Annotated in this window: 51 protein-coding genes and 1 pseudogene (2 of these 52 cut by a window edge); 25 read left to right on the top strand and 27 right to left on the bottom strand. The window is 72.3% G+C overall.

Annotated features, from left to right (window positions below; genetic code table 11):
• Positions 1 to 566 carry the 3' portion of a type ISP restriction/modification enzyme gene (locus tag OG440_RS29725; protein WP_406009847.1) on the top strand. The gene continues 580 nt to the left of window position 1, outside the view, so 566 of the gene's 1,146 nt are visible here — the last part of the coding sequence; the start codon falls outside the window, past its left edge; the stop codon is at positions 564 to 566.
• Positions 567 to 605: 39 nt separating this feature from the next.
• Here the strand turns inward: OG440_RS29725 and OG440_RS29720 are convergent, their stop codons facing one another.
• On the bottom strand, positions 606 to 1,319 hold the full coding sequence (locus OG440_RS29720; RefSeq protein ID WP_406009846.1) for a TetR/AcrR family transcriptional regulator: 714 nt from the start codon (positions 1,317 to 1,319) through the stop codon (positions 606 to 608).
• A gap of 63 nt (positions 1,320 to 1,382) precedes the next feature.
• On the opposite strand from OG440_RS29720, the gene OG440_RS29715 reads away from it, so the two are divergent.
• The 3 genes from OG440_RS29715 to OG440_RS29705 are packed head-to-tail and all read left to right on the top strand — an operon-like array spanning position 1,383 to position 4,387.
• Entirely contained in the window at positions 1,383 to 2,327 is a 945-nt protein-coding gene (locus tag OG440_RS29715) for an ATP-binding cassette domain-containing protein (RefSeq protein ID WP_406009845.1), read from the top strand.
• Positions 2,324 to 3,106 carry an ABC transporter permease gene (locus OG440_RS29710; protein WP_406009844.1) on the top strand — a complete coding sequence of 261 codons (783 nt, stop codon included), beginning with the start codon at positions 2,324 to 2,326 and terminating at the stop codon, positions 3,104 to 3,106. The genes OG440_RS29715 and OG440_RS29710 overlap by 4 nt, the downstream gene beginning before the upstream one ends.
• A gap of 54 nt (positions 3,107 to 3,160) precedes the next feature.
• A complete protein-coding gene (locus OG440_RS29705; RefSeq protein WP_406009843.1) occupies positions 3,161 to 4,387 on the top strand; it encodes a CaiB/BaiF CoA transferase family protein in 1,227 nt (408 codons plus the stop codon).
• Between the two features lie 35 nt (positions 4,388 to 4,422).
• Here OG440_RS29705 and OG440_RS29700 read toward each other — a convergent pair whose 3' ends face one another.
• The 3 genes from OG440_RS29700 to OG440_RS29690 form a co-directional block, all read right to left on the bottom strand.
• Positions 4,423 to 4,704 carry a hypothetical protein gene (locus OG440_RS29700; RefSeq protein ID WP_267020704.1) on the bottom strand — a complete coding sequence of 94 codons (282 nt, stop codon included), beginning with the start codon at positions 4,702 to 4,704 and terminating at the stop codon, positions 4,423 to 4,425.
• A gap of 126 nt (positions 4,705 to 4,830) precedes the next feature.
• A complete protein-coding gene (locus OG440_RS29695) occupies positions 4,831 to 5,649 on the bottom strand; it encodes an anti-sigma factor domain-containing protein (RefSeq protein ID WP_406009842.1) in 819 nt (272 codons plus the stop codon).
• Positions 5,646 to 6,188, bottom strand: a complete 543-nt coding sequence (locus OG440_RS29690; RefSeq protein WP_406009841.1) for a sigma-70 family RNA polymerase sigma factor — start codon at positions 6,186 to 6,188, stop codon at positions 5,646 to 5,648. The genes OG440_RS29695 and OG440_RS29690 overlap by 4 nt, the downstream gene beginning before the upstream one ends.
• A 210-nt stretch (positions 6,189 to 6,398) precedes the next feature.
• On the opposite strand from OG440_RS29690, the gene OG440_RS29685 reads away from it, so the two are divergent.
• From OG440_RS29685 to OG440_RS29670, 4 genes are all read left to right on the top strand, one after another.
• Positions 6,399 to 7,907, top strand: a complete 1,509-nt coding sequence (locus OG440_RS29685) for a DUF4331 domain-containing protein (RefSeq protein ID WP_406009840.1) — start codon at positions 6,399 to 6,401, stop codon at positions 7,905 to 7,907.
• A 172-nt stretch (positions 7,908 to 8,079) separates the two neighbouring features.
• Positions 8,080 to 9,768, top strand: coding sequence for a tetratricopeptide repeat protein (locus OG440_RS29680; protein WP_406009839.1), 1,689 nt, complete (start codon positions 8,080 to 8,082; stop codon positions 9,766 to 9,768).
• Entirely contained in the window at positions 9,765 to 11,462 is a 1,698-nt protein-coding gene (locus OG440_RS29675) for a nickel transporter (RefSeq protein WP_406009838.1), read from the top strand. Before OG440_RS29680 ends, OG440_RS29675 begins: the two co-directional genes overlap by 4 nt.
• Before the next feature lie 60 nt (positions 11,463 to 11,522).
• A complete protein-coding gene (locus OG440_RS29670; RefSeq protein WP_406009837.1) occupies positions 11,523 to 13,142 on the top strand; it encodes a serine/threonine-protein kinase in 1,620 nt (539 codons plus the stop codon).
• A gap of 4 nt (positions 13,143 to 13,146) precedes the next feature.
• On the opposite strand, the gene OG440_RS29665 is transcribed toward OG440_RS29670, so the two are convergent.
• The gene (locus tag OG440_RS29665) at positions 13,147 to 13,953 is read right to left on the bottom strand and encodes an SGNH/GDSL hydrolase family protein (RefSeq protein ID WP_406009836.1); all 807 of its coding nucleotides are present in this window, start codon (positions 13,951 to 13,953) and stop codon (positions 13,147 to 13,149) included.
• A gap of 593 nt (positions 13,954 to 14,546) precedes the next feature.
• Between OG440_RS29665 and OG440_RS29660 the strand changes: the two genes are divergently transcribed.
• From OG440_RS29660 to OG440_RS29640, 5 genes are all read left to right on the top strand, one after another.
• The gene (locus OG440_RS29660; RefSeq protein ID WP_406009835.1) at positions 14,547 to 15,377 is read left to right on the top strand and encodes a glycosyltransferase family 2 protein; all 831 of its coding nucleotides are present in this window, start codon (positions 14,547 to 14,549) and stop codon (positions 15,375 to 15,377) included.
• On the top strand, positions 15,374 to 16,372 hold the full coding sequence (locus tag OG440_RS29655) for a glycosyltransferase family 2 protein (protein ID WP_406009834.1): 999 nt from the start codon (positions 15,374 to 15,376) through the stop codon (positions 16,370 to 16,372). Before OG440_RS29660 ends, OG440_RS29655 begins: the two co-directional genes overlap by 4 nt.
• Positions 16,369 to 17,154, top strand: coding sequence for a polysaccharide deacetylase family protein (locus OG440_RS29650; protein WP_406009833.1), 786 nt, complete (start codon positions 16,369 to 16,371; stop codon positions 17,152 to 17,154). Before OG440_RS29655 ends, OG440_RS29650 begins: the two co-directional genes overlap by 4 nt.
• A gap of 157 nt (positions 17,155 to 17,311) precedes the next feature.
• Positions 17,312 to 18,406 carry a DUF5925 domain-containing protein gene (locus tag OG440_RS29645; RefSeq protein WP_406009832.1) on the top strand — a complete coding sequence of 365 codons (1,095 nt, stop codon included), beginning with the start codon at positions 17,312 to 17,314 and terminating at the stop codon, positions 18,404 to 18,406.
• A 16-nt stretch (positions 18,407 to 18,422) separates the two neighbouring features.
• The gene (locus OG440_RS29640) at positions 18,423 to 19,196 is read left to right on the top strand and encodes a DUF72 domain-containing protein (protein WP_406009831.1); all 774 of its coding nucleotides are present in this window, start codon (positions 18,423 to 18,425) and stop codon (positions 19,194 to 19,196) included.
• 68 nt (positions 19,197 to 19,264) lie between these two features.
• Here OG440_RS29640 and OG440_RS29635 read toward each other — a convergent pair whose 3' ends face one another.
• Complete coding sequence (locus OG440_RS29635) at positions 19,265 to 19,633, bottom strand: GntR family transcriptional regulator (RefSeq protein ID WP_406009830.1); 369 nt, start codon at positions 19,631 to 19,633, stop codon at positions 19,265 to 19,267.
• Between the two features lie 95 nt (positions 19,634 to 19,728).
• Here OG440_RS29635 and OG440_RS29630 point away from each other — a divergent pair, with 95 nt between their 5' ends.
• Complete coding sequence (locus tag OG440_RS29630; RefSeq protein WP_406009829.1) at positions 19,729 to 20,658, top strand: GNAT family N-acetyltransferase; 930 nt, start codon at positions 19,729 to 19,731, stop codon at positions 20,656 to 20,658.
• Positions 20,639 to 21,142 (top strand): DUF402 domain-containing protein, encoded by a 504-nt coding sequence (locus OG440_RS29625; protein WP_406009828.1) that lies wholly within the window; start codon positions 20,639 to 20,641, stop codon positions 21,140 to 21,142. Before OG440_RS29630 ends, OG440_RS29625 begins: the two co-directional genes overlap by 20 nt.
• A gap of 105 nt (positions 21,143 to 21,247) precedes the next feature.
• Here OG440_RS29625 and OG440_RS29620 read toward each other — a convergent pair whose 3' ends face one another.
• On the bottom strand, positions 21,248 to 21,862 hold the full coding sequence (locus OG440_RS29620) for a class I SAM-dependent methyltransferase (protein WP_406009827.1): 615 nt from the start codon (positions 21,860 to 21,862) through the stop codon (positions 21,248 to 21,250).
• Between the two features lie 140 nt (positions 21,863 to 22,002).
• Between OG440_RS29620 and OG440_RS29615 the strand changes: the two genes are divergently transcribed.
• A complete protein-coding gene (locus OG440_RS29615) occupies positions 22,003 to 22,137 on the top strand; it encodes a hypothetical protein (protein ID WP_406009826.1) in 135 nt (44 codons plus the stop codon).
• 12 nt (positions 22,138 to 22,149) lie between these two features.
• Here the strand turns inward: OG440_RS29615 and OG440_RS29610 are convergent, their stop codons facing one another.
• Complete coding sequence (locus OG440_RS29610; protein ID WP_406009825.1) at positions 22,150 to 22,611, bottom strand: GNAT family N-acetyltransferase; 462 nt, start codon at positions 22,609 to 22,611, stop codon at positions 22,150 to 22,152.
• 152 nt (positions 22,612 to 22,763) lie between these two features.
• Between OG440_RS29610 and OG440_RS29605 the strand changes: the two genes are divergently transcribed.
• Positions 22,764 to 23,810: a lytic polysaccharide monooxygenase gene (locus OG440_RS29605; protein ID WP_406009824.1), complete on the top strand. Its 1,047-nt coding sequence runs from the start codon at positions 22,764 to 22,766 to the stop codon at positions 23,808 to 23,810.
• Between the two features lie 84 nt (positions 23,811 to 23,894).
• Here the strand turns inward: OG440_RS29605 and OG440_RS29600 are convergent, their stop codons facing one another.
• The gene (locus tag OG440_RS29600; protein ID WP_406009823.1) at positions 23,895 to 24,764 is read right to left on the bottom strand and encodes an esterase/lipase family protein; all 870 of its coding nucleotides are present in this window, start codon (positions 24,762 to 24,764) and stop codon (positions 23,895 to 23,897) included.
• 172 nt (positions 24,765 to 24,936) lie between these two features.
• Entirely contained in the window at positions 24,937 to 25,380 is a 444-nt protein-coding gene (locus tag OG440_RS29595; RefSeq protein ID WP_406009822.1) for a MarR family winged helix-turn-helix transcriptional regulator, read from the bottom strand.
• Between the two features lie 119 nt (positions 25,381 to 25,499).
• On the opposite strand from OG440_RS29595, the gene OG440_RS29590 reads away from it, so the two are divergent.
• Complete coding sequence (locus tag OG440_RS29590) at positions 25,500 to 25,874, top strand: cupin domain-containing protein (RefSeq protein WP_406009821.1); 375 nt, start codon at positions 25,500 to 25,502, stop codon at positions 25,872 to 25,874.
• 22 nt (positions 25,875 to 25,896) lie between these two features.
• On the opposite strand, the gene OG440_RS29585 is transcribed toward OG440_RS29590, so the two are convergent.
• Both OG440_RS29585 and OG440_RS29580 read right to left on the bottom strand, forming a co-directional pair.
• Entirely contained in the window at positions 25,897 to 26,865 is a 969-nt protein-coding gene (locus tag OG440_RS29585) for a DNA polymerase thumb domain-containing protein (RefSeq protein ID WP_406009820.1), read from the bottom strand.
• Entirely contained in the window at positions 26,862 to 30,464 is a 3,603-nt protein-coding gene (locus OG440_RS29580; protein ID WP_406009819.1) for a DNA polymerase III subunit alpha, read from the bottom strand. Before OG440_RS29580 ends, OG440_RS29585 begins: the two co-directional genes overlap by 4 nt.
• A 135-nt stretch (positions 30,465 to 30,599) precedes the next feature.
• Here OG440_RS29580 and OG440_RS29575 point away from each other — a divergent pair, with 135 nt between their 5' ends.
• Positions 30,600 to 31,715, top strand: a complete 1,116-nt coding sequence (locus OG440_RS29575) for a DUF3533 domain-containing protein (protein ID WP_406009818.1) — start codon at positions 30,600 to 30,602, stop codon at positions 31,713 to 31,715.
• A 141-nt stretch (positions 31,716 to 31,856) separates the two neighbouring features.
• On the opposite strand, the gene OG440_RS29570 is transcribed toward OG440_RS29575, so the two are convergent.
• The 7 genes from OG440_RS29570 to OG440_RS29540 form a co-directional block, all read right to left on the bottom strand.
• Positions 31,857 to 32,939, bottom strand: coding sequence for a S1 family peptidase (locus tag OG440_RS29570; RefSeq protein ID WP_406009817.1), 1,083 nt, complete (start codon positions 32,937 to 32,939; stop codon positions 31,857 to 31,859).
• A gap of 246 nt (positions 32,940 to 33,185) precedes the next feature.
• Positions 33,186 to 34,031, bottom strand: coding sequence for a slipin family protein (locus tag OG440_RS29565; protein WP_406009816.1), 846 nt, complete (start codon positions 34,029 to 34,031; stop codon positions 33,186 to 33,188).
• Positions 34,032 to 34,230: 199 nt separating this feature from the next.
• The gene (locus tag OG440_RS29560; protein WP_406009815.1) at positions 34,231 to 35,142 is read right to left on the bottom strand and encodes a S1 family peptidase; all 912 of its coding nucleotides are present in this window, start codon (positions 35,140 to 35,142) and stop codon (positions 34,231 to 34,233) included.
• Positions 35,143 to 35,880: 738 nt separating this feature from the next.
• Positions 35,881 to 36,954: an LLM class flavin-dependent oxidoreductase gene (locus OG440_RS29555; protein WP_406009814.1), complete on the bottom strand. Its 1,074-nt coding sequence runs from the start codon at positions 36,952 to 36,954 to the stop codon at positions 35,881 to 35,883.
• A 50-nt stretch (positions 36,955 to 37,004) separates the two neighbouring features.
• Complete coding sequence (locus OG440_RS29550; protein WP_406009813.1) at positions 37,005 to 38,789, bottom strand: FAD/NAD(P)-binding protein; 1,785 nt, start codon at positions 38,787 to 38,789, stop codon at positions 37,005 to 37,007.
• Positions 38,790 to 39,216: 427 nt separating this feature from the next.
• Positions 39,217 to 39,819, bottom strand: a complete 603-nt coding sequence (locus tag OG440_RS29545) for a GTP-binding protein (protein WP_406009812.1) — start codon at positions 39,817 to 39,819, stop codon at positions 39,217 to 39,219.
• Between the two features lie 181 nt (positions 39,820 to 40,000).
• Positions 40,001 to 41,200, bottom strand: a complete 1,200-nt coding sequence (locus OG440_RS29540; protein WP_406009811.1) for a DUF5685 family protein — start codon at positions 41,198 to 41,200, stop codon at positions 40,001 to 40,003.
• 312 nt (positions 41,201 to 41,512) lie between these two features.
• Here OG440_RS29540 and OG440_RS29535 point away from each other — a divergent pair, with 312 nt between their 5' ends.
• The gene (locus tag OG440_RS29535; RefSeq protein WP_020128186.1) at positions 41,513 to 41,950 is read left to right on the top strand and encodes a cell division protein SepF; all 438 of its coding nucleotides are present in this window, start codon (positions 41,513 to 41,515) and stop codon (positions 41,948 to 41,950) included.
• Positions 41,951 to 41,991: 41 nt separating this feature from the next.
• On the opposite strand, the gene OG440_RS29530 is transcribed toward OG440_RS29535, so the two are convergent.
• A complete protein-coding gene (locus OG440_RS29530; protein ID WP_406009810.1) occupies positions 41,992 to 43,182 on the bottom strand; it encodes an acyl-CoA dehydrogenase family protein in 1,191 nt (396 codons plus the stop codon).
• Between the two features lie 199 nt (positions 43,183 to 43,381).
• On the bottom strand, positions 43,382 to 44,983 hold the full coding sequence (locus tag OG440_RS29525; protein ID WP_406009809.1) for an MFS transporter: 1,602 nt from the start codon (positions 44,981 to 44,983) through the stop codon (positions 43,382 to 43,384).
• Between the two features lie 359 nt (positions 44,984 to 45,342).
• Between OG440_RS29525 and OG440_RS29520 the strand changes: the two genes are divergently transcribed.
• Complete coding sequence (locus tag OG440_RS29520; RefSeq protein ID WP_406009808.1) at positions 45,343 to 46,542, top strand: mannosyltransferase family protein; 1,200 nt, start codon at positions 45,343 to 45,345, stop codon at positions 46,540 to 46,542.
• 205 nt (positions 46,543 to 46,747) lie between these two features.
• Positions 46,748 to 47,794, top strand: a complete 1,047-nt coding sequence (locus OG440_RS29515; protein WP_406009807.1) for a phosphatase PAP2 family protein — start codon at positions 46,748 to 46,750, stop codon at positions 47,792 to 47,794.
• Between the two features lie 107 nt (positions 47,795 to 47,901).
• On the opposite strand, the gene OG440_RS29510 is transcribed toward OG440_RS29515, so the two are convergent.
• The gene (locus OG440_RS29510) at positions 47,902 to 48,117 is read right to left on the bottom strand and encodes an I78 family peptidase inhibitor (protein ID WP_406009806.1); all 216 of its coding nucleotides are present in this window, start codon (positions 48,115 to 48,117) and stop codon (positions 47,902 to 47,904) included.
• 359 nt (positions 48,118 to 48,476) lie between these two features.
• Here OG440_RS29510 and ctaD point away from each other — a divergent pair.
• A pseudogene (gene ctaD / locus OG440_RS29505) lies at positions 48,477 to 50,006 on the top strand (cytochrome c oxidase subunit I); the annotation flags it as partial.
• A gap of 43 nt (positions 50,007 to 50,049) precedes the next feature.
• On the opposite strand, the gene OG440_RS29500 reads toward ctaD, so the two are convergent.
• A complete protein-coding gene (locus tag OG440_RS29500; protein ID WP_406009805.1) occupies positions 50,050 to 51,090 on the bottom strand; it encodes a helix-turn-helix transcriptional regulator in 1,041 nt (346 codons plus the stop codon).
• Positions 51,091 to 51,203: 113 nt separating this feature from the next.
• Complete coding sequence (locus tag OG440_RS29495) at positions 51,204 to 51,932, bottom strand: transglycosylase family protein (protein ID WP_406009804.1); 729 nt, start codon at positions 51,930 to 51,932, stop codon at positions 51,204 to 51,206.
• A 536-nt stretch (positions 51,933 to 52,468) separates the two neighbouring features.
• Between OG440_RS29495 and OG440_RS29490 the strand changes: the two genes are divergently transcribed.
• Both OG440_RS29490 and OG440_RS29485 read left to right on the top strand, forming a co-directional pair.
• Positions 52,469 to 53,251 (top strand): hypothetical protein, encoded by a 783-nt coding sequence (locus tag OG440_RS29490; protein WP_406009803.1) that lies wholly within the window; start codon positions 52,469 to 52,471, stop codon positions 53,249 to 53,251.
• A gap of 127 nt (positions 53,252 to 53,378) precedes the next feature.
• Positions 53,379 to 53,780 (top strand): hypothetical protein, encoded by a 402-nt coding sequence (locus OG440_RS29485; RefSeq protein ID WP_406009802.1) that lies wholly within the window; start codon positions 53,379 to 53,381, stop codon positions 53,778 to 53,780.
• 61 nt (positions 53,781 to 53,841) lie between these two features.
• Here OG440_RS29485 and der read toward each other — a convergent pair whose 3' ends face one another.
• From der to cmk, 3 genes are all read right to left on the bottom strand, one after another.
• Positions 53,842 to 55,326, bottom strand: a complete 1,485-nt coding sequence (der, locus tag OG440_RS29480; protein WP_406009801.1) for a ribosome biogenesis GTPase Der — start codon at positions 55,324 to 55,326, stop codon at positions 53,842 to 53,844.
• Positions 55,327 to 55,413: 87 nt separating this feature from the next.
• Positions 55,414 to 56,067 carry a lysophospholipid acyltransferase family protein gene (locus OG440_RS29475; RefSeq protein ID WP_406009800.1) on the bottom strand — a complete coding sequence of 218 codons (654 nt, stop codon included), beginning with the start codon at positions 56,065 to 56,067 and terminating at the stop codon, positions 55,414 to 55,416.
• On the bottom strand, positions 56,064 to 56,140 hold the 3' portion of the coding sequence (gene cmk, locus OG440_RS29470; protein WP_406009799.1) for a (d)CMP kinase. 610 nt of this gene lie beyond the right edge of the window; the window shows 77 of its 687 coding nt (coding positions 611-687); its start codon lies beyond the right edge, outside the window; it ends in the stop codon at positions 56,064 to 56,066. The genes OG440_RS29475 and cmk overlap by 4 nt, the downstream gene beginning before the upstream one ends.

Genomic DNA, 56,140 nt, shown 5'->3' with positions numbered 1-56,140 from the left:
TCCGGCCCGACCTCACCGTCCCGCTCACCCGGGACCCCGAACTGTGGGCCCGGGGCGTGGAACTGGGCCGCCGCGCCCTGTGGCTGCTCCGCCGCGACGGCGACCGTCCCCGGCTCCCCGGCGGCCGCCGCCCGTACGTCCGCGCCCCGCTGCCCGGCCGGCCCCTGACCCTGCACTACGACCGCGACGAGGAGACCCTGCATCTCGACGGCGGCCGTGTCTCCCCGGTCCCGCCCGCCGCCTGGGAGTTCACGGCGGGCGGGGTCCGCGTCCTGGACCAGTGGTTCGCGGCCCGGACGGCGGAGCCCGGGCCGGGCACCCTGTCCGCGATCCGCCCGGCCGCCTGGCAGCAGGCCTGGACGTCCGAACTCCTGGAACTGATCACCGTGTTGGCGCTGTTCGCGGAAACACGGGCCCGGCAGGAGGAGTTGACGGTGCCGGACACGGTCACGGCCGAGGAGCTGCGCGCGGCGGGCGTCCTGCCGGTCCCGGAGCCCGCCCGGCACCCGGCGACGGTCCTCGACCACCACGAAGAGGGCCCGGAGGGCCAGTTCGCCCTGATCTGACCAACCCGCCCTCCCCTTGCGGGCGCCCCCCGATACGGCTCACCCGCGCGGCGCGAACCCGTCCAGCACCTTCTCCAGCGCCGTCTCGAACACGGCCTCCAGGTCGATGGGGCCCGAGTCCTCCATGAACGCCTCGGCCAGCCGCGGGTAGGCCCCGCTCGCCACCTGGCGCCCCAGGTACGCGATCCGCACCGCGTTCTCGTCGTCCTCCGACCACGGCAGCGACCGCGTCCGTTCGGCGGTGGCCAGCTCGTTCGCCACGTACGTCGTCACGACCCCGTTGAGCATCGCGATGAGCTGGAACTTCATGCCGTACTTCATGTCCAGCGGATCCAGACAGGTCAGGCAGTGCTCCAGGTACCGCAGCGCGTTGGGGCTGAACCCGTAGACCGGGGACATCAACCGGGGCAGCCAGGGGTGCCGCTTCATCAGCGCCCGGGTGTCGCGCCCGACCCGCAGCAGGTCCGCCCGCCAGTCCCCGCTCGGCTCCCACGGCTCGTGCTCGCCGCTGACCGCGTCCACCATCAGTTCGTACAGGTCCTCCTTACGGGGGACGTAGTTGTACAGCGACATGGTCCCGCAGCCCAGCGCGGCCGCGACGTGCCGCATGGACAGCGCGTCCAGGCCGCCCTCGTCGGCGATCCGCACGGCCGTCGCCGCGATGTCCGCGCGCGTGTAGGCGGGCTTCGGCCCCCGGCCCGTCCGCTCGGGTCGGGCCCAGATCACTTCGGGTACGGCCGCTCGGCCCGCCATCGATCATCACCTCGCTCACCATCGTAGTTACGTACGCCGTACGTAGTGCGCTATGGTGAGCCCATGACTACTACGTACGCTGTACTTAGTGAAGGTCTGGCGAAGCGGTTCGGTGACGTTTGCGCCCTGCGCGGCCTCGACCTCGCCGTCCCGCAGGGGACGGTCTGCGGCATCCTCGGACCCAACGGGGCGGGCAAGACCACGGCGGTCCGGCTGCTCACCACGCTGCTGCGCCCCGACGCCGGATCGGCCAGGATCGCCGGCCACGACCTCGTCCGGGAGGCCGCCGCCGTACGGCGGGCCATAGCCGTCGCCGGGCAGTACGCCACCGTCGACGGGGATCTCACCGGGCGCCAGAACCTCCGGCTGTTCGGGCGTCTGCACCGGGTGCGCGTCCCCGCTCGGCGCGCCGAGGAGCTGCTGGCCCGCTTCGGGCTGAGCGAGGCCGCCGACCGGCCCGCCTCCACCTACTCGGGCGGTATGCGGCGCCGCCTCGACCTCGCGGCGAGCCTGGTCCGCCGACCGCACGTGCTCTTCCTGGACGAGCCGAGCACCGGCCTCGACCCGGCCGGCCGCAGCGACGTCTGGGACACCGTCCGCGAGCTGAGACAGGACGGCACGACGATCCTGCTGACCACCCAGTACCTGGAGGAGGCGGACCAGCTCGCGGACGACATCGCCCTGATCGACCGGGGCCGGGTCGCGCACACCGGTTCACCCCTGCACCTCAAGGGGATCATCGGCTCCTACACCGAGGTCGTCGTCACGGACCCGGACGCCCTGCCGAGGGCGGCCGGCGTCCTGGACCGGCTCACCGGGGCGGAGCCGAAGCTCGACCACGCGCGCAGAACGGTCGGCGCGGTCACCCGGGACACGACCCTCACCCTGCCCCGCCTGGTGCGCGAACTCGACGCGGCCGGTGTGCCGTTGCTCGACGCGAGTCTGCGCCCGCCCACCCTCGACGAGGTCTTCCTGCGCCTCACCGCCGACCGGGAGGCCGCCGTATGAGCACCCTCGCCCACGACGGCACGGCCATGCTGGGCCGGCAGCTGCTGCGCGTCCGCAACAACCCGGCGCTGGTGATCCTGACCCAGTCCATGCCGATCACCATGCTGTTGTTCTTCGGCTATGTCTTCGGCAGCGCGCTCGCGATGCCCGGCGCCGAGTACCGCGCCTTCCTCGTGCCGGGCCTCCTGGTGGCGACCGCCGCCAACGGCCTCATGACCGGCATGTTCCAGGCCGCCCAGGACGTCCACCGGGGCGTGACCGACCGGCTGCGCACGCTGCCGGTGAGCCGGGCGGCCGTGCCGCTCGGGCAGGCCGCGGCCGACCTCGTCGTCACGGCCGCCGGCACCGTCCCCTTCCTGCTGGTGGGACTCGCCGTCGGCTGGCGCGTCGAGGGGTCGGCGCCGGCGGCTCTCGGCGCCGTCGGCCTGCTGCTGCTGTTCCGCTTCGCGTGCACGTGCGCCGGGATCTTCCTCGGACTGCTGTCCCGTAGCGAGGAGGCGGCGGGCCAGCTGGGCAGCGCGACCTTCATGCTGCCGCTGCTGTCCAACGCCTACATCCCCACGGACGGCCTGCCCTCGTGGCTGCGCACGCTCGCCGAGTGGAACCCGCTCAGTGCGGTGACGACCGCCCTGCGGGACCTGTTCGGCAACGCGCCCGTCCCGGAGGGCGCCGCCTGGCCGGTGGCGCACCCGGTCGCGGGGGCCCTGGCCTGGTGCACGGTCCTGATCGCGGTGTTCGCACCGCTCGCGGTACGGCGGTACGCACGGGGCGAGGGCTGACCGGCCGCCTCGCCCTGCTGACAAAGCCACCGGCGGTTGGACATGATCCACCCCATGGAACAACCCGTGGAACAGCCTGTGGAACAGCCCGAGCGGTCCCTGCCTCTGGAGGGCCTCACCGTCGTCGCCGTCGAGCAGGCGGTCGCGGCCCCGTTCGCCACCCGGCAGCTCGCCGACCTGGGCGCCCGGGTGATCAAGGTCGAGCGGATCGACGGCGGTGACTTCGCCCGCGGCTACGACACGGCCGCCGCCGGCCTCGCCTCGCACTTCGTGTGGTGCAACCGGGGCAAGGAGTCCATCGCGCTGGACCTCAAGGACCCGCGCGGCCTGGACGTCGTACGGCGGCTGATCGCCGACGCGGACGTGTTCGTGCAGAACCTCGCGCAGGGGGCGGCGGCCCGGCTGGGTCTGGACGCGGTCACCCTGTGCGCGGCGCATCCGCGGCTGGTCGCCGTCGACATCTCCGGGTACGGGGCGAGCGGGCCGTACGCGGACAAGCGGGCCTACGACATGCTCGTGCAGTGCGAGGCGGGGCTGGTGTCGGTGACCGGCACGCCCCGGCAGCCCGTGAAGGCGGGAATCCCCGCGGCGGACATCGCGGCGGCCATGTACGCCTTCTCGGGCGTGCTGGCGGCGCTGGTGCGGCGGGGCACCACCGGGCGGGGCGGCCCGGTGGAGGTGTCGATGCTGGAGTCGCTCGCGGAGTGGATGGGACATCCGCTGCACCACACGATGCACGGCGGCGCCGCCCCGGCCCGTACCGGCCTCGCGCACGCGGTGATCGCGCCCTACGACGCCTACGCCACCGCCGACGGCGGGCGGGTGCTGCTGTCCGTGCAGAACGACCGGGAGTGGCGGCGGCTGGCCGAACAGGTCGTCGGCCGGCCAGAACTGGGAACGGATCCTGCGTACGCGACCAACGCGGCAAGGGTGGCCAACCGGGAGCGCACGGACGCGCTGGTGGCCGGTGCCCTGGGCGCCCTGGACGCCGACGAGGCGCTCGCGCGGCTGGACGGCGCGGGCATCGCGTGCGCCCGCCTGAGGGATCTGCACGAGCTGGCGGAGCATCCACAGCTGGCGGCCCGCGAGCGGTGGCGGGAGGTGGGCACGCCGGTCGGGCCGCTGCGGGCCCTGCTGCCCCCGATCACGCTGCCGGGCGGGGCGGAGGCACGCATGGGGGACGTGCCCGCGCTCGGGGAGCACACCGGTGCACTGCTGCGTGCCGTGGGGATGACGGACGAGGAGATCGCAGCGCTGCGCCGGGACGGTGTGGCCGCCTGAGCGCGGGACTCAGGTCGTGAGGACGCGCCGGCCGGTCAGTACTTGTTGCCTCCGAACAGTGAACGCCGCAGCCGGCGCAGCGGCGCGAAGAGCGAGACGCGGCTCACCCGTGCCCGCGCCGTCTTGGGGCCGTGGCCACGCGCGGGCTCACGCGCGGTCAGTTCCCGCATGAGCGAGGTCGCCTCGAGCGTCTCGCGCTGCGGTATGGCGGGCCCCGCCAGCACCGAGAGATGGCGGTCGAGGCGCGAACTGGTCGCACTGCTCCCGCAGGTGATCGCAGGGACCCTCGCCCTGCTGTGCATCGTTATCTGTTCCATGTCACTCCCCACCCGTACGAGTCCACCCGGCCCGGGCAGGGTAACCCTATCGCCCCGTCGAGGCACACATGTATCGAGCTCACAGGATTCACCTTCCCCGTAAGGGGGTTGACGACTCCTCGCCGATCACTCTCCGAATCCGACCGAATTCAGGGTGAGTTGGACAACCGGCTGTGTAGTGGGCTGTGGTGATCCCCCGTCGGGCTCGACGGTCACAGCGAGTGACGTCGCGACCTTGTCGAGACCGGTGGCGACCAAGGGCGTGTCGCCGTCGAAGAGCCCGAGGGAGCGCGGTTGCGCGTCGGGGCGCATGAGCCACAGCTGATGCACCTGTCCGGTGGGCAGCTCGCCGTATCCGCTCAGGGTGACGATCGCCTCCCCCTCCTCGGCGGAGGCGATCACTCCCATACTGCGGCCCTGCGCGTCCTTCCCGGTGCTCGCCCGGGCGTCGGGAGCTGCGAGAACGTGGGCGATGTCACGCGCCTGGGCGCGCTCGGCGTCCAGTTCGTCCTGGGCGCGGCCCGCCTGGACGGCGAAGAGCGAGGCGACGACGAGGGCCGCGGCGGCGGTGGCCGTGGCGAACGGCACGAACAACGGGCGGCGCGCGCGGGGCGTACGGGAGCGTCGGGGCGGCGGCTGCGTGCCCCAGACGTGCGGGGGCAGTTGGGGAGCGTGCTCCCGCGCCGGCGCCCGCGAGGTCTCCTGGGGCGTTCTCTGCACGGCCGCCAGTACCCGGCTGCGCAGGGCGGCCGGTGGCTGTGCGGCTTGCGACCAGGCGAGCCGGACGGCGTCCTCGGCCAGTGCCCGCACCTCGGCGGAGCAGCGGTCGCACCTCGTCAGGTGCTTCTCGAAGCGACGGCGTTCGTCGGCTTCGAGGGCGTCGAGCGCGTAGGGGGCGGCCAGCGAGTGCAGGTCCTCGCGGCGGAACAGGCCGAGCACACTCATGCGGCACCTCCCAGGCAGTCGCGCAGCCGCGTGAGTCCGTCACGCATCCGGGTCTTCACCGTGCCCAGCGGCAGCGACAGCCGGTCGGCCACTTCACGGTACGTGTAGCCGTCGTAGTAGGCGAGGGTGACGGACTGGCGCTGGAGCGCCGTCAGCCGGTCGAGACAGCGGCGGACCAACTGCCGTTCCAGGCCCGCCTCGACCTCCTCCGCAACCTGGTCGAAGGCGGGGTCGTGATAGCGCGACGCCTCGCGCTGCTCGCGGTCCACGGCCGCCCGCGCGCTGCGCACCCGGTCGACGGCGCGGCGGTGCGCGAGGGTCAGGATCCAGGAGAGGGCGCTGCCGCGGTTCGGGTCGAAGCGGCCCGCGGAGCGCCAGGCCTCCAGGAGTACTTCCTGGGCGACCTCCTCCGACTGGGCGGGATCCCTGACGACCCGTCGTACGAGCCCGAACACCGGCCCGGACACCAGTTGGTACAGCCGCTCGAATGCCCGCTGGTCGCCTCCCGCCACGAGCACCAGAAGCTCGTCCGCCTCCATGCCGTCCCCCTCTCTGCGACCGCCGCACCCGGGCCGCCCCGTCACACCAGGCATTCGCAACGAACACACCTCCGGATGGGGGGTACGTAGCGAAGGGCCGAAAACGCGGGTGAGCAGGAAAGAAAAAGTTTTTGGGTTTCGACCAATCCGAACCCACCCTCCGCTCCGTATCACTGTCCGTCAGGCAACTTGGCACAGAGGACGGACGGCATGACAGCTTTCTCCAGGAGCGGCAACGGACGCAGGAGCGTCGCGACTCTCGTCTGCGGTGCGTTGGCCGCCGGGGGGCTCGCAGCCGCCGGCGTGGCCACGCTGGTGCCGGGGGCGGCCTACGCCTCCAGCCACCGCGAGGCCCCCCTCATCTCGGGCACCCCGCAGTACGACAACACCGACGTGTACGCCTTCGTCAGCCCGGACCACCCGGACACGACGACGATCGTCGCCAACTGGATCCCGTTCGAGGAGCCGGCCGGCGGCCCCAACTTCTTCCCGTTCGCCGAGGACGCCCAGTACGACCTGCACATCGACAACAACGGTGACGCGAAGGAGGACCTGACCTTCCGCTACACCTTCAAGACGCATGTGAAGAACAAGAAGACGTTCCTCTACAACACGGGCGTCGTCGAGAGCCTGGACGACGCCGACCTGAACATCACGCAGACGTACGACCTCGAACTGATCAAGTCGAAGAAGGGGAAGGTCGAGCACGAGACGAAGATCGCGGACGACGTGCCGGTGGCACCGTCGAACGTGGGCAAGGCGTCGATGCCGGACTACGCGAAGCTGCGCGACCACGCGATCTACAAGCTTCCCAACGGCGCCAAGACCTTCGCGGGCCAGGCCGACGACCCGTTCTTCCTCGATCTGCGGGTCTTCGACCTGCTGTACGGCGGTGACCTCTCCGAGGTCGGCAACGACACGCTCAAGGGCTACAACGTCAACTCGATCGCGCTGCAGGTCCCGAGCGACATGATCGCCGAGTCGGAGCACCAGCCGATCGTCGGCATCTGGTCGACCACCCAGCGCGAGAACGCCCAGGGCCACTACACGCAGGTCTCGCGTCTCGGCATGCCGCTGGTCAACGAGGTCGTCAACCCGATCAAGGACAAGGACAAGTTCAACGCGTCCGAGCCGAAGGACGACGGCCAGTTCCTGAAGAACGTCACCAACCCCGAGCTGCCGAAGCTCATAGAGGCGATCTACAAGATCAAGGCGCCGGCCGAGCCGCGCAACGACCTCGTCGACGTGTTCCTGAAGGGCGTCAAGGGCCTCAACCAGCCCCCGTACGTGACGCCGTCGGAGGAACTGCGCCTCAACACCTCGATCAAGCCGACCGCCAGCCCCAAGCGGCTCGGTGTCCTCGACGGTGACAACGCGGGCTTCCCGAACGGCCGTCGCCTCACCGACGACGTGATCGACGCCTCGCTCCAGGTCGTCGAGGGCGAGCTGGTCGGTTCCAAGAACGACCTGGGCGACGCGGTCGACAAGAACGACAAGTCCTTCGAGAAGTACTTCCCGTACGTGGCCCTGCCCACCGAGGGCTCGCGCGGCGCGACCGCCAAGAGCGGCGCCGACGTCCGCAGCCAGCTCGGTGACGCCCTCACGGGCACCGACAGCGACACCACGCTGATCGCGTCCTCCGCGGGCGCCGGCGCGGCGGGAATCCTCCTCATCGGCGGCGGGCTGATGTGGTGGCGCGGACGGCGGAGGGCCTACTAGGCCTTCCTCCTGAGTGGGGCCCCTGGGCCCCACTCCTGAGCGGGCCGGGGAGAATCCTGCGCTCCCCGGCCCGCCCCACAGACTGGCGCGGCCCGCGTACTCATCCCCCACGGCGCGGGCCGCGCCACCCCACGCGAGCAGGCTGAACGACCCCAGGCGACTAGGAGAGGGCATGTCCCCGCGGACGAACGACGGCGCACCGGAGCCCACCGGACCGGCCTCCGGCGAACTGGAGCCCGGCGCACCGGACTCCGGCGGTCCGCTCGCGGACCCCGGCCGACCGGAGCCGGGCTCCGGCTCCGGCTCCCGAGGAGCCTTGGACCAGCGGACCGCGGCCGGGGCGAAGCCCCAGGACACGGAGACAGACCCCGTCGCCGGTACCGATGCAGGGGAAGAGGCACAGCACGCGACCGGTACCGGAGCCGGAGCCGACGTCGCGGGGGTCGCCGTCGCCGGGGACAGCGGGGAAGTCGCCGTCGCCGGGGACGACGAGCGTGTGGCCGCCGTGCGGCGGGCGGGGGCCGCCGGGCGTCGTTGGCGGGCCGCTCAGCTCGGCGCCTGCGCCGCCATGCTGGCCGTGGCACTCACCGCCGGGGCGGTCGCGCTCGGGGCGGTGCGGGACGGACAGAACGTGCCCGTGTCGACCGCCGCGGCGGTCTCCCCCGGGCTGCTCGCCAGTGGCGACCTCGACGCGAGCATCACCTCGCTCCAGGCCCATCTGCGCACGCAGCCCAGGGACTTCGGCGGCTGGGCCACCCTCGGGCTCGCCTACGTCGAGCAGGCCCGTACCAAGGGCGACCCTTCCCGCTACCCGCAGGCCGAGCAGGCCTTGAAGCGCTCCCTCTCGCTGCGCCCCGACAACGACCAGGCGCTCGCCGGCCGGGCCGCCCTCGCCGCCGCCCGGCACGACTTCGCGAACGCGCTCGCCCTGGCCGACCGGGCGCTGAAGCAGAACCCCTACAGCGAGCGCGCCCTGTGCTCCCGTATCGACGCGCTCGTCGAGCTCGGCCGCTACGACGACGCCGAGGCGGCCGCGAGGACAGCCGACGAACGGCAGCCGGGCGTACCGGTGTTCACCCGCTACGCGTACGTGCACGAACTGCGCGGCGACGTCACCACCGCCCGCCGGGTCCTGGAGCGGGCGCTCGCCGCGTCGACCTCGCCCGGCGACATCGCCTACGTCGCCGCCCAGCTCGGGCAACTCGCCTGGAACCAGGGCGACTACGCGACCGCCCTCACCGACTACGCCCGCGCCCTCGCCGCCGACGAGAACTACCTCCCCGCGCTGGAGGGCCGTGCCCGCGCCCAGGCGGCGAGCGGGCGACAAGGGGAGGCGATCAAGGAGTTGGAGCTGATCGTCGCCCGCTACCCGCTCCCCGCGCCGCTGGTGGAACTCGGCGAGCTGTACGAAGCGCGGGGTGGCGAAGGGGACAAGGCGAAGGCCGAGAACCAGTACCTCCTCGTCGACGCGTGGACGGCCATCGCCCGCGCCAACGGCGTCAACGCCGACCTCGACACCGCGCTCGCCGCGGCCGACCACGGCGACCGGGCGACGGCCCTGCGCGCGGCCCGGGACGACTGGTCCCGCCGGCACACCGTGCACACGGCGGACGCCCTCGCCTGGGCCCTGCACGTCAACGGCAAGGACGCCGAGGCCCTCCCCTACGCCCGGCAGGCCACGGCCACCGGCTACCACAACGCGTCCTTCCTCTACCACCGCGGAGTGATCGAGAAGGCCACGGGACACCCCGCCGACGCCCGTACCCACCTCGCCGCCGCCCTGAAGCTGAACCCCGGCTTCTCCCCGCCGGGGGCCCGCGAGGCCCGTACGGCTCTCCAGACGCTGGAGGCGGGCAAGTGATCTCACGTCGTCTGCCGGCCTCCTGCGCGGCCGTGTTCACGGCCGCCTGCGCGCTCGCGCTGGTCCCTTCCGCCGACGCGAGCGCGCACCCCCTCGGCAACTTCACCGTCAACCGCTACGACGGTCTCGTCGCCGCCCCCGGACAGCTCCGCGTCGACCATGTCGAGGACCTCGCCGAGATCCCGGCGACCCAGGCGAAGCCGGACATCGAACGGCTCGGGATGACCGAGTGGGCCCGGCAGCGCTGCGCCACGGCCGCGACCGGCAGCACGCTGACCGTGGACGGCCGGGCCGTCACCCTCACGGCCGGCACCGCCGAGGCGGTCGTCCGGCCCGGCCAGGCGGGCCTGGACACCCTGCGCGTCGAGTGCAGGCTGACGGCTCCGCTGCCCGCAGCGTCCGGCGGGGACACCGTCTCGCTCACCTTCCACGGCGAGGGCGCCTCGACCGGGCCCGGCTGGCGCGAGATCACCGCGCGCGGCGACCGGATGACACTCGCCGACTCCGACGTACCGGAGAAGTCGGTCTCCTCGGAACTGACGAGCTATCCGAAGGAGTTGCTCTCCTCCCCCGCCGACACCTCGACCGCGTCCGTGCGCGTGCGGCCCGGTGGCGCGGCCCTCGTCGAGGCTGACCGGGACGCGCCGGCCGCGTCCGTGCTGCCGCGGGGCGCCGACCGCTGGACGCGGGCGCTGGACGACCTGGTCGCCCGGCAGGACCTCACTCTCGGCTTCGGCGCGCTGGCCCTGGTGATCGCCGTGGGCCTCGGCGCGCTGCACGCGGTCGCCCCGGGCCACGGCAAGACGATCATGGCCGCGACGGCTGCCGCGCGGGGTGGCAGGGCCCGGATGAAGGACGTCCTTCCCCTGGCGGCCTCCGTCACCGTCACGCACACCCTGGGGGTCGTCACTCTCGGCCTCCTCGTCACCGCCGGCTCGGCCGCGGCCCCTTCGGTGATCGCCTGGCTGGGCCTGGCGAGCGGCGCGCTGGTGCTCTTCGCCGGCGCGACGCTGGCACGGCGGGCCTGGCGTGGCCGGGGCCCCGGCAGCCCCCACGGACACACCCGTCCCCACCCGCATCCGCACCCCCACGACGGTCACTCGCACCCCCATGAGCCCGCCGGCCACACGGGCGCGAAATCCCCCGACCGTCAACTCGCCCTGGTCGGCGCCGCCACCCCGCACACCCATGCCCATCACGACCCCGGGCCCGACCGGGAACACGATCACGGGCACGACCGGGAGCATCGTCACGACCACGACCACGACGGCCACCACGAGCACGGTCCCGGGCACGGCCACCCGCACACGCACACCCACGGCGGCCACACGCACACCCACGCCGTCGCCCCGACCCTGCGCGGCACACTCCTCCTCGGCTTCGCCGGCGGCATGGTCCCCAGTCCGTCCGCCGTGGTCGTGCTGGTCGGCGCGGCCGCGCTCGGACACGCCTGGTTCGGGCTGCTGCTCGTCGTCGCGTACGGCGTCGGGCTCGCGCTGACCCTCACCGCCGCCGGGTTCGCCGTCGTCAGGCTGGGCGCGGGCGCGACCCGCCTGCTGGACCGGCAGCCGCGCTGGACGGCCCACCCGGCCGTGACGCTGGTCCGCCGCAACCTGCCCCTGTGGTCCGCCTTCCTCGTCGTCGCCCTCGGCACGGGACTGGTGCTCAAGGGGGCCGCATCCGTACTCGGCTGAGCTACGTTGGTGGGGTTGGGGAGGTTTTCGCCCGGATACGAAGAGCGAAATGGGGGCGCGGTGTCCGAAGAACCGGGCAGTGAACGTCTGATCGCGGGCCGGTACCGTCTGCTGACCCCGCTGGGCGAGGGCGGCATGGGCACCGTGTGGCGGGCCCGTGACGAGGTGCTGCACCGCGAGGTCGCCGTCAAGGAGGTGCGTGCGCCGCACGGACTGGCGGCCTCGGACGTCGAGCGGATGTACGCGCGGCTGGAGCGCGAGGCCTGGGCCGCGGCGCGGGTCGCGAACCGGAACGTCGTCACGGTGTACGACGTGGCGACGCAGGACGGGCGGCCGTGGATCGTCATGGAGATCGTGCGCGGGATCTCCCTCGCCGAGCTGCTGGACGCCGAGGGGCCGCTGGAACCGGCACGGGCCGCGCACATCGGCGCCGAGGTGCTGTCCGCGCTGCGGGCCGCGCACGAGGCCGGGGTGCTGCACCGGGACGTGAAGCCGGCGAACGTGCTGATGTCGAACGACGGCCGGGTCGTACTCACCGACTTCGGTATCGCGACCGTCGAGGGCACCTCCGCGCTGACGATGACCGGCGAGGTCATCGGCTCCCCGGAGTTCCTCGCGCCGGAGCGCGCGCTGGGTCGCACGCCGGGGCCCGAGTCGGACCTGTGGTCGCTGGGCGTGCTGCTGTACGCGGCGGTGGAGGGCAACTCCCCCTTCCGTCACGACACTCCGCTGAGCACTCTGCGCGCGATCGTGGACGAGGAGCTTCCGCCGCCGCGCCGGGCCGGGCCGCTCGCGCCCGTGATCGAGGGCCTGTTGCGCAAGGACCCGGCCGAGCGGCTGCCGGCCGACCGGGCCGAGCACGACCTGCGGCTCGTCGCCGCGGGCGGCGCCCCCCGGGGCGACACGCTCCGGTCGACGCCACCGGCGCCGTTCGCGCCCTATCCGCCGACGGCCTCGACACCGGCCGAGCCGTTCCGCCAGGAGCCGCCGTCCCCGACCCCGCCGCAGTCCTGGTCGGCCGCCCCGGCGACGACTACCCGCTCGGCGGGGCCGGACCGGAGCAGGCGGGGCGGTGTGCTTCTCGTCGCCGGCGTGGTGGTGCTGGCGCTGGCCGTCGCCGGGCTGACATACGGGCTGCTGAACCACGACGACGGTGGCGGCGACGCCGGCGGCGGGGTCACCGACAGCGCGACGGAGATTCTCAGTTCGCCACCGACGCAGCCGGAGACGAGCGAGGAGGCCAGTGAGTCGCCGAGCCCGAGTCCGAGCGAGAGCAAGAGCTCCGAGGCCCCGGCGCAGACCGTGTCGGTCACCGTCGCCGGCGCGCACACGGACTACTCGGGCAGCTGTCCGCCGCCGGAGGGCGACGCGCCCGCCTTCACCGCGACGATCACGGTGGGGCGGCTGCCGGCGACGGTGTCCTACCGCTGGGTGTCGAAGGACGGGGAGCTCTCCGGGCAGACCTGGAAGACGCTGGAGTTCTCCTCCGGCGGGGGGAAGTCGAAGCAGGACAAGGTGATCGTGTCGACGTACGCCGAGAGCGGGACGTACGAGAACTCGATCGCCGTCGAGGTCCGGGATCCGGTGAAGGCGACGTCGAACTCGGTGCCGTTCTCGGTCACCTGCGAGACGGAGACCCCGACGGACGGGGCCTCCCCCTCACCTTCCTCCTCGGAGTGACGGATCAGGCGACGCTGTTCAGGACCGGCAGGTAGCCACCCGACTGGCCGGACGCGGTCGGGTGGTACGACTCGCCGATGTTCAGCCAGTTGAGGCTGTGCAGCCAGGAGCTGCCGGAGCAGATCTCGTGGCCGGTGAACGGGGTGCGGACGTCGCCGAAGACGAAGCCGTGGGCCGCGGCGCGCCCGGCGGTCGCCGCGTCGAGGTAGTCGGCGGCGTTGTTGATGGCGGAGCGCTTGGTCTCGGACAGGCCCAGGCAGACCGTGCCGAGCTTGTAGAAGCGGGGGTAGCCGATGACGACGACGCGGGCGTTGGGCGCCTTGGCGCGGATGGCGGAGTAGACGGTGTCGAGTTTGCCGGGGAGCGTCGAGTCGACGTAGGCCCTGGCCGTGTTGATGCGGGACAGGCAGGTGCTGTCGGAGCCGGTGACGCAGGTCGTCATGACGTCGGCGAAGCCCGCGTCGTTGCCGCCCGCGGTGATGGAGACCAGGCCGGTCGAGGAGTTCAGGCCGCCGAGCTGACTCGCCAGAACTTCATCCGTTCGAGCGCCCGAGCATGCGGCGAAGGTGAACGACGAGGGGGCGTGGGCGGCGTTCCAGAGGTACGGATACGCCTTGGTGCTGCGCTTGCAGTCGCCGCTGGAGCTGATGTAGCTGCCCGCGCCGACACCGGAGGAGTAGGAGTCCCCCAGCGCCACATAGCCGCCTGTGGCCGCGAGTTGGGCGCCCTGCGCCGACGCCGCCCCGGTGAGGGCGGTGCCGAGGGCGAGGAGGAGTGAGCTCACGAATACGACAAGTCGGGAACGTCTCATGGAACCTCCTTTAGCAGGATCTCTGCCATAACTGTCGTACCAACTACGCGTGTTGACCGGAAGTGTCCATGCCAAGACTTTCGCGCCGGGACGGCACGGCGACGGTTGCCGCGACACCGATCCGAACCACCGTCACCCACGGGCTCCATGGCCCCCGGAGACCACTTCTGCCGTTCCCGTGTCCGTTCTTGCGCCGGTTGCTTTCGAGGGGACGCATCATTCTGTAACGGTCAAACGAACAAAAAGGTGAGTCGGCCGCCAAGGGCTTGCCATCCGGGCGTAATCATCAATACCGTCATACATCTCACTCGCATCGGACCGTCGGCAACGGCTCCAGGGGAGGGCTCAGGGACCGCGGCGGTATCGGGGCGGGAGCGCGGTAGGGGGGTGCCGTGCTCGGTGACCGCACTGGTGACCGGGCCGTGCCGCGCGGTCGGCTGCCGTCCTTCGACGGTGGCCGTCAAGTTCTGCCAGCTCACCCGTGTCTGCGCGGAGATCGCTCCGCCATGGGTGACCAACCCCCCTTTCGAACCGGACGTGGATTCCTGGCCGCCCAGGGGCGGGCGGCCCACCGGACGAGAGGGACCAGACTCATGAGTTCCGTTCTGCAACCGGCGACATCGGGCCAGGATCTCGACAGCCCGTCGACCGTCGGCAAGTACCGGCCCATCTCCTCTCACCTGGCCATCACGCCACCGGTGAGCGTGGTCATCCCCGCGATGAACGAGGCCGAGAACCTTCCGTACGTGTTCAAGACCCTGCCGGACTGGATCCACGAAGTGGTCCTGGTCGACGGCAACTCCACCGACGACACCGTGCGGGTCGCGCGTGATCTGTGGCCCGGTGTCAAGGTCGTCGGACAGCAGGGCCGGGGCAAGGGCGACGCCCTGATCACCGGCTTCGCGGCGTGCAGCGGCGACATCATCGTGATGGTCGACGCGGACGGCTCGGCCGACGGCAACGAGATCGTGTCGTACGTGTCCGCCCTGGTCTCCGGCGCGGACTTCGCCAAGGGCTCGCGCTTCGCCAACGGCGGCGGCACCGACGACATGACCTTCATCCGATGGCTCGGCAACCGGGTTCTGTGCGCCATCGTCAACCGCAAGTTCGGCGCCCGCTACACCGACCTGTGCTACGGCTACAACGCGTTCTGGCGGCACTGCCTGGACAAGATCGAGCTCGACTGCACCGGCTTCGAGATCGAGACCCTGATCAACATCCGGGTCGTCAAGGCCGGGCTGAAGGTCCAGGAGATCCCCAGTCACGAGTACCTGCGCTACCACGGCGTCAGCAACCTGCGCGCCGTCCGTGACGGGCTGCGGGTCCTGCGGGTGATCCTCAGGGAGCGGTCCAACCGGCGTGCGCTGCGCCGTGCGGCCCGCCGCTCGCCGATGCTCGACTCGGTCCGGGGAGAGGTGTCTTGAGCACGATCGACGTCTCCGTCGTCATCTGTGTGTACACCGAGGACCGCTGGGAGGACATCCTCGCGGCGGTCGCCTCGGTGCGGGCACAGACCCACCCGGCCCTGGAGACCCTGCTCGTCGTCGACCACAACCCGACGCTCCTGGACCGGCTGAGGAGCGAGTACAAGGAGACCGGCGAGGTGCGGGTGCTGCCCAACGCGGGCCCGCGCGGTCTCTCGGCCGGCCGCAACACCGGCATCGCCGCCTCCCGGGGCGAGGTCGTCGCCTTCCTCGACGACGACGCCGTCGCCGAACGGGACTGGCTGCGCCGGTTCGCCGACCCGTACTCCGATCCCCGGGTCCTGGCCGTGGGCGGCAGGGCGGTACCGGTCTGGTCCTCCGGGCGGCGGCCCGACTGGTTCCCCGAGGAGTTCGACTGGGTGGTGGGCTGCTCCTACCGGGGCCTGGCGCCCGGCCGGGTCCGGGTACGCAACATCCTCGGCGGCAACGCCTCCTTCCGGCGTACCGCGTTCGAGTTCGTGGGCGGCTTCGCCACCGGCATCGGACGCGACGGCAACAAACGCCCGATGGGCGGCGAGGAGACGGATCTGTGCATCCGGCTCAGCCGCGCGAGACCCGACGCGATCCTGCTGATGGACGACCGCGCGGTGATCCACCACAAGGTGCCCGAGGCGCGTGAGCACTTCGGGTACTTCCGCACGCGCACCTACGCCGAAGGCCTGTCCAAGGCGCTGGTCGCGCGCAGCGTCGGCGCCGACAAGGGACTGGAGTCCGAACGCCGGTACGCCACCCGGGTGTTGCCGGCCGGTGTGGTCCGCGGACTGCGCGACCAATTGCTGGCCCGGCCCGGCGGGGCCCGGCGGGCGGCCGCGATCGTCGCCGGGGTGCTGACGGCGGCCGGCGGGTACCTGGTCGGCAGCATGCGGGCCCGGCGGGCGGGGACGACGTTCGCCGTGGTGCCGATTTCGGTGGACCAGGTGGAGCGGGCCGCGTGACCCCGGGGCGCGTGCCGATCCTCATGTACCACGCGGTGGCCGCCGATCCGAACGACGCCACCCGCACCCTCTCGGTCACGCCCGAGGCGTTCGCCGAGCAGATGGCGGTGCTCGCGGACCGGCGTCTGACCCCGCTCACCACCGCCGATCTCGCGACCCGTTGGCGGTCCGGCCGTCCGCTGCCGGAGCGCCCGGTCCTGATCACCTTCGACGACGGCTACGAGGGCGTGCACCGGCACGCCCTCCCGGCGCTGGCGAAGCACGGCTTCCCGGCCACCCTGTTCGTCACCACCGGCTGGATCCGGGGCGCCCACGACACCGGGGGCGCCCTGGACACCATGCTGGACTGGCCGCAGGTGCGCGAACTGGCGGACGGTGGCGTGGAGATCGGCGGCCACAGCCACACCCATCCGCAGCTCGACCAGCTCGGCGGCGCCCGGCTGCACGCCGAGCTCACCCGCTGCCGGGACATCACCGCCGACGAACTGGGCACCCCGCTCGCGTCGTTCGCCTATCCGTACGGCTACTCGAACCGCCGGGTGCGCGGGGCGGTACGCGAACACGGGTTCGCCCAGGCCGTCGCCGTGGGCAACTCCCTCGCCCATCGCGCCCAGGGGCCGTACGCCCTGCGCAGGGTGACGGTGCGGCGCGGCACGGACACCGCGGAGTTCGAGCGGCTCGTCGAAGGCCGGGCGATCGGCCGGACGTTCGCGAGGGACCGGGCACTCACCAAGGGGTACGCGATGGTGCGAGGGACCCGCCGGCTCCGGCGACCGGCCTGAGGGGTGGCTCCGAGGGGTGGCCCCGGCCGAGCCTGTCGGGGCCCCGCACGCACGGCGCGACCGGTTCGCCGCGTCCGGCGGATCCGACACACCGGGCGTACCTCGCGCACTGCGGAAACCGGGTGCGGACGAGGCTCTTGTGCCGGATCATGGCGGCATGTCCGCACCCCCGCACGACGCACTGCCGATCCGGCTCAACGTCGACGACTCCGACTCCCCGTCCGATGTCGTCGACGCGCTGTTCCTCGGCCGCTTCGCGACGGGCGAGCAGCCGTACTCGCACGCGGTGAACATCGACCGCGTGCGCTCCGGCGCGACCCTGCTGCCGCCGCACGCCCGCGTGCTGCGCGTCGCCCGCGACGAGGACCGCAGCGCCACCCTGGCCGAGGGCGACGGCTGGACGCTGCTGGTCTCCCGCTGGAACCGCGGGGCCGACGTCACGGTCACCGCGACCACCGCCGAACTGGCCGCGCAGGTGCTCGACCAGGCCACCGACGGCGCGGCGGACGAGCCCGAACCGCAGCCGGAGAACGTGACCATGGGTTTCTGGTACGTCTCGCCGCGGCGCGGCCCGCACCGCACCACCCGGCAGATCTCCGCGGGCACCTGGGACGAGGTGCGCTCCAACTACACGGCGCCCGTCGCCGAGGCGATGGACGAGCTGATGGGGACGACCCCGCAGGACATCGCCGGCCGGCTGCTCCTGCTTCACGGCCCGCCCGGCACCGGCAAGACCTCGGCGCTGCGCACCCTGGCCCGCTCCTGGCGGGAGTGGTGCCAGGTGGACTGCGTCCTGGACCCCGAGCGGCTCTTCTCCGACGTCGGCTATCTGATGGACATCGCGATCGGCGAGGAGGACGGCACCGGCAAGGGCCGCTGGCGGCTGCTGCTCCTGGAGGACTGCGACGAGCTGATCCGCGGCGAGGCCAAGCACACGGCGGGCCAGGCCCTGTCCCGGCTGCTGAACCTCACCGACGGCCTCCTCGGCCAGGGCCGCAACGTCCTGGTCGGGGTCACGACCAACGAGGACCTGGAGCGCCTGCACCCCGCCGTCGTCCGCCCGGGCCGCTGTCTGGCCCGTATCGAGGTCGGCCCGCTGACCCGCCGGGAGTCCGTGGACTGGCTCGGTACAGAGGAAGGCGTCGGCCGCGAGGGGGCGACGCTCGCGGAGCTGTACGCCCTGCGCCGGGGCACCTCCCCGACCTCGCTGCCGGAACCCCGGGGGAGAACGGACGCGGGACTGTACCTGTAGGTGTTCTGATGGAGGTATGACGCTGTACGTCGGCACCTCCGGCTGGCAGTACAAGGACTGGAAGGGTGTCCTGTACCCGCCCGAGGTCCCCGTGCGGCGGTGGCTGGAGGAGTACACCGGGCACTTCGCCACCGTCGAGATCAACAACGCCTTCTACCGGCTGCCGTCGCGGGAGACCTTCGCGTCCTGGGCCGAGCGCGTCCCGGCGGACTTCGTGGTCGCGGTGAAGGCGAGCCGCTATCTGACCCACATCAAGCGGCTGAAGGACCCCGAGGAGCCGGTACGGCGCCTGATGACCCACGCGGCCGGCCTCGGCGACCGTCTCGGCCCGGTGCTGCTCCAGCTGCCGCCGACCCTGCGGGCCGACACCGGGCTGCTGGACGCCTGCCTGTCCTGCTTCCCGTCGGGTACGCGCGTCGCGGTGGAGCCTCGCCACGAGTCGTGGTGGACCCCCGAGGTGCGGGACGTGCTGCGGGCCCGGGGCGCGGCGCTGTGCTGGGCGGACGCCCGCTCCCGCCCGGTCACCCCGCTGTGGCGCACCACGGACTGGGGGTACGTCCGCTTCCACCAGGGCCGGGCCCACCCCTGGCCGCACTACGGCCGCCGTGCCCTGGAGACCTGGCTGGACCGCGTCGCGACGACCTGGGCGGCCGGGTCCGACGTCTACGCCTACTTCAACAACGACCCCGGCGGCGCGGCGGTGGAGAACGCGGCACTGTTCGGGCGGACGGCGGAGCGGGCGGGTCTGAAGGTGACCCGTACGCCGGGCGCGCTCGCCACCCACCGCTGAGCACCACCCACCGCTGAGCCCCGCACACCGTCGATCACCACGGCGTGCTGGTCACCGCAGGTCGCCGGTCACCGCCCGTAGGCCGCCCGCAGGGCGTCCCGCACGGCGGCCGACGCCTGTTCCTCGGTCAGTCCCAGCCGCAGCACCCGCTCGGCGTAGGCCTGTGCGGCGCCCGCCGCCTCCCGCTCCGCCGCCGGTCCGGCCGCAGCGACGAACGTGCCGTTGCGCCCCCGGGTCTCGATCACCCCGTCCCCCTCCAGGGCCCGGTACGCCTTGGCGACGGTGTTCGCGGCGAGGCCGAGCGACTCGGCCAGCCCGCGCACCGTCGGCAGCCGGTACCCGACCGGCAGCGCTCCCGACCGCGCCTGCTCGGCGATCTGCGCCCGCACCTGCTCGTAGGGCGCGGCGCTCTCATCGATGTGGATCTTCAAGGTCACGGCCCGATTGTCCCGCACCCACCGGGGAACGGAAGCGCGGACGGAGCCGAAAATGGGAGGCACCGGGGCGCCGCCCGACCGTAGCGTGCGCTCACATGACCGTCATCGTGCGCGACCTGCGCCCCGGGGCGCCCGCCGACATCGAGGGCTTCGTCCGGGTCCGGCACCGCGCCCTGCCCTACGTGTACTTCAGTCCGGCCTCCGTGCTGCACGGCCTCTCGCTGTCCCGCCCCGACGCCCACGCCCGCAAGCTGGTCGCCGTGGAGGACGGCGAGATCATCGGCACGGCCCAGGTGGGCCTGGCCCCGGACAGTCCGGAGCCCGGCCAGGGGTCCCTCAACGTGTACGTGGACCCCGCGCGCACCGGACGCGGCGCGGGCCGCCTGCTGGTGCGCACCGCCGAGGAGCATCTGGCGGCCCACGGGGCGGTGAAGCTGTTCTCCTGGGTCCTGGACGAGCCGGCTCACCGGGCTTTCGCCGGACGGCGCGGCTACCGGCCGAGCCGCTCCGCGCACTTCCTCCGGCTGGACCTGGCCCGCGCCACGCTGCCGCCGCTCCAGGCCCCACCGCCCGGCGTCGAGCTGCGCACGGCCGCCGACTTCGCCGACGACCCGCGCCCGTTGTTCGCCCTGGACGCGGAGGCGGGTTCGGACGAACCCGGCGACATCGCCACCGAGTTCACGGACTACGCGGCCTGGGTCGACGAGTACTGGAAGTATCCCCACCTGGACCGGGAGCTGACCTCGGTCGCCGTGGCCGACGGCCGCCCGGTCGCCTTCAGCGTGGCCCACACCGACGGCGCCGGCCGGTACAGCACCGGTATGACCGGCACCGCCCGCACCCGTCGCGGACTGGGCCTTGCCAAGCTCGTCAAGAACGACTCGCTGCACCGGGCCCGCGCGGCGGGGTACAAGCAGGCCTACACGGGCAACGACGCCGACAACGGGCCGATGCTCGCGATCAACAAGTGGTTCGGGTACGAGATCTGTGCGACGGAGGTACGTCATGTCCGTGAACTCGGCTGAGCCGGTGCGTGAGGTGGACGTCGTCCTCGTCAAGGGCGGGCGGACGAAGATCCGTTACGCGGCCGAGCTGCTGTCCGACGACGGCACCCGGATCACCGTGCGCGCCCCCTGGGCCGGTGACGCCGTACGCGACTTCGGCTTCGTCCGCTTCGAGGCGGGCGACGTGTTCACCGAGTACTACTGGCGGGACCGCTGGTACGCGGTGAAGGAGGTCCGCGACGCGGCGGGGGCTCTGAAGGGCTGGTACTGCGACGTCACCCGCCCGGCCACGCTGTCCGGCGGCGAACTGGTCGTCGAGGATCTCGACCTGGACCTGTGGCGCTCCGCCGACGGCACGGACGTACGGCGACTGGACGAGGACGAGTTCGAGGAGAGCGGGCTGGCGCGGCGGGACCCGGCGGCCGCGGCCGCCGCGGTGACCGCCCTGGACGAACTGGAGGGGTTCGCCACCGTCGAGGGCGGCCTGGAGTCACTGCTGGAGTGAGGGATCGCCGGCCTCTCACCCCGACGGTGAGGGGCCGCCGGCCCGGCGCCTCACGGCGCGTTCCCGCACCGCCGTCTCACACCGGCACCGCCCGGCACCGCCGTCTCACACCGTCGCCACCACCGCGTACCGCTCGTCCGCCACCGCCCCGCCCCACAGCCCCGGGTCCTGCGACAGCCGCTCCACGCGCGCGTGCCCGGTCAGCGGGGCAAGCAGGGCGGTGAGCCGGTCCGCCGGTATGCCGACCGGGGTGACGGTCCCCCATACGCCCTCGACCAGCACGAGCCGACCGCCGGGCCGCACCAGGCCGCGCCAGTGCCGCAGGACCCGGGCCGGGTCGGGCAGGGTCCACAGCACATGCCGCACGAGGAGGGTGTCGAAGCGCTGCTCCCCTACGGGCGGCGCCGCCGCGTCACCGAGGAGGAACACCGCGTCACGCCCGGCCAGTTTGGCGCGGGCCAGGTCGATCATGGCCGGGGACAGGTCGACCCCGGTCACCCGATGTCCCTGTTCGGCCGCGAGGAGCGACAGGCTGCCGGTGCCGCAGCCGAGGTCCAGGAGATCGCAGCCGTGCTCCGGCAGCCAGTCACGCAGCCGCCGGGCCCAGGCGGCGCGCACCCCGGGGTCCAGCAGACCGTGGTCCGGCTCCTCGTCGAAGGCGGCCGCCGCCGCGTCCCAGTCGACACCCGGCGCGATCGGTTCGTCACTCTTTCCACTCATGTGCCCAAGAGTGACACCCACCACTGACAATCGAATCGTGACAGCCGCCACTGACAGAAGGGGGGCCGATGAGGAACTCTCCCCCAAAGGGTCTACCTCCGTGACAACGCGGAACCCGGTAGCTCCTGAAGGAGGCAGCCATGCGCCGTACGACCGTGCAGAAGCCCCTGAAGAAGACGGACTCCCGCAGGACCCGCGACGAGGTGGACGAACGGCCTGCCGGACGCCCCGAGGTGCGCAAGGACATCGCACGCACCTGGTGGCCGGACGGCTGAGGGCCACCGCGTTCAGTCCAGCCGCTTGCGGTAGTGAACGCGGTCGTACGGTCCGTCCACACGGCGTTCCACGACCGTGTAGCCGTACTTCGGGTAGATCTCCTGGTTCTCCCACATCATCGCGTTGGTGTAGAGCCTGACCTCGGGCAGCCCCAGCGCACGCGCGTGTGCGTCCACGAAGCGCAGCAGCCGCCGCCCGACGCCCGTGCCGTGGGCGTCGGGACGGACGGCGATGCTGTCGAGGAACAGGTGGTCGGTGAACGCCTCGACCACCACGAGGCCGACCACCCCGCCGGTGAGCGGGTCGCCGGTCACGAACACCTTCCCCGCGGCGACGTCGGCCGCGTGGTCCGCCTCCATGGGTTGCGGCACCTGCCCGATGCGCTCGATGTAGTGCGCGTACGCCGCGTCCGTCACGGCCTTCACGGCCGGCACGTCGGCCGCCGTGGCGGGCCGGATCTCCTCGCTCGTCATGCTCCGAACGCTACCTACCTGATCCCCGGCTCAGCGCTTCCTTAAGGCGACCCTAAAGATCGTCACGGACCGCCCCGGGCAGGCGATTTCGCGGTTTCTTGGTTCCGGCACACATCAGGCCACCACCTGTTCCGGTTCCGAGGAGTTCCCCCATGCCCGCACGCCGCAAGGTGTCCGCCGTCGCCGCCGTCGCCTCCGTCGGGCTGCTCCCGGCGGCCCTGACCGTGTTGTCCGCCGCGCCCGCGGCCGCGCACGGGTCGATGGGCGATCCGGTCAGCCGGGTCGCCCAGTGCTACGCGGAGGGTCCGGAGAGCCCGAGGTCGGCCGCCTGCGGGGCCGCGGTCGCGGCAGGCGGGACCCAGGCGCTGTACGACTGGAACGGCATCCGCATCGGCGACGCGAACGGCCGCCACCAGGAGCTGATCCCGGACGGCAGGCTGTGCAGCGCGGGCAACGAGGAGTTCAAGGGCCTGGACCTGGCCCGCGCCGACTGGCCGGCGACGAGCGTCGGCGGCGGCTCGTACACCTTCAAGTACCGCGTGACCGCCCCGCACAAGGGCACCTTCAAGGTCTACCTCACCAAGGCCGGCTACGACCCGTCCGGACCCCTGGCCTGGTCCGACCTCGACCTCGGGCACCCGGTGGCGACGGCCACCGACCCGGTCGCGTCGGGCGGCTTCTACACCTTCTCCGGGACCCTGCCCGAGCGGTCGGGCAAGCACCTGCTGTACGCGATCTGGCAGCGCTCGGACAGCCCGGAGGCGTTCTACTCCTGCTCGGACGTCGCCTTCGCGGGCACGGGCGCCGGTACAGGCACGGCGACGGGAACCGGTACCGCGCCGTCCGCCTCCGCGCCCTCCGAGGAGCAGATCGAGGACGGTGCCGACAAGTCGACGGTCGAGCACCACGGTCACGGGGACGACGACGCCACCACGACGGCCGACCCGACGACCGACCCCACCACCGGGCCCTCCGCCGCGGCCGGGCCCTCCGCCGCGGCCGAGCCGTCCGTCGCGGCCGACGGGCCGAGGGCGGCCGGTGTCGGCTCGGGTTCGGGCGAGAGCCTCGCCGAGACCGGCGGCGACGGCAACGCCCCCTCTCTCGCGGTGGGCGGCGCGGCCGTCCTGGCGCTGGGCGCGGCACTGCTGTTCGGGTCCGTGCGCAGGCGGGCGGTGAGCGGCGGACGGCACGGCCGCTGAGCCGCCGTCCCCTCGGCACTTATCAAGGCTCCGGGGCCTGACCGGCGGCTCAGGTCGGACAGGCCCCGGCGGATCACCTGCGCGTCAGCTGAAGACGGACGCGCAGGTGGTGGCGGTGGCGTGGGCCGGGTCGAGCGCGTTGGCCACTTCGTGGAAGGCGATCCGGTCGAGCAGACCGATCGCCACGTGCTCGGAGATGTCCACCGGGCACAGGTCCTGGAGCAGGACGTTGTGCACGTCGGATCCGCTGAGGTACTGGGTGCGCCACGGCGTGACGACCTCGTCGTACTTGGTCGCGATGACGGTGTAGCGGACGCCCGCGACGGTGTCGCCGCCCGCGTTGAGTTTGGTCAGGAAGGCCGATCCGGCGACCTGGTCGGCGAGGCCGGGGGTGGCGGCCGAGAGCAGGTCCTGCGCGCCCGGGAAGTAGGGCAGCAGGTTGGCGAGTCCGCTCAGCGTGGTGCCGTGGTTGTCGGGGGCGATGCCGACGAGCGCGTTGACCTTGGCGGCTCCGCCGAGGAACTTCAGGTAGTAGCGCGGCATCAGGCCGCCCTGTGAGTGGCCGACGAGGTCGGCCTCGCCGGCGCCGGTCGCGGCGAGCACCTTGTCGACGAAGGCCGAGAGCTGGGCGGCCGACTTGTCGATGGGGCCGAGGCCGTTGAAGAGCGGGACGCCCGGCAGCTGGCCGTAGTCGACGGAGAAGACGCAGTAGCCGCGGACCGTGAGATAGGGGGCGAGGGCCAGCCAGTTGTCGACGGAGTTGCCGAAGGTGCCGTGCACGAGGACGACGGGGCGGGGGTGGGCGGCGGAGGGCTTGCAGCGGTAGTCGTTCCAGCCGCTCGACGAGGCGGTGGCGGTGGAGTCGGCGTGGGCGGCGGTGGCGGGGACGGTGGCGGCCGCGGCGGCCAGCAGCAGTGCGGCGAGGGGTCTGAGCGCGCGTTTCCAGGGCAGCATCGGGTGATCTCCTTGCGGCTCAAGGGAGGTGCGATGGCCTTACGCCCTGTGACCCGGATCACGAGGATGCTGTTCACTCGTCAAGTTACGGGCGAGTAGCTGAACTGTGAAGTTACGCGTCGGTAAAAACTTCCAGTGATAACCACCGCGGCCCTGGATCACTGATATGCCGTCACCAAACGGGCCGAAGGGGACCGTGGGGGGCAATACGCGACAACCGATCGCACAGAACCCGCACTTCACCCTCGCCGAGCACCGCGGCCCAGGCCCGCACCGCATCGGCGGCCGCCTCCTCCGCCGCCCGGGTGCACTCCCAACCGCGCTCGGTGAGCACGATCAACCGGGCCCGCGCATCCCCGGGATGCGGTCGGCGCTCGACATACCCCTTCCGCACGAGCTCCTCGACGAGCTGACTGGCCGCCTGCTTGGTGACCCCGAGGTGCGCGCCCAGCTCGGTGACCGTGGCGCCGTCCGGGGCGAGCCGGGTGAAGGCGAAGCCGTAGGCGGGCCGCCCTTCGAACCCGCGGGCGACGACGCCGTCGTTGATGCGCCGGGTGAGCTCACCCGCGGTGGCGAGCAGGGCGGCGCTCAGGGCAAGGGCTTCGGAGTTCTGCACCTCCGCATTGAAACATCCTTGACAGGTTGGTCAAGCAGCTTGACTATAGGCAAACATAGTCAAGCCGCTTGACCATTTGTCGAGCGGTCGGCAGAAACCGAAACCGGCAGGAGACACCCATGCCCGTCGTCCGTTCGTCCGACGCCGTCACCCACGAGATCCACGGCGCCCGCTTCGTCTCGTACGCGACCCCCCTCACCGGCAGCAAGGAGCTGTGCGCCTGGAGAGGCGAGATCCCCGCCGGGACGAAGGCGCCCGCACACACCGTCAACCGGGAGGAGATCTTCCATCTGCTCGTCGGCGAGCTGATCCTCACGCTCGACGGCCGCGCCGAGCGGATCAGGGCCGGCGACACGGTGATCGTCAACCCCGGGGCCACCCTGGCCGTCGAGAATCCGACCGACCACACCGCGCTCTCGTGGGTCACCACGTCCATCGGCCTGGAGGCGGAGCTGGCCGACGGGACCCGGATCACTCCCCCGTGGGCCAACTGATCCCGTTCCGGGTGCCGTTCGCTCACGCCGCCAGCGTCCCGGGCTTCAGCGCCCCCGGCCCGAACTTCGCCCGCACCCGGTCGGCCACCTCCTCGATCAGACGGACCTTCTCGTCCACGGGATCGAAGGTGAGCTGGTGGGAGGCCTGGTCGGCGGGGCCGAGGGCCTCGGCGCGCAGGACGATCGCGCGGACCCGGGCGCGCTGGAGACCGAGCGCCTCGTACAGGCCGTACGCCGTTCTCGTCAGGGCCGCCGAGTGCGCGGTGGGCTCCTGGAGGGTGCGGCTGCGGGTGGTGGAGGAGCGGTCGGCGTAGCGCACGGTGAGGGTCAGGGTGCGGCAGACCTTCTCCACGGCCCGCAGCCGGGCGCCCAGTTCCCCGGCGGCCGACAGGAGCGCGCGGCGATGCCGGTCGGGGTCCAGCTCGTCGCGTCCGAAGGGACGTTCCGTGGCCAATGAGCGGGACACGGCGTTCGGCACGACCCGGCCGCGGTCGACGCCGTTCGCCTTCTCGTGCAGGTCCCGGCCCGCCTTCGCGCCGACCAGGCGCTGGAGCGTGGACAGGGGGGCGGCGGCGACCCGGCCGAGGGTGTCGAGGCCGTACTCGCACAGGGTGCGGGCGGTCGCCGTACCGACACCGGGCAGCGCGACGACGGGCCTCTCGGCGAGGAACTCCCGCACCCCGTCCTCGGGGACCGCGCACGTCACCCCGGGCCGGGCGCCCCGCAGCGCCATGCGGGCCGACATCGGGCCGGGGCCCGCGCCGATCACGCAGTCGACCCCGTGCAGCGCGAGCGCGCGCACCCTGATCACCGACGCCAGCTCGACCGCGGTGCGCCCGAAGTACCGTTCGGCGCCGCGCAGATCGGCCAGCGCCCCGTCCGGCGGCAACGCCTCGACGACCGGCGTGAACTCCTCCAGCAGCCCGAGCAGCGCCGGCAGGGCGGCCTCGCCCGTGGAGGACAGCTGGAAACGTACGCAGAGGATGGTCATCCCGCACTCCCCGGACTCCGGTGCCACAACTTCCTTCCCACCGCGGGCCCTTCGCCCGCGGGGCGCAGATCGGCCCAGGGGTGCATCTCGTACCCCGTGGGCATGCGGATGCGACGCCGTTCCATCGCGTCCTGGGCGGCCGAGCCCGCCGGTGCGGGCAGCCCGTCCGAACCGGCGAGCCGACTGCGCGCCGGGCCGTCGCCGTCGACACCCGCCTCGGAGGCCCCCGCCTCGGAGGCCCCTGGCTCAGGGGCACCCGCGTCCGGGGCCCCGGGGTCGGCCAGCCGGGCCGCGACCCCTTCCAGCCCCTCGTCCCGGCGCACCTCCAGCAGTTCGGCGAGGTTCCAGACGGCGGCGCCCACCACGCTGAGGCTGCGCGGGCCGCGCCGCTGCACCACTCCGCGCACCAGCAGCAGCCAGGAGTGGAAGACGGTGTGCGCGCAGGCGTCGTGGGAGTCGTCGAAGAAGGCGAGGTCGACCAGGCCGGTGCCGTCGTCCAGGGTGGTGAAGATGACCCGCTTGCCGGACCGGATCGGCGGGGTCTGGGTGGCCGCCTTGGCGCCCGCCACGAGAACCGTCTCGCCGTGCCGGGTCTCGCGCAGCCGGCGCGCCGACAGCACGCCCAGTTCGTCGAGGAAACCGCGGTGGTCGTCCATCAGATGGCGTGAGGCGTCCATGGACAGCACGCCCAGTTCGGCGCTGAGCTTCTCGGCAGAGGACAGGTCCGGCAGCCCGGCCGGGGTGGTCTTCCGCCCGCCGGCCAGGGGGAGTTGGCCGCCGCCCGCGCCCCGGGCGCCCCGGTGCAGCTCGGTCAGGTGCAGTTGCAGATCACGCCGGTTGGCGCCGAACGCGTCCAGTGCGCCGACCTGCGCGAGCCGCGCGGCGAGCGGGCGGCTCGGCCGCGCCCGTTCCCAGAAGTCCAGCAGTGAGGCGTACGGCTGCCCGTCCGCGATCCGTGCCGCCTCGGCCTCGGTGATGCCGTACACGTCGGACAGGGCGAGCCGCAGTCCCCAGGTCCCCGGACCCCCCGGGTTCTTCGGACCCCCCGGATCTGCCTCGCCCCCTGATTCGGAATCAGACACCAGTTCGATCCGATGGGCGACCGCCGACCTGTTCACGTCCAACGGCAGTACCGGCACCCCCCGCCGCCGCGCGTCCGCCAGCAGCAGCCGCTTCGGGTACATCCCGGGGTCGTGGGTGAGCAGCCCCGCGTAGAAGGCGGCCGGGTGGTGCGCCTTCAGCCACGCCGACTGGTACGTCGGCACGGCGAAGGCGACGGCGTGCGCCTTGCAGAAGCCGTACGAGCCGAACGCCTCGATGATCTCCCAGGTCCGCTGAATCGTTTCTGCGTCATATCCGCCGGCCGCCGCGTGCTGCGCGAACCACACCTTGATCCGGCCCTGCGACTCCGGGTCCGACAGCCCGCGCCTGATCCGGTCCGCCTCACCGCGCCCGCAGCCGGTCATGATGGCGACGATGTCGATGATCTGCTCGTGGAAGACCACGACCCCGTAGGTGCCACGCAGCGGCTCCGCCAGATCCGGGTGCGGATACCGGACCGGCGCCCGCCCGTGCCGCGCCTCGATGAACGGCCGCACCATGTCGGCGGCGACCGGACCGGGCCGGAAGAGGGAGATGTCGACGACGAGATCGTGGAAGGTGGCCGGCTGCAACCGCCCCACCAGGTCCCGCTGGCCCGGCGACTCGATCTGGAAACATCCCAGCGTCTCGGTCGACTGGATGAGCCGGTACGTCGCCGGGTCGCCGCCCTTCAGCGTGTCCAGGTCGATCCGCTCCCCCGTCGCCCGCGCCACCTCGCCCACCGCGTGCGCCATCGCCGACTGCATCCGCACGCCCAGCACGTCCAGCTTGAGCAGCCCGAGGTCCTCGACGTCGTCCTTGTCGAACTGGGCCATGGGGAACCCCTCGCCGCTGGTCGGCATGACCGGCGTGCGGGAGAGCAGGGAGGCGTCGGAGAGGAGCACCCCGCACGGATGCATGGCGACCCCGCGCGGGAGGGCGTCGAGGGACTCGACCAGCTCCCAGAGCCGTCCGTACCGCTCCTTCTCCCCCGCCAGCGACCTGAGTTCGGGCAGTTCCTCCAGCGCCGCCCGGGCGTCGCGCGCCCGGATGTGCGGGAAGGACTTGGCGATGCGGTCGATGTCGGCCGGATCCATGGACAGGGCCGCGCCGACGTCCCGGATCGCGTGGCGCACCCGGTACGTCTCCGGCATCGCGACCGTCGCGACCCGCTCGGTGCCGAACCTGCCGATGATCGCCCGGTAGACCTCCAGCCGGCGCGCGGACTCCACGTCGATGTCGATGTCGGGCAGCACGACCCGCTCCTTGGACAGGAAGCGCTCCATCAGCAGCCCGTGCTCGACGGGATCGGCGTTCGCGATGCCGAGCAGGTGGTTCACCAGCGATCCCGCGCCGGAACCGCGGGCCGCGACCCGGATGCCCATCCCCCGCACGTCGTCCACGACCTGGGCGACCGTCAGGAAGTACGAGGCGAAGCCGTGGTGGGCGATGATGTCCAGCTCCCGGTGCATCCGCTCCCAGTAGGCGCGCTTCCCGGAGTGACCGCGCAGCACCATCCCGGCCGCCGCCCGGGAGGCCAGCGTCCGCTGGGCGGTGCGGCGGCCCGCGCCGACGAGGTGCGGCTCGGGAAAGTGGACGGCGCCCATACCCAGGTCGTCCTCGGGGTCGACCAGGCACGCGGCGGCCGTCGCACGCGTCTGTTCCAGCAGGTGGTGCGCGGTGTCGCGCCGGTACCCCGCGGCCTCGACGATCCGCTCGGCCGCGCGCAGCATCGCGCCCGCGTCCTTGAGCCAGGCCTCCCCGGAGTCCAGTCCCTTCGCCGGGTCGACGGGGACCAGCCGCCGGGCGGCGTCCAGGACGTCCGCGACCGGGCCCTGACCGGGGTCGGCGTACCGGACGGCGTTGCTGAGGACGGGCCGGATCCGCTGCTCGGCGGCGAAGCCGACGGTGCGGGCGGCCAGCCGCAGGGAACCGGGTCCGGTGCCGGTGCGCCCGTGCCAGACGGCCTCCAGCCGCAGGGCGTCGCCGTACACCTCACGCCAGGGGACGAGGAGTTTCGCCGCGCGGTCCGGACGGCCCGCGGCGAGCGCGCGGCCGACGTCGGAGGCGGGGCCGAGCAGGACGGTCAGGCCGGCGCCGTGGTTCCCGGCCCAGGGCAGCAACGGGGTGCCCTCGCCCTCGTGGGCGGCCGTGACGATCCGGCACAGGTCGCCCCAGCCCCGGGCGCCGTCGCGGGCGAGGAAGGTGACGCGGGGTGTCGACTCGTCGATGAAGGCGCCGCCGCGCACGGGGGTGCGGCGCCTGTCCCGTCGTACGGACGCGTCGCCCGTCGGCCGCTCGGGGGGTGCCACCGCCAGGTCCACCCCGAACAGCGGACGCACGCCCGCCTTCGCGCAGGCCTTGGCGAAGCGGACCGAGCCGGCGAGGGTGTCGCGGTCGGTGAGGGCGAGGGCGTCCATGCCCCGTTCCGAGGCGCGCTCGGCCAGCCGCTCCGGGTGCGAGGCGCCGTAGCGCAGGGAGAACCCGGAGACGGTGTGCAGATGTGTGAACCCTGACATCCACACCTCCCACTAATCGAACATCAGTTCCCAACTCTCCCACCCCCACCATAGACCAATTTCCGAACATCTGTACGACAGCCGTTCGGGCGCCTCCCACCTGCGGAAACACCCCGCGCCCCGGACCGTGGGGACATGACACCGACCACCGGCGCCGACACCCCCCGCAGCTCCTCCGGTGACCCTTCAGCCGGCTCCTCCACCGGCTCCTCCACCGGCTCCTCCACCGGCTCCTCCACCGGCTCGTTCCTGGACGAGGTGAGGCGCGCCGTCACCCCCCGGGCCACGCTGCTGGTGATCGGTGCGGTCGCGCTCCACCTGCTCTTCATCGCCTCCTACGTGGGGGCACTGCACGACCCCAGGCCCAAGGACGTGCCCTTCGGGGTCGTCGCGTCCCCGGCCGTCGCCCGACAGACGGTGGCCCGGCTGGAGAAGCTGCCCGGCGGACCCCTGGACCCGCGCACGGTCGCCGACGCGGCGACGGCCCGGAAACAGATCGTGAACCGGGAGATCGACGGCGCCCTGGTCGTCGGTCCGTCCGGCACCACCGACACCCTCCTGGTCGCCACCGGCGGCGGGAAGGTGCTGGCGTCCACCCTGGTGGCGCTCACCAGCACCCTGGAGAAGTCCGAGGCGCGCACCCTGCGCACCCTCGACGTGGTCCCGGCCGACACGCAGGACGCCAACGGGCTGTCGTCCTTCTATCTCGCCGTGGGCTGGTGCGTGGGCGGCTATCTGTGCGCGTCGATCATGGTGATCGGCTCGGGGGCCGCCCGCTCCACCCCGAGGCGTGCCGTGATCCGGCTCCTCGCGATGGCCGTCGTCGGGATCGTCGGCGGACTCGGCGGCGCCCTGATCGTCGGCCCGGCCCTGGGAGCCCTGCCGGGCGGCATCGCGGCCTTCTGGGGGCTCGGCGCACTGATCATCTTCGCGGTCGGCGCGGCCACGCTCGCCTTCCAGGGCGTCCTCGGGCTCGCCGGCGTCGGGCTGGTCATCCTGCTGGTGGTGATCCTGGGCAACCCGAGCGCGGGCGGCGCCCTCCCGCCTCCGCTGCTCCCGCCGTTCTGGAAGGCGATCGGTCCGGCGCTGCCGCCGGGCGCGGGGACCTGGGCGGCACGCTCGATCGCCTACTTCGACGGCAACGACATGACCGCGTCGCTGCTGGTGCTGTCGGCGTGGGCGGTCGCGGGGGTCGCCGTCACCCTGCTGGCGGCGGTAATGCGGACCCGCCGCGTGCAGCACACTCCGTGAGCGGCGCGGCGCGGCGCGGCGGAAACGAGTGACGCCGGGCACGCGTGACGCCGGGCACGGGTGTCGTCCGGACATGGGTGAGGTCCCGCCCCCTCGCGCGCGGGGCGGGACCTCGACTGCCCGGAGTGCCGCTCCGGACCGTCAGCCGATCTGCGTCCCCGTCGCCGACAGCGCCTCCGTCACCGGCTGGAAGAACGTCTCCCCGCCGGCGGTGCAGTCGCCGCTGCCGCCCGAGGTCAGGCCGACGGCGCTGCTGCCCGAGAAGAGGGAGCCGCCGCTGTCGCCCGGCTCGGCGCAGACGTCGGTCTGGATGAGGCCGTTGACGACGTCACCGTTGCCGTAGTTCACCGTGGCGTCCAGGCCGGTGACCGTGCCGGAGTGCACCTGGGTGGTCGAGCCGCTGCGGGTGACCTTCATGCCGACGGTGGCCTCGGCGGCGCCGGTGATCCGCTGGGCCGAGCCGTTGTACAGGTCGACCTCGCTCGGGTGGGCGACCTCGGCGGTGTACTTGACCAGGCCGTAGTCGTCGTCCGGGAAGCTGGACACCTCGTTGGCGCCGATCTCGGTGCCGGAGGAGTCCGACCAGGTGGAGATGGCGTCGGTGCAGTGCCCGGCGGTCAGGAAGTACGGTTCGCCGCCCTTGACCACGTTGAAGCCGAGGGAGCAGCGCCCGGTGCCCCCGGTGATGGCGTCGCCGCCGGCGAGGAAGGGCTTGAACTCTCCCTTGGTGCGCTGGAGTTCGGCCACCTGACCCAGCCCGTCGACGACCTTGGTGAGCTTGGCCCACTCGGCGTCGGAGACCGTGCGGTCGGCGGTGACGACGACCTTGTTGGTGGTCGGGTCGGTCACCCAGGCGGTGCCCGGGACGGACGCGTCCGCCGTGAGCGTCGTACGGGCGCCGGTCAGTTCGGCGAGGGAGTTCTCGACGATTCTGGCCTGGGCGCCGGCCGCCTCGACGGTCTTCGCGGCGGCCGCGTCGAGGACGTTCACCACGAGGCTCTCGCTCTTCGCGTCGTAGTACGTGCCCGCCGCGTCGGCGCCGAGGTCCCGGCCGAGCGTCGAGGCGAGCTTTCCGGCCGCGAGGGCCGAGAGGGGGGCGGGCCGCGAGGTCTTCGCAGGCTCACTGGCGTTCGCAGTCTGGAAGGTGACTCCGGCTGCGACGAGCGCGGCGATACCCGCGCCCGTCATGACCATCCGCCGCCCGGCTATGCGTCGGTGCTTCAAGTCGCGTCCTCCTGTGGGGGGTCGGCCCGGGCCGTTGTGGGGACGGATCCGGGCCGGAAGGCTGGTTGACGGGCGCTCACTCTTCCGAACCGCACAGGGAGCACACAAGGTCGACTTCAGGACGCGCACAGGGTGAACACCGTGCGCCCTCCGCGCCTTCACCGCCCCGGAGCACCCCCGGCCCACCACAGGAGAATTCGCACTGCAAACGCTACGCGTGAGTAACCACTTACAAGGCGGTGAGGTCTAGTCCTGGCCGGAACCCGACTCCGTCGTGGGCGGTGAAGGTGTGGGAGTCGTCGGGGGTGTGGAGGACGTCGGGGGAAGCGGTTGCTGCTGGGCCCGTTCCAGGAACCTCAGCAGCTCCACCGGGAACGGCAGGACGAGGGTGGAGTTCTTCTCGGCGGCGACCGCCACCACCGTCTGGAGCAGCCGGAGCTGGAGCGCGGCGGGCTGCTCGGACATCTCCTTCGCGGCCTCGGCGAGCTTCTTCGACGCCTGGAGCTCGGCGTCGGCGTTGATGATCCGGGCCCGCCGCTCACGGTCGGCCTCGGCCTGCCGGGCCATGGACCGCTTCATCGTCTCGGGCAGGGAGACGTCCTTGATCTCCACCCGGTCGATGGTGACGCCCCACTCCACGGCCGGGCTGTCGATCATCAACTCCAGCCCCTGGTTGAGCTTTTCGCGGTCGGACAGCAGATCGTCCAGATCGCTCTTGCCGATGATGGACCGCAGCGAGGTCTGCGCCATCTGCGAGACGGCGAACCGGTAGTCCTCCACCCGCATGACCGCCTCGGCCGGCGAGGTCACCCTGAAGTAGACGACGGCGTCCACGCGCACGGTGACGTTGTCCCGGGTGATGCCCTCCTGCCCGGGCACCGGCATCGTGACGATCTGCATGTTGACCTTCCGCAGCCGGTCGACGCCCGGAAGGATCAGGGTGAGCCCGGGGCCGCGCACCTCGGGCCGGAGTTTCCCGAGCCGCAGGACCACGCCCCGCTCGTACTGCTTGACGACCCGCGCCGCCGCCGCCGCGTACACCGCTCCGGCGGACACCAGCGCGACGCCCGCCACCACCAGCTCCTCGACCATGCCGGCCCCCAGGGGTCCACAGCACTGCCCGCGCATCACTGCCTGTACCTCGACGGTAAGCCCGTCTTCGGGCAAGAGCGAGCCCCCGCACGCCGGTTGCGTACGGGGGCTCGCCTGCGATCGGCCACAGGCCAGGTGGAGCGGTACCGCGTGGGGCTCCCGTGGTGAGGACTCCCGCGTCGGGACTGCCGCGTGAGGACTAGAAGACGCTGACGCCGTAGCGGCTCAGGGCCTCGGTCACGGGCTGGAAGAAGGTCGTGCCGCCCGAGCTGCAGTTGCCGCTGCCGCCCGAGGTCAGACCGAGCGCGACACCGGCGGAAGTGTAGAGGGCCCCGCCGGAGTCGCCGCCCTCGGCACAGACGTTGGTCTGGATCATCTGGTAGACCACGTCGCCGCCGCCGTAGTTGACCGTGGCGTTCAGGGCGGTCACCGTGCCGGTGTGGATACCGGTGGTGGAGCCGTCCCGGATGACCGACTGGCCCACCGTGGCGTTGCCGGCGCTCTTGATGTCGGTGTTGCCCGCGGTGCCCGCCTTGGCGACCGAGGTGTTGGTGTAGCGGACCAGCGCGTAGTCGTTGGTCGGGAAGCTGTAGCCGGAGTTCGTGCCCAGCACGGTGGTCTGACCGGAGTTCGAGTACCAGGTCGAGGCGACCTCGCCGCAGTGCCCGGCGGTCAGGAAGTAGTAGGTGCTCCCGCTGACCACGTTGAAGCCGAGCGAGCAGCGGTAGCCGCCGCCGTAGATGGCGTCGCCGCCGCCGATCAGCTTGTTGAACTTGCCCGGGGTGTGCTTGATCGTGAGCGCGCCGGCGTTGCTGCCCGCCTGCTCCTTGATCTGCGCGATCTCGGCGTCCGAGACCGTGCTGTCGACGGTGACCATGAGGCGGTTGGTCTTGCTGTCGACGGCCCAGGCGGTGCCCGGGATGTCCGCCTGGAGCACCGAGTCGCCGGCGCTCTTCAGTTCGGCGGTGCTGTAGGTGGCGGTGTCGGCCGCGCTCGCGTGGGGGATGGCGATGGCGGCGGCGGCCACGAGTCCGGTGGCCACGGCGGTCAGCCGGGTCCGTCTCGAGATACCGCTCGTGGGGGTGGTGGGGGTGGTGCGCTTGATCCTCACGTTTCGTTCCCTCCCAGGGGAAGTCGGGGGCCCGTGGTGTGGGGTCGGGGCCCGTGAGGCGCAGCCAGGGACCGACGTTCGTCCGGATTCCGAACACGCCGTGACCCTGACAAGCGCTGAGGGGGAGTATTCGGCCGAACGGCCGGTCGGCGCAAGGGCGCCTTTCGGCCGTCAGACCTTCAACGAACTGCGTGAGTTGATCCCTCTTGCAGCCTCTTGCCCCAGCTCAGACCAGGTTGCGCTCCCCTGCCTCGACCGCCACGTCATATGTGTTCCCCGGTGGCGGGGAGGGGCGGAGGAAAGCATCCGCACAGGCGCACGGAGGCAGAAGGGCCAACGGCGGCCGACGGTCGCGCGTCCCTCCGCGTCGCGTGCGCCGGAGTGCGGGATCTCCGGCCGCGGTGCGGCCGTCGGAGCCGGTCGCCATGGGCACCACAGCGCCCTCTTCGACCCCTCGGGTCCCGGGGGTGTCCGGAAGTAGACCGTCCGGATCGCCCGGGAGCTGGGCCCCAGGCCGCTCCCGGCACGGGCGGAACGGGTCGTTCCGGTCAGCGCGAGCGGAGCGAGCCGTACTCCACACGGCCCCGCGTGCTGCGGCTGCCCGGCCCCGATCGCCCCGGCCCAGCCGCGGTACGAGGACGAAGCCGTCGGCGGCGTCCTCGCGCACGCACCGCGCCGGCCGGGCGGCGGTGCCGGCCGGATGGTCTCGGGCCCTCGGGCCGTGGGGCACCCGTCCGTTCACGGGGCGCCCCCCGCGTACTGGTCGGCGGGCCGGGCCAGCCCCAGGTGCTCGCGGAGCGTGTCGCCCGGGTAGAAGGTGCGGAACAGACCGCGGTGCTGGAGCAGCGCCACCGTGCCGTTGACCAGCCGCTCCAGGTCGCGGTGCGGTACGACGGGGGTGAGGTGGAAGCCGTCGGTGGTGCCGTCCCTGTACCAGGAGGCGATCAGGTCGGCGAGGTCGACGGGTCCGCCCCGGTAGAGCGGGCCCCGCGCGGTCTGCCGGGGGCCGCCTCCGCCGTGGCCTGGTTCGGCGGCGTGCTCGCCGTCCCCGAGGTCGATCAGCAGACTCACCAGGACGAGCAGGGAGTTCGGGTCGCGTCCCAGTCCGGCAGCTTCGGCCCGCAGTCGGTCGCGGACGGTGCGGGCCTGGGCCTGGCTCACCGCGCGGACCAGGGCCACATCGGCGTGACGGGCGGCGGTCGACCGGGCGTGTTCCTCGGTGGCGTCGACCACCCGCACGGGGTGACCCCGCGGGGGTCCGGGCGCGAGGGCGGGGCTCCGCACCGAGAAGGCCGCGCCGGTGAAGTCGGCCTGGTGCGCCTTGTCGCGGTCGAGGTGACGACCGGTCGGCGCCTTCCGTGTCCCGGCGCCGTCCTCCCGGCCGTCCCGCAACTTCGCCGCCACGTCGGCGACTTCTCCGGCTTCCTGCCACCGAGGGTCCGGCGGCGCGGCGGGCGGGCGGGCCAGGAGACGGGCCTCCCCTTCGGTGGTGGAGACGTCGATCCGCCAGCCGGCCCGGCCCCGGCTGACCCGGTCGAGCGCGGCGACCGCGGCCTGGACGTGGAAGGGCTCGGGGTGGGTGGCGATGAGGGTGGGCACCAGTCCGACGCGCCGCGTGGCGGGCGCCACCCGGGACAGTACGGCGGACGCGTCGGGCCCGGGCCGGGCGAAGGTGTCGTCCAGCGTCACGAAGTCGAGTCCGCCCCGCTCGGCGAGACACGCCAGCTCGACGTAGGGGCGGGCGTCGTACACCCCCGGCTGGTCCAGGGCGGCCGCCAGATGCAGCGGGCCCCGGCCGTGCGATGAGGTCATGGGGAGGGAGAACCCTTTCTTCCGTGACGCTGCGAAGTGGCCGGCGCGGTTCATCCGACGGCGTCGGCGCCCAGGTCCCGCAGGAACACCAGGACGGCCCGGGCGGTGGCGTCGTTCTGCCGGAACGCGGGGCCGCCGGTTCGCGGCCGGGTGAAGGCGCCCGGTGTCCGGCCGTCGGTGTGCGGTCCGAGCGCGAAGCGGCGGGGGTGCGGCCGGCCCGCCCGGTCCAGGACCCGCCCGTCGGCGCGGTCCACCCGCAGCAGCCCGTCCGGGGTCTCGCCGGCGCCGTCGGCGTGCAGCTCCCGCAGCAGCGGGTCGACGGCGCGGCGGAGCGTCGGCTCCGGCAGCCGGGCCTCCACCAGCGCCCGCGCCTCGACCGAGAAGCCCGGCACGGTGTCGCTCGACGCCCGGAACACCCCGTCGCTCGCGCGTACGGCCATGCCGGCGCCGACGAAGTTCAGTACGCCCGCCCGGGACAGCGCGAGCAGCTGTCTCAGCCGGGGGCCCGGCGGCCCGGAGGCGAGGTAGCTGAAGAACCCGTGCCACCAGGGTCCGATGTCGCCGAGCCGGACCAACTGGCCGTAGACGGAGAGCAGTCCCAGGAACACGGCCAGGTCGGTGCTGTGGGCGACGTCGTGACGGCGGCTCAGGTCGCTCTCCACATAGCCGCGCAGCCCTTCCTGCAACTCCTCGAAGGACCCGTACGTCACCCCGCGCAACGGCCGGTCGAGCGCGCCCAGGTCGAGCCGGTCACGCGGATCGGGCACGGCGGACGCCACCAGGGCGTCCCGCTCGGCGCCCTCGGAAGCGGCCTCGTACTTCTCCTCGAAGTCGGTCCAGGCCATCGCGGTCCGCTCGGCGTGGGCCGTGAACAGCCGGTGGTAGTGGGCGAAGCCCAGCTCCTTCTCCACCAGCGGCCACACGTCCCGCCGGAAGTCGAAGCCCGCGGGCCGCGCGAGCAGCCCGTCGATCTCGGCGGGTCCCAGGAACCGGGGCAGCGGCGGCCGCTCCCCGGCCCAGTCGTAGCCGATCTTCGCGTGGTACGGCACACCGCGCCGCGAGCCGACGTACAGCACCGGTTCCCGCCCCGAGGGCACATAGGTGTCCCCCTCGTAGCGACCGCCGCGCCCCTCGGTGAGCAGCACCATCAGGTCGACGAAGGCGAGCCCGAATCCACGCACCAGCACGGGTTCACCGGCCGGCAGCGCGGACAGGTCGCTGTCCGCCGTGAAGTCCGGCGGCAGATGGATGAGCCCGTGCTTGTCCGCGTAGGCCGCCAACTCGCTTTGTTCCTGGTCGAGTTCCGCGTCCAGATGGCCGAGAGCGAGGACGACCAGGTCGGCGGACAGGGGCTGCTCCCGGCCTTCCAGCCACACCTGCTGGCGTCCCGCGCGGGGGCCGCTCACCTTCAGAGCGCGCACCTGATGGTGGCGGACGGTGATCCGCGGGGGCAGGGCGGCGACGGCCCGCTCGTGCACCCAGCGCAGATAGGAGCCCTGGATCTGCCGGTCGGCGAAGGTACGCGCGTCGATGCCGGCCCACTCGTGCAGGGTCGGGCCGGGCCGCACGGGCCCGGTCATCTCCACCGACTCGTCGGTGAACATGGTGACGTCCTCGGCGTGCGAGTTCATCCACAGCAGCGGCGACTGGGCGGCGCGCCAGATGCGTCCGGCGCCCGGCGGATGCGGGTCGACGAGATGGATCTCGAGCCCCGAACCGGCGTACAGCTCGGGCGCGTTGGCGGCGATCCGCTCGATGAGACCGGTTCCCCGCGGCCCGGCCCCGACGATCACGAGGGTGGCGGGGGCGTCGGGGGCGAGGGTTTCGGAAGGCATGCGAAGGCTCCGTGACAGCTGGGATCGAACACGGGTAGGTGCCTTCACACACCGAAGAGGGCGCGCAGCATGGCGCGGATACGGCCGAGCCCCTCAGCAGGGCCGTGCGGCGAGACTACGTGGGCGTTTCCCGTCGCTGTCAAGGCCGTCCACACTATGAGCGGTGCGTCTCAGGCCGGTTGACGCACCACCGGAGACCTGTTCCACTTGCCCCATGCATCCGCAGCAGTGGCTGGTCACCCGCTCCCACATCGACTTCGGTCGTGTGTGGTCCTGTTCCTGTTGAGCTGACCCCCTGCGGCCCCCGTTTCCGGGGTGCCCTTCTCGCGTTCTCCCCTCACCACGCTGCGCCTTCACCTCCGTACCCTCCCCTCGCCCTACCTGTTCTCCGCCGTTTCCTCCGCGTCTCGCGCCCGCTCCGCGGCGATCAGCGCGCTCCGACCGCGCTCCGGCCCGGAGCGGCGCGGAACCCGACCACCCGATCCATCAGCGCCCCCAGCACGTCCCGCACGGAGCCGCGCTCCCGTGCGTCGCACTCCAGTACGGGCACCTCGGCGCCGAGCCCCAACGCCCACCGCACCTCGTCCAGTTCAAAGCGCTCGGCTCCGTCGAATCGATTCACCGCGAGGACGAACGGCGCGCCCTGCGCCTCGAAGTAGTCGACGGCCGGGAAGCACTCCTCGATCCGCCGGGTGTCCGCGAGGACCACCGTGCCGAGCGCGCCCTCCACCAGGTCGTCCCACAGGAAGGAGAACCGGTCCTGCCCGGGCGTGCCGAACAGGTACAGCGCGATGGCCGGGTCGAGCGTGATCCGTCCGAAGTCGAGCGCGACGGTGGTGGTGGTCTTGGACTCCACGCCCTCCAGCGAGTCGACGCCGACCGACACCTGGGTGATCGGCGCCTCGGTGTCGAGCGGGTCGATCTCGGAGACGGCGCCGATGAAGGTCGTCTTGCCGACCCCCAGCCCGCCGCTCACCACGATCTTCACGGCGAGCGGAACGGTTTTGTCAGAGCGCCCGGGCATGATCATCGATCCTTTCGAGCATCCGGAGCGACCGCTCCGCGGGTTGCCGGCACGCGAACGGCCGACCGCCGCTCCCGATGGACGGCCCCGCGAAGTCCGCGTCCTCGACCGGAGATACGTTCCGGGGATGCCCGCCGCTCACCGCGGCGCCCTCATGGGCGCCGGGCGTCGGGACGGTGACGCCGCGTCAGCAGGAGCAGTCGCAGCACCCGCAGCATTCGCAGCACTCACACCCGTCGCAGCAATCGCAGCCGTCACAGCCGTCGCTGCACCAGCCCTCCCGCTTCTTCCGCGACCAGGGCCCCTCGAACTCGTCGGCGCAACAGACCTTGCAGGTGCAGCACAGCCCGAGCGCGACCGCGCACCCGGCCCAGAAGCCCCGCTTGCCGGGCCGTGGCGGCTCCCCTCCGAAGGGGTTGCCCCCGTACGGGTTGCCGGGCGCGTGGGGGTCCACCGGCCCGCGAGGCGCGTAGGGGCCGGTCGGCGGCCCGAAGGAGCCCTCCGGCGTGTGCGAATGCCCGCACGACGACGTCCCGAACGCCCGGTCGACCGACCGCTGGAGCTCGTGCGCCAGCAGCAGATGCGCGAGCCTGCCGTCCACGAACTCGACGTCGCGCAGCGCGAGCCGGATGCCGTGCAGGGCGTCGTCGGCGAGCCGGCGGGCCTCGGTGAGCGGGGTGCCGGTGGCCGTCAGCGGGTTCCAGGCGCCGGCCGCCGCGTCGGACTCCCGGTCCTCGACCGCGTCCAGCAGATGCGCCAGCCGCCCGAACAGCCGGCCGGCCTCGGCGAGCGGGGCGGCGTTGCCGGGGCGGCCCGCCAGGACCGCGGTGTGCGCGAAGGCGGCGGCGGTCGCGGTCTCGGTCGGCTCGGTGACGGCCGGCAGCGGGGTGCCGGCCCCGGCGAGCGCCTCGATGCCGACCTGCCGGTCCACGGCGTCGACGAGGACGGCGGTGTCGAACCCGACGGCGGCCCCGCCGCGTTCTCCGGCCCGCCCCCAGCTCGCGGCCACCCTGCGCGCGGCGACGGCGACGGGCCGCCGCGCCAGCAGCCCGTCCCGGTCGGCGACGTGGTCGCGGACCTTGGCCGAGGCGAGCACCAGCGAGACGGCGGCCGCGAGCCGGGCGCCCTCGCCCTGTGCGACGGACGCGGTGCGCATCCCGCGCAGCGGGCAGGGTCCCGCCGTCCGCCGCCACCCGTCGGCTGTGACCCGGGGCGCCTGAGCCTCCGTCAGGACCGATATGAGCAGCCCGTCGTAGTTGGTGACGACCCGCGCGAACTGCCCGTGGTCGCCGCGCAGCGCGAGGCACAGCCCGCACAGGTGCGCCATCCACTGGGTCTTGAGACCTTCTCCGAGCCGGTGACTGCACGGCCTGACGATTCCGAACACGACAACCCCCGTCGTCCTTGGGACATTCAGCTGCGGCATGCTATCGACCGATTGTCATGCCGGATCCGGGGCACTCGGTTCACCCGGACGCACCGTGCGTCACTCGTTCGCCACGAAGAATCATATTTCACTCACAGTCAGCAGCCGTATGCGGTACGACCCTTGGGAGACGCGGGCTCTCGACGGATTCGCTGTGCACCAGTACCGTCACAAACCCCCCGCGCGGCGTCTATCCACTTGGCGCGACATCCGCATCATGGACGACCATGGGGAATGCGGAAAGCAGAAAGACCGCTGTGAGAGGAGGCGTCCATGGGATCGGTGCGCAAGGCGAGTGCCTGGCTTGGCCTCGTCGACGACAACGATGACGAGCGTTACTACGACGACGACTATTCCGAGGGGACCGACTCCGGCGACGCCTGGGTCACCGACCCCCGCGTGAAGGTGGCGACGGACACGGCCGAGGAAAAAGGCCGGCGGATCGGCACCGTCACCCCGGACAGCTTCCGGGACGCGCGGGCGATCGGTGAACTGTTCCGCGAGGGCGTGCCGGTCATCATGAACCTCACGGCCATGGAGGCAGGTGACGCCAAGCGCGTCGTCGACTTCGCGGCCGGGCTGATCTTCGGCCTGCGGGGTTCCATCGAGCGGGTGTCCACCCGGGTGTTCCTGCTGACCCCGGCCAACACCGAGATCGTGAACGGAGACCCCTCCGCGCACCGGACGGACGGCTTCTTCAACCAGAGCTGAGGCAGGGCCGCTCACCGGCCCTGCCCCGGCCCCCGGCCGGGTCAGCGGAAGGCGTCGAGTCCGGTGAGCGCCTTGCCCAGCACGAGCTGGTGCATCTCGACGGTGCCCTCGTAGGTGAGGACCGACTCCAGGTTGGTCGCGTGCCGCATGACGGGGTATTCGAGCGAGATCCCGTTGGCACCGAGGACCGTACGGGCGGTCCGGCAGATCTCGATCGCCTCCCGTACGTTGTTGAGCTTGCCGAAGCTGACCTGCTCGGGACGCAGGCGGCCGGCGTCCATGCGCCGCCCCAGATGATGGGCGAGCAGAATCCCCTTGTGCAGCTCGACCGCCATGTCGGCGAGCTTGGCCTGGGTGAGCTGGAACCCCCCGATGGGCCGCCCGAACTGCTCACGGGTCTTCGCGTACGCGACGGCGGTCTCGAAGCAGGAGCGGGCCGCTCCCATCGCGCCCCAGACGATGCCGTAGCGGGCGTGGGACAGGCAGCTGAGCGGTCCGCGCAGCCCGGTGACCTCGGGCAGGACGGCGTCGGCGGGCAGCCGCACGTCGTCGAGCACGAGCTCGCTGGTCACGCTGGCCCGCAGGGACCACTTGTGTTTGATCTCGGGCGCCGAGAACCCCGCGGTGCCGGCCGGCACCACGAAGCCGCGGATCCCGTCGTCACTCTGCGCCCAGACGACGGCCACCCCGGCGACGGAGCCGTTGGTGATCCACATCTTGCGGCCGTTGAGCACCCAGTCGGAGCCGTCCCGCTTGGCGTAGGTCCGCATGCCGGCCGGGTCGGAGCCGTGATCGGGTTCGGTGAGCCCGAAGCACCCGATGATCTCGCCCGCGGCCATCCCCGGCAGCCAGGTCCGCTTCTGCTCCTTGCTGCCGAAGCGGTGCAGGGCGTACATGGCGAGGGAGCCCTGGACGGAGACGAGCGAGCGGATGCCGGAGTCGGCGGCTTCGAGTTCGAGACAGGCGAGGCCGTACTGCACGGCGCTGGCGCCGGCGCACCCGTAACCGCTCAGCGACATCCCGAGCGCCCCGATGGCGCCGAGCTCGCGCGCCAGCTCCCGGATCTCCGGCAGCTCCCCGCGCTCGTACCACTCGGCGACCCGGGGCAGTACCCGGTCCGCGGCCCAGCTCCGCACGGTGTCACGGATCGCGAGATCCTCCGGCTCCAGCAGATCGTCGAGCCCGAGGGGGTCGGCGGGGTCGAAGGGGGGCAACTTCGAGGACGGGGACATACGACAGCCTCCGGCAGGTACCAAAAACTAGCACCGCTAGTCACGATGCCCGGGCGACGTTACGACGCGCCGTCCCGCACGTCCAGTACGCGCCGCACAGCCCGGCAGCCGCAAGCCGCCGGCGGTGCGGCGTCCTCACGGGAGACGCCCGCCGTTCGATCGACGGCGAACGGGCGGCACGGAGGGCCGGAGGGGCGACTCAGGCGGAGACGCGGGACTCCACGACGCCCCGGGGCGACGGAAGCTCGACCTCCGCCGGAGGCGACTCGCACTGCATGACCCGCGGCAACCGCAACGCCATCACGGCCCCCACCAGCAACAACCCCGCGCTCACCAGCAGCGTGACATGCAACCCGTGCACGAAACTGTCCCTCGCCACCCGCCGCAGCGCGCCCCCGACCGGCCCGCCCAGCTGCCCGGCGACCTCGTAGGCCTCGCCCAGCGAATGCCCGGCCGCGTCCGACGCGGACGCCGGCACCCCCGGGACGGACCTCAGCCCGGGCGCGTACGCGGCGTTCATCACGCTGCCGAGCAGCGCGATGCCCATCCCCGCCCCCAGCTGGTACGACGTCTCCCCGATCGCCGCCGCCCCGCCCGCCTGCTCCGGCGGAGCCTCGCTCAGCATCGACTCGTACGCCGCGAACAAGGTCGTCTCCAGGCCGAATCCCAGCAGCAGGAACCCGAACAGCAGCAGCCCCGTGTTGTCCGACCCGCCCATCGCGGTCAGCGTCAGCACCGCCAGGGCCGTGAGGACGAACCCCCCGCACACCATCCGGCGCGGGCCGAACTGCCGGAGCAGCCGTGCCCCGGCCAGTCCCGCCGCCATCGCGGCGAAGGTCAGGGGCAGCAGCCGCAGGCCCGTCTCCAGCGGTGACAGGCCCAGCACCAGCTGCAGGTACTGCGCCGCGATCAGCTCCAGACCCACCAGCGCGAGCATCGCCAGCACGATGCACCCGACCGACGTACTGAACGCCGGCCGTCCGAACATCCGCAGGTCCACCAGCGGATGCAGGCGACGCCGCTGACGGCGGACGAACAGCGCGATCAGTGCCGCGCCCAGCAGCAGCGGCACGACGGTGAACAGGCCGAACTCACCGCCGCCCAGCCGCTTCACGCCCAGCACGACACCGAACAGGCCGACCGCCGCCGTCAGCGCGCCGACCACGTCCCAGGGGCCGTCGGCCGCGCCCCGCGACTCGGGCAGCAGCAGCCGCCCCACCGGGAGGCTGACCAGCATCAACGGGATGTTGACCAGGAAGACCGAGCCCCACCAGAAGTGTTCGAGCAGAAGGCCGCCCAGGAGCGGGCCGATCGCCGCCCCCACCGCGGCCACGGCGCTCCAGATGCCGATCGCGAGCGCCCGCTCACGCCGCTCCGGAAACACCTGCCGCAGGATCGACAGCGTCGCGGGCATGATCATCGCGCCGCCGACGCCCAGCAGCGCCCGCGCCAGGATCAGGGTCTGCGCGCTCCCGGCGAACGCCGCCAGCGCGGAGGCGACGCCGAACAGGGCGTAACCGAGCAGCAGGATCCGTCTGCGGCCCACCTTGTCGCCGAGCGTGCCGAAGAGGATCAGCAGCGAGGCGCAGACCAGCGGATACGTGTCGACGATCCAGAGCAGCTCGATGCCGCCGGGTCGCAGATCCTCGGTGACGGCGGGCACCGCCACATGCAGCACGGTCGCGTCCACCGCGACGAGCAGCAGGCTGACGCACAGCACCACCAGGACGACCCAGCGGTTGGCACCGGCCCCGGCCGCCCGACGGCGCAGCCCAGCGGCGGCCGTGGTCGTCCCGGACATGTACGTACCTCCCAGGTGATCCCCCGGTTCGGCGGGCTCACGGGGTGGGGACTCCCCGCGGCTCGGCCGGAGAGGAGCGGTGTCTCCGGCCCGCGCAAACGAACACGAGTGGAACGCAGCGTACGCGAGTTCGCGCCGGTGCCACGTGGCGGACCTCTCACCGCCAGGGGCGACCCCTGTGGCGTACGCCACTTCCTCGTCACCTGCGGGCCACTCCCCCGTACCCCGCCCGGCACCCGTCCCCGGCCCGTCTCCGGCGCCTTCCCGGGGCGTCGCCGGTCGGTCTCGGGGGCCGCCCGACCGCCCCCCGACCGCCCCGGCGGACCTGGTCGCCGGGCACGCCGTCGATAATCGGGCCCGTGACCGATCTCGAGACGCGCGTGACGCCCCCCGGCTCCGTGACCCTGCGCCGGGCGGCCCCCGCCCTCCTGGGGTACGCGGCCGTGCGTTCCCTCGGTCTGCTCGCCCTGGTCCTGTGGAGCGCCGCCCGTGACAAGAGCGCGTACACGCTGCTGACCGCCCGCTGGGACGCGCTCTGGTACACCAGGGTCGCCGAACTGGGGTACGGCTACGAGGTCCGTCTGCCGAACGGCGACGTCCATTCCAACCTGGCCTTCTTCCCGCTGCTGCCCTGGCTGGAGAGGCTGCTGCACGCGGTGACCCCGCTGTCGTACGCCGACGCCGGCTTCGTCGTGTCCCTGCTCGCCTCGCTCGCGGCGGCCTGGGGCGTCTTCGCGGTCGCCGACCACGTGTACGGGCGCCGGGCCGGGGTGTGCGCGGTGCTGGTGTGGGCCGTTCTGCCCGTCGCGATCGTGCAGTCGATGGCGTACAGCGAGTCGCTCTTCACCGCACTGGCCGCCTGGTCGCTGTACGCGGTGCTCACCGGACGGTGGGTGAGCGCGGGCGTGCTCGCGTCGCTGTCCGGCCTCACCCGTCCGGTGGGGCTCGCCGTGATCGCGGCGGTGTGGGCGGCGGCCGTGGCGTCCTTCGTCCGGGACCGCCGGTCCGCGGCCTGCGACGCCTCTCCCCCGTACGGGGTCCGGCCGTCCGGCACCCGGGACGTCGTGCCGCGCGCCGTCGCCCTGCTCCTCGCGCCCCTCGGCGCCGCCGGCTACGTCCTGTGGGTCGGCCACCACACCGGCAAGGGCCCGTTCGGGTACCTCGACGTCCAGGCGGGCTGGCGCAACGGCTTCGACGGCGGCTACGCCTTCGCCCGCTTCGTCGCCGACAAGTTCACGTCGTTCCCGTCGGCCCTCGCCGGTGTCGGTCTGATCACCGGCGTCGCCCTGCTGCTGTGGCTGTACGTCGTCTGCGTGCGGCAGCGCCAGCCGCTCGGGCTGCTGGTGTACACGGGTGTGGTCCTGGCGCTCGCCCTGTGCGCGTCGAGCTACTTCGGCTCCAAGCCGCGCCTGCTGCTGCCCGCCTTCCCGCTGCTGCTGCCGCCCGCCCTGGCCCTGGCCCGGCTGCGGACGCCCGGGGCGGCGGCGGTGGTGGGATGCCTCGCGGTGGCGTCGGCCGTGTACGGCGCGTGGTGGCTGAACGGCAGCGGTCCGCCGTAAGGGGGTCCGGCTTTTCGGTGAACCCTTTCATACATTCCCTAAAACTATCTCCTGGAATGATCAAAGGAATTGAAGGGAACACTGTTCGACGATTAGCGATTCCACAGGAATTGGTGCCCTTCTGAGAGCAATCCCACATCACATCGTCATCACAAACCAGCGGAATCGGCCGGGTCGCGAGCTCACTCGCTGTAACGTCGTTTAGGTGCGTACCGAACAAAACCTCACCCGTCTGGACCGGGTGTTCGCCAGGCTCGACCGGGAGCCGGAACGACCGGCCCACATCGATGTGCCGAAGATGAGCAGGCACCGGGTCGCGCTGTGCCTGGCGACCCTGGCCTTCTATCTGGCGATCGTGTGGCTCGTGGTGATCACCTCGTGGCTGGTCCGCCTCGACTGGCTGGTCATGTTCTTCCGGCCGTACCAGCAGTGGTCCGGCATCCACTGGTTCGTCGACTACTACGTGGTCCTCGGCCAGCGCGGTCCGACCGCCGTGATGGTCGCCGCCTGGCTCGGCTGGAGATCCTGGCGGCAGCACACCCTGCGCCCGCTGCTCACGCTCGGCGCCTCGCTGCTGCTGCTGAACATCACCGTCGGCGCCGCCAAGCTCGGCATGGGCCGGCTCGGACCGCACTACGCGACCGCCATCGGCTCGAACGAGATGGGTCTGGGCGGCGATATATTTCCCAGCGGCCATACCGCCAACGCGGTCGTGACCTGGGGAATCCTCGCGTATCTGGCCTCCACCCCGAGGGCCCGCCGCTGGCTGTCCGCGCTCTCCGCGGTCACCTCGCTCGGCGTCGGCCTCGCCACGGTCTACCTCGGCACCCACTGGCTCAGCGACGTGGTGCTCGGCTGGGCCGCGGGGCTGCTGATCCTGCTGGCCCTGCCCTGGTGCGAGCCGCTGATCGCCCGCGCCGAGGTCGCGATCTTCGACCTGCGCGACCGCTGGCGCGACCGCCGCGCAGGCACGGCCCCGGCTCCGGCTCCTTCCCCGGCTCCGGCCGCCCCCGTCGCCGTACCCGTGGCGTACGCCGCGGGAGCGCCGGCCCAGGAGGAGGCCTCCGGGGCCCGCGAGCCGGCCACCCCGGCCCGTTCGCCGCGGGCGCCGGTCCACCTGGCGCCGGGCCCGCACACGACCCGCTCCGAGCGCACCCCGGTCACCCCGGTCGGCAGCCGCCGCCCACCGCACGCCGACCGCCTCCCGCGCGGTGCCGCGGCTTCCGCGGCCCGCCCGCTCACCGGCGGCTGACCTCCCCGAACAGCGGGACCCCGGTACGCACCACCAGGTTCCGCACCCGAAGGCCCCGGTTCCCGAAGCAGGGAACTGGGGTCTTCGCCGTGCTCTCCCCGGACGTCTCAGCCCTTCCAGGCGCGTGCCACGTGCCCGTCGCTCACCTCGAAGTTCAGCCGTCCGAAGCGGTACTCCATGGTGATGATCGTCCCGGGGGCCAGCGCACGCACCGTCGACCACCCCCGTTCGCGTGCGAGCCGCTCGGCCCGTGCGGCCTCGAGGCCGACGTACCCGTCCGGATTGTCCTGGGGCTCCGCTGGCGGAGTGGGATTCGGTGCCATACCGCCACGCTAGGCGGCGCGCCCCGCCCCGGGAACCCCGGACGGGCGATACGGATCACCCGGGTCACACTTCTGTCACAGGATCACGACAAGCGTTTCGGGCGAACTCACTCACACGTACGAACGGTTCCGTGCGCCTTCCGCGCGAATTCGAACGTAATTCCCGCGTGTCGCCCGGACACCTCGAATGGCCCGGCGGAAAGTTCGCGGAAGACCGTTCCCCGACCCCACCGCATTCCGATTCCGTGCGGGATCGCGGGAGCTGACTGCGCATAGGAAATACACGGCTCCCCCACACATCCTCCGTACGCACCCGGGGCGTCGGCGGGCCCGGGACAGGGCGAACGAAGGGGCCAGCGATGGGGACCGAGACCGTGGCGGCGGCACGGACCGCGGGCATCAGGCGCGGTGGCCGCGGCCGGGTGGTCGTGGACTGGCTGACCACCACCGACCACAAGAAGATCGGCCACCTCTACCTGACGACGGCCTTCGCCTTCTTCCTGGTCGGCGGCCTCATGGCGATGCTGATGCGGGCTGAGCTGGCCCGGCCCGGCCTGCAGATCGTGGACGCCGGCCAGTTCAACCAGCTGTTCACGATGCACGGCACGATCATGCTGCTGCTGTTCGCGACCCCGTCCTTCGCGGGCTTCGCCAACGAGCTGATGCCGCTCCAGATCGGTGCCCCCGACGTGGCCTTCCCCCGGCTGAACATGCTCTCGTACTGGCTGTTCCTGTTCGGCGGGCTGACCGTGCTGGGCTCGCTGCTGACACCGGACGGGGCGGCGGCGTTCGGCTGGTTCGCCTACGCGCCGCTGAACAGCGGGCGGTTCTCGCCGGGGATCGGTCCCGATCTGTGGATCATGGGGCTGGCGCTGGCCGGCTTCGGCACCATCCTCGGCGCGGTCAACTTCATCACGACGATCATCGGGATGCGTGCGCCCGGCATGACGATGTTCCGGATGCCGATCTTCACCTGGAACACACTCTTCACGTCGATCCTGATCCTGCTGGCGTTCCCGGTGCTGGCGGCCGCGCTGCTGGTGCTGGAGGCGGACCGGCGGTTCGGTTCGACGGTGTTCGAGGCGGCCAACGGCGGGGCGCTGCTGTGGCAGCACCTGTTCTGGTTCTTCGGGCATCCCGAGGTGTACATCATCGCGCTGCCGTTCTTCGGGATCATCACCGAGATCATTCCGGTCTTCAGCCGCAAGCCGATCTTCGGCTACCTCACCCTGGTCGGCGCGACGATGGCGATCACCGGGCTGTCGATCGTGGTGTGGGCGCACCACATGTTCGTCACGGGCGCGGTGCTGCTGCCCTTCTTCTCCTTCATGAGTTTCCTGATCGCCGTGCCGACGGGCGTGAAGTTCTTCAACTGGACCGGGACCATGATCAAGGGATCGCTCTCCTTCGAGACCCCGATGCTGTGGGCCACGGGATTCCTGGTGACGTTCCTGTTCGGAGGCCTCACCGGGGTGATCCTGGCGTCGCCGCCGATGGACTTCCATGTCTCCGACTCGTACTTCGTGGTCGCCCACTTCCACTACGTCGTCTTCGGAACGGTCGTCTTCGCGGTCTTCGGCGGATTCCACTTCTGGTGGCCCAAGTTCACCGGGAGACTGCTCGACGAACGGCTGGGAAAGATCCACTTCTGGACGCTGTTCGTCGGCTTCCACACCACGTTCCTGGTGCAGCACTGGCTGGGCGCCGAGGGCATGCCGCGCCGCTACGCCGACTATCTCGCCGCCGACGGGTTCACCGCGCTCAACACCGTCTCGACGATCGGCTCGTTCCTGCTCGGCCTCTCCACCCTGCCGTTCCTCTACAACGTCTGGAAGACCGCCAGGTACGGCACCAGGGTCGAGGTCGACGACCCCTGGGGCTTCGGCCGCTCCCTGGAATGGGCGACGTCCTGCCCGCCGCCCCGGCACAACTTCACGACCCTGCCGAGGATCCGCTCGGAGGCCCCGGCGTTCGACCTGCATCATCCGCGGTACGCGGCCGAGATCCCGCGGCCCGAGCCAAAGCGCCATCAAGCCGGTCACGAGCCGTCCTGATCGCCTCGATCAGCTCCACGGGCTCCAGCACCTCGAACTCGAAGCCCGCCATCATCACGTGGATCACCATCACGTCGAGACTCGCGGCCCCGGTGCGCAGCACACAGGCCCGGTCGCCGTCGGGCTCCAGCGTCCCGGCGGAGGGCGAGATCCGTTCGGCGGCCTCGGCCAGGGGCACCAGCAGCCGGACGGTGGCGTGGGTGGCGTACGCGCGCGTGGAGACGCCCTGCGAGACGTAGGCGGCGAGGTCCTCGGCGGGGGGCTCACGCGGTGCGAAGCGCGGCCCGTGCGGCGGCCTGGGCGTGAGGCGGTCCACCCGGAAGGTACGCCAGCCGGCGCGGTCGAGGTCCCAGGCGACCAGGTACCAGCGGCGCTCGGTGCACACCAGGCGGTGCGGTTCGACGGTCCGGCGGGTCGCCGTACCGTCGTGCCCCCGGTAGTCGAAGCGCAGGCGTTCGGCGTCCCGGCAGAGGTGGGCGAGTTCGGTCAGGACGGCCGGGTCGACGGCGGAGGACCGCGGGCCGCGCAGCATCGGCACGGTGAAGGCGTTGAGGGCGCTCACCCGGCGCCGCAGCCGGTGCGGCAGCACCTGCTCCAGCTTCGCCAGGGCCCGTACGGAGGTTTCGCCGATGTCTTCGATGCCCTGCCCGGCGGCCGTCCGCAGCCCCACCGCGACGGCGACGGCCTCGTCGTCGTCCAGCAGCAGGGGCGGCAACTCGGCGCCGGCGCCCAACTGGTAGCCACCGCCGGTGCCGGGGCTGGCGTTGACCGGGTAGCCCAGCTCGCGCAACCGGTCCACGTCCCGGCGGACGGTGCGCGCGGTGACGCCCAGCCGGTCGGCGAGCTGGGCCCCGGACCACTCGCGGTGGGCCTGGAGGAGGGACAGCATGCGCAGCAGTCGGGCGGAGGTCTCCAGCATGCGCCCAGTGTGTCCCACGAGGTGGGTGACCCCACCCGGCCGTCGCGCCGGACGGGGTCACCGTGTCCCCGGGAGTCGTGTCCCGGAGAAGCGTGTCCCGGAGGGGGAACGGCTCAGAGCGTGAGGCGCTGTCCGGGCACGATCAGGTCGGGGTCGCCGCCGACGACGGCCTCGTTGGCGGCGTAGACCCGCTGCCAGGTCAGCCCGTGGCGGGCCGCGATGGTGCTGAGGGTGTCGCCCGCGCGGACGGTGTAGCCGCCCCGGCTCGTCCCGCGCGAGGTCTGGCCCGTCGGGCGCTCCGGCGCGTTCGAGGAACCCGACCCCGAGGAGTGCGAGGAGCCCGAGGACTTCGAGGAGTTCGTGGTGCCGGAGTTCGAGCCACCGGACTTCGACGACTTCGACGAACCGGACTTCGAGGAGCCGGACTTGGCGGAGCTCGACTCGGCCTTGGACGAGGTGCCCCCCGGTGCGCTGCCGGAGGCTCCGGCGCGCGCCGAGCAGGTCGGCCACGCGCCCCACCCCTGGGCGTTCTGCACCTTGGTGGCGACGGAGATCTGCTGTGCCTTGCTGGCCTTGTCGGCGGTCGACGCGTAGGCGGTGCCGCCGTACGCGCGCCAGGTACCGGCGGAGAACTGGAGTCCACCGTAGTAGCCGTTGCCGGTGTTGATCGACCAGTTGCCGCCGCTCTCGCACTGGGCGATGCGGTCCCACACCCCGCTGTCGGCCGCCGCGGCGTCGCCGGTCGCGGAGAGCAGTCCGAGGGGGGCGAGCAGGATCGCCCCGGCCAGGACCGCCGTCTTGCGCGGCGAGGTGCGGGTGTGGATATCGGCACAATCGGACATGTAGATCCCTCTCTACGTACCCGGGCTTCCCCCTGGCCGCGGCGCGGCGGCCGCGCAGGACGCGGTCGTCGTGCCTGGCCCCGTTCGCCGGCGGTGGTGCTGCGCGTTGTCTGGCCGCGCGGCCGACGGACGTACCCGGGCGGTGCTCGTTGCACACGGCGGAGCAATCTAGGCAGCTGACGAGTCGTTATCAACCAACTCCCGGTCGTCCCAGGCCAGTTAGCGGTTACCGTAGGTAGCGGCGATTTCCGGCCACCTACTTCGTTCCCTCATTTCCTGATTTGTCGACCACGCCTTCGAACGGACTGTGAGCCAGCTCACCGGATCAACTGCCGTGACCTCTCCGTTACTTGACAGGGAGTGGCGGATTCCGCACGTATCGTGACCGCGCGCGCAGGTTGGTTCGATTTCGTTCGCCGTCCAGCGTGACCCTGGCCACAGATCGCCCGTTGTCTTCTTCATGAGCCGGGACCCACCCGGACCACGAGCCGGGGGCCACCCGCCTCGCCCACGCACCGCATCCGAGGGAGTCACCCGTGCCGCGCATGCTCGACGTCAGCGACGAGGTACGTGCCGAGATCGGCGACGAAGAAGCCGACCGGCTGCTCGCCGGAGACAACGCCCCGGGCAGTTACGACTGCACGTCCTGCCGCACCCCGGGCGACTCCGAGAACGAACGCACCAGCACCGTCCTGTTCATCGGGGACGAGACCGCCGTCCTCGCCTTCGCCCACTCCACCTGCCTGCCCTCACAGATCGTCCAGGTCACCGAGGAGCAGCTCCAGGGCGCCGTCCGCTCCATCAACGGCGACACCGTCGACCTGGACCCCGACAAGGTCACCCCCGAGCAGGCCGTGCTCGGCGTCACCAGCGGACTCGTCCTGATCGCCGGGGAGCTGCACCCGGCGCTGGTCGTCGAGCCGACCGCGCCCATCGTGCGCCCCGGCACGACCGGCGCCGGTGACGACTTCCTGCCGCTCCTGATCGAGCAGGGCTTCATGCCGCTGTCCGAGCTGACCGAGGTGCCGCCGGTGCAGCACGGCTGGTCCGTGCTGCTCGCGATGGGCCAGCTGCACGCGGTGCTCCAGCCCTCGGTCAACGGCGGGCAGCCGGTCGCCTGGTGGCAGGCCCACCAGCCGTTGCAGGTGACGGAGGGCTGGCGGGCGGCCGCCAACAAGCACCAGCAGGTGCTGATGTTCGCGGCACCGGTGGGCTCCATCGGGCGCCAGCCCCGGGAGGACCTGCTGCGGGACGCGCTGGACAAGGCCGCGGCCGGCGGGCAGTTGGTCGGTGCGGCACTGCCGCTCGCCGGCACCTGAGGTCGCCCACCGGGCGGGGACTGCGGTCGCAGGGCGGCTGAAGGGCCGTCCGCGGACGCGGCCCCGCGCCCGCCTCACGGCGCCTGCCGGGCCGCATCTCTTCCGGTGCCGCGTCGTTTGGACATACGTGCACACCTACGACGTTCCCCGCCGCCCGTCCTTCCAGTCGATCCCGTCCGCGCGACCGGCCCAGGACGCTCAGGGCGGCCCATCGGCCACGCCGATCTACGACGCGCTCTACGCCGAGTACGTCAAGACGTTCCGTTCGCTGCCGGGCGACCGCAGCGGCGAGGACGACCTGGGGTTCACCGCCTTCGGGCACCTCCCGCACCACGCGAGCACCTACCCGGCGCCCCGCCCGGGGTCGTTCAGCAGCTCCTACAGCGCCTACAGCGCGGGGGCGCAGAGCGCGCGGGTCGGGCAGCAGTCCCAGTGGCAGCGGGTCGGGCAGCTCGGCCAGCAGCCCATGCCGACCGCGACGCACCACGTCCCGGCGGCGCTCCCGCCGGCCCCCCGCAGAAGCTTCTGATCACTGATCACGGCTGGAGGGCGGCACCCGTGACGGGTGCCGCCCTCCAGCCGTGTCGCCGTTACTTCTTCTTGTTGGCGCCGCGCTTCTCGCGCACCCGCACCGAGATGTGGATCGGGGTGCCCTCGAAGCCGAACTCCTCGCGCAGCCGGCGCTCGATGAAGCGCCGGTAGCCCGCCTCGATGAAGCCGGAGGCGAAGAGGACGAACCGCGGGGGCTTGGTCCCGGCCTGGGTGCCGAAGAGGATGCGCGGCTGCTTGCCGCCCCGGACCGGGTGCGGGTGGGCCGCGACCAGCTCACCCAGGAAGGCGTTCAGACGGCCCGTCGGGACGCGGGTCTCCCAGCCGGCCAGAGCGGCCTCGATCGCCGGGACCAGCTTCTCCATGTGCCGGCCGGTACGCGCCGAGACGTTCACCCGGGGCGCCCAGGCGACCTGGGCGAACTCGGTCTCGATCTCCCGCTCCAGGTAGTAGCGGCGCTCCTCGTCGAGGGTGTCCCACTTGTTGTAGGCGATGACGAGGGCACGGCCCGCGTCGACGGCCATGGTGACGATGCGCTGGTCCTGGACCGAGATGGACTCGGAGGCGTCGATCAGGATGACCGCCACCTCGGCCTTCTCGACGGCGGCCGCGGTACGCAGCGAGGCGTAGTAGTCGGCGCCCTGCTGGAGGTGGACGCGCTTGCGGATGCCCGCCGTGTCGACGAACTTCCAGGTCACGCCACCGAGTTCGATCAGCTCGTCGACCGGGTCACGGGTGGTGCCCGCGATCTCGTTGACGACGACGCGCTCCTCGTCGGCCACCTTGTTGAGCAGCGAGGACTTGCCGACGTTCGGGCGGCCGATGAGCGCGATGCGGCGCGGGCCGCCGACCGCGGTGCCGAAGGTCTGCGCGGGGGCCTCGGGCAGCGCCTCCAGGACGGCGTCCAGCATGTCGCCGGTGCCGCGGCCGTGCAGAGCGGAGATCGGGTGCGGTTCGCCGAGGCCCAGGGACCACAGGGCGGTCGCGTCGGCCTCGCCGCTCAGGCCGTCCACCTTGTTGGCGGCCAGCACGACGGGCTTGCCGGCCTTGCGCAGCAGCCGGACGACCGCCTCGTCGGTGTCGGTGGCGCCGACCTTGGCGTCCACGACGAAGACCACGGCGTCGGCGGCGTCGATCGCGTACTCGGCCTGCGCGGCCACGGAGGCGTCGATACCGAGGACGTCCTGCTCCCAGCCGCCGGTGTCGACGAGCTTGAAGCGGCGGCCCGCCCACTCCGCCTCGTAGGTGACGCGGTCGCGGGTGACGCCCGGCTTGTCCTCGACGACGGCCTCGCGGCGGCCGATGATCCGGTTCACCAGGGTCGACTTGCCGACGTTCGGGCGGCCGATGACGGCGAGCACCGGCAGCGGCCCGTGACCGGCGGCCTCGATCGCCCCCTCGACGTCCTCGACGTCGAAGCCCTCGACGGCGGCGAGCTCCATGAACTCCGCGTACTCGGCGTCGCCGAGCGCCCCGTGATCGTGCTCGAAGGCTTCCGAGCCGTCGGGCTGGCTGTGGTCGTTCATGAAGTCCGTACCTCGTCGTTCATTCGTGGTGATCGGTGGAGCAGCCGTTTTGTTCGGGTTGATCCACTACTCGGTATTCAGTGTCGCTCAGCGCCCGGTCAGGCGCCTGGCGTTTTCCAGGTGTGCGGCCAACTGCTTCTGGATGCGTTCGGTGGCCGCGTCCAGCGCCTTGCGGGTCCGCAGCCCGCTGCCGTCGCCCGCGTCGAACGGGTCGCCGAAGACGACGTCGACGCGGGAGCGCAGCGGGGGCAGTGCCTTTATCAACCGTCCGCGCCGTCCGGAACTTCCCAGCACGGCGACGGGCACGATCGGAGCCCCGCCGCGCACCGCGAAGTACGCGAGCCCGGCGCGCAGGGCGGCGAAGTCGCCCTCGCCACGGGTGCCCTCCGGGAAGATCCCGAGGACGCCGCCGCTCTCCAGCACACCCAGCGCGCGGGTGATCGCCGTCCGGTCGGTGGTGTCGCGGTCGACCTTGAGCTGGCCGATGGCGGTCAGGAACGGGTCGAGGGGGCCGATGAACGCTTCCTTCTTGATCAGGAAGTGCGTCGGCCGGGGCGCCACGCCCATCACCATCGGGCCGTCGACGTTGTGGGAGTGGTTGATCGCGAAGATCAGGGGGCCGCTCGCCGGCACCTTCCAGGCGCCCAGCACCCGCGGCCTGAACAGCCCGTACATCAGGCCGACGCCGATGCGCCGCCCGACTTCGGCACCCTTCTCCGAGGGCGTGGACGCGGCGGTCACCCGGCGGCCCGCTTCTCCTCGACGAGGGTGACGACACACTCGACGACCTGGGCCAGCGTCAGCTCGGTGGTGT

Origin of the sequence: Streptomyces sp. NBC_00637, from assembly GCF_045161545.1 — a bacterium.
GTDB lineage: Bacteria > Actinomycetota > Actinomycetes > Streptomycetales > Streptomycetaceae > Streptomyces.
The sequence above is the reverse complement of the archived record's forward strand: the minus strand, read 5'-3'. Positions and strand labels throughout refer to the sequence as shown.

What these genes read in the sequence shown, in the direction of transcription:
- OG440_RS29720 (WP_406009846.1), bottom strand. Translation starts at nt 1,319, where the DNA reads ATGGCGGGCCGAGCGGCCGTACCCGAAGTGATCTGGGCCCGACCCGAG.
- OG440_RS29715 (WP_406009845.1), top strand. Translation starts at nt 1,383, where the DNA reads ATGACTACTACGTACGCTGTACTTAGTGAAGGTCTGGCGAAGCGGTTC.
- OG440_RS29710 (WP_406009844.1), top strand. Translation starts at nt 2,324, where the DNA reads ATGAGCACCCTCGCCCACGACGGCACGGCCATGCTGGGCCGGCAGCTG.
- OG440_RS29705 (WP_406009843.1), top strand. Translation starts at nt 3,161, where the DNA reads ATGGAACAACCCGTGGAACAGCCTGTGGAACAGCCCGAGCGGTCCCTG.
- OG440_RS29700 (WP_267020704.1), bottom strand. Translation starts at nt 4,704, where the DNA reads ATGGAACAGATAACGATGCACAGCAGGGCGAGGGTCCCTGCGATCACC.
- OG440_RS29695 (WP_406009842.1), bottom strand. Translation starts at nt 5,649, where the DNA reads ATGAGTGTGCTCGGCCTGTTCCGCCGCGAGGACCTGCACTCGCTGGCC.
- OG440_RS29690 (WP_406009841.1), bottom strand. Translation starts at nt 6,188, where the DNA reads ATGGAGGCGGACGAGCTTCTGGTGCTCGTGGCGGGAGGCGACCAGCGG.
- OG440_RS29685 (WP_406009840.1), top strand. Translation starts at nt 6,399, where the DNA reads ATGACAGCTTTCTCCAGGAGCGGCAACGGACGCAGGAGCGTCGCGACT.
- OG440_RS29680 (WP_406009839.1), top strand. Translation starts at nt 8,080, where the DNA reads ATGTCCCCGCGGACGAACGACGGCGCACCGGAGCCCACCGGACCGGCC.
- OG440_RS29665 (WP_406009836.1), bottom strand. Translation starts at nt 13,953, where the DNA reads ATGAGACGTTCCCGACTTGTCGTATTCGTGAGCTCACTCCTCCTCGCC.
- OG440_RS29660 (WP_406009835.1), top strand. Translation starts at nt 14,547, where the DNA reads ATGAGTTCCGTTCTGCAACCGGCGACATCGGGCCAGGATCTCGACAGC.
- OG440_RS29645 (WP_406009832.1), top strand. Translation starts at nt 17,312, where the DNA reads ATGTCCGCACCCCCGCACGACGCACTGCCGATCCGGCTCAACGTCGAC.
- OG440_RS29640 (WP_406009831.1), top strand. Translation starts at nt 18,423, where the DNA reads ATGACGCTGTACGTCGGCACCTCCGGCTGGCAGTACAAGGACTGGAAG.
- OG440_RS29630 (WP_406009829.1), top strand. Translation starts at nt 19,729, where the DNA reads ATGACCGTCATCGTGCGCGACCTGCGCCCCGGGGCGCCCGCCGACATC.
- OG440_RS29625 (WP_406009828.1), top strand. Translation starts at nt 20,639, where the DNA reads ATGTCCGTGAACTCGGCTGAGCCGGTGCGTGAGGTGGACGTCGTCCTC.
- OG440_RS29620 (WP_406009827.1), bottom strand. Translation starts at nt 21,862, where the DNA reads ATGAGTGGAAAGAGTGACGAACCGATCGCGCCGGGTGTCGACTGGGAC.
- OG440_RS29615 (WP_406009826.1), top strand. Translation starts at nt 22,003, where the DNA reads ATGCGCCGTACGACCGTGCAGAAGCCCCTGAAGAAGACGGACTCCCGC.
- OG440_RS29610 (WP_406009825.1), bottom strand. Translation starts at nt 22,611, where the DNA reads ATGACGAGCGAGGAGATCCGGCCCGCCACGGCGGCCGACGTGCCGGCC.
- OG440_RS29605 (WP_406009824.1), top strand. Translation starts at nt 22,764, where the DNA reads ATGCCCGCACGCCGCAAGGTGTCCGCCGTCGCCGCCGTCGCCTCCGTC.
- OG440_RS29600 (WP_406009823.1), bottom strand. Translation starts at nt 24,764, where the DNA reads ATGCTGCCCTGGAAACGCGCGCTCAGACCCCTCGCCGCACTGCTGCTG.
- OG440_RS29590 (WP_406009821.1), top strand. Translation starts at nt 25,500, where the DNA reads ATGCCCGTCGTCCGTTCGTCCGACGCCGTCACCCACGAGATCCACGGC.
- OG440_RS29585 (WP_406009820.1), bottom strand. Translation starts at nt 26,865, where the DNA reads ATGACCATCCTCTGCGTACGTTTCCAGCTGTCCTCCACGGGCGAGGCC.
- OG440_RS29580 (WP_406009819.1), bottom strand. Translation starts at nt 30,464, where the DNA reads ATGTCAGGGTTCACACATCTGCACACCGTCTCCGGGTTCTCCCTGCGC.
- OG440_RS29575 (WP_406009818.1), top strand. Translation starts at nt 30,600, where the DNA reads ATGACACCGACCACCGGCGCCGACACCCCCCGCAGCTCCTCCGGTGAC.
- OG440_RS29565 (WP_406009816.1), bottom strand. Translation starts at nt 34,031, where the DNA reads ATGGTCGAGGAGCTGGTGGTGGCGGGCGTCGCGCTGGTGTCCGCCGGA.
- OG440_RS29555 (WP_406009814.1), bottom strand. Translation starts at nt 36,954, where the DNA reads ATGACCTCATCGCACGGCCGGGGCCCGCTGCATCTGGCGGCCGCCCTG.
- OG440_RS29550 (WP_406009813.1), bottom strand. Translation starts at nt 38,789, where the DNA reads ATGCCTTCCGAAACCCTCGCCCCCGACGCCCCCGCCACCCTCGTGATC.
- OG440_RS29545 (WP_406009812.1), bottom strand. Translation starts at nt 39,819, where the DNA reads ATGATCATGCCCGGGCGCTCTGACAAAACCGTTCCGCTCGCCGTGAAG.
- OG440_RS29535 (WP_020128186.1), top strand. Translation starts at nt 41,513, where the DNA reads ATGGGATCGGTGCGCAAGGCGAGTGCCTGGCTTGGCCTCGTCGACGAC.
- OG440_RS29530 (WP_406009810.1), bottom strand. Translation starts at nt 43,182, where the DNA reads ATGTCCCCGTCCTCGAAGTTGCCCCCCTTCGACCCCGCCGACCCCCTC.
- OG440_RS29525 (WP_406009809.1), bottom strand. Translation starts at nt 44,983, where the DNA reads ATGTCCGGGACGACCACGGCCGCCGCTGGGCTGCGCCGTCGGGCGGCC.
- OG440_RS29510 (WP_406009806.1), bottom strand. Translation starts at nt 48,117, where the DNA reads ATGGCACCGAATCCCACTCCGCCAGCGGAGCCCCAGGACAATCCGGAC.
- OG440_RS29500 (WP_406009805.1), bottom strand. Translation starts at nt 51,090, where the DNA reads ATGCTGGAGACCTCCGCCCGACTGCTGCGCATGCTGTCCCTCCTCCAG.
- OG440_RS29495 (WP_406009804.1), bottom strand. Translation starts at nt 51,932, where the DNA reads ATGTCCGATTGTGCCGATATCCACACCCGCACCTCGCCGCGCAAGACG.
- der (WP_406009801.1), bottom strand. Translation starts at nt 55,326, where the DNA reads ATGAACGACCACAGCCAGCCCGACGGCTCGGAAGCCTTCGAGCACGAT.